The sequence below is a fragment of the Polaromonas sp. SP1 genome (assembly GCF_003711205.1).
In the GTDB taxonomy this organism is placed as follows: domain Bacteria; phylum Pseudomonadota; class Gammaproteobacteria; order Burkholderiales; family Burkholderiaceae_C; genus Polaromonas.
Genome location: NZ_CP031013.1, coordinates 3708354 through 3763706 on the forward strand (window position 1 = coordinate 3708354; position 55353 = coordinate 3763706).

Sequence of the window (55353 nt, forward strand, 5' to 3'; positions counted from 1 at the left end):
GACGTCCGCCTGGGCCAAAAAGTGGCTGACGCGTGCGGCAAGCCGGGCCCACACCGCGAAAGCCATGTCCTTGCTGTCGATCTGCGCCACCTGCTCCGTCAGCACGGGGCCGGCGCCGGCCAGGGCGGGAATGGCCGCCACCAGCTGGTCGACGCCGACCTGGGCCGCGGTATAGCCGATGTTGTCTGAAGCGCTTTCGGCCCGGCCGGCAATCGTGCCGCCAGTGCCCAGGATCACAATTTGTTGACGGTGCATAGAAAGTGAGCTTGCAATCTTTTAAAAACTGGATGAAAATACAGGTACTGGATATTAAAACAGTTACCACCCGCAACCTGACAGCCTGGGCAACCCCGCAAGCCACACATCAAAGCGCCTTCGGAACTGTTCATTCAAGGAGCAACGGTTATGAGCACACTCGACGATTTTCCGCATTTTCCCTCCGAGGGCCCCAAGCTCACCGCACGCCAGCAGCAAATCCTGGAGCTGATCCAGAGCGCTATCGCACGCACGGGTGCACCGCCTACGCGCGCTGAAATCGCCGCCGAACTGGGTTTTCGCTCCGCCAACGCCGCCGAAGAGCACCTTCAGGCACTGGCCCGTAAAGGCGTCATTGAACTTGTCAGCGGCACCTCACGCGGCATCCGCCTGCGCAGCGACACCTTGCGCACCCTGAACGAATCCAGGATCAAACAGTTTTCCCTGCCGTTGCAAAGCCTGGCCCAACTCGCCCTGCCTCTGGTGGGGCGGGTTGCTGCTGGCAGCCCGATTCTCGCGCAGGAACATATCGAGCAGACCTATTATTTTGAAAGCAGCCTGTTTCAGCGCCAGCCCGATTACCTGCTCAAGGTTCGCGGCATGAGCATGCGGGACGTCGGCATCATGGACGGCGACCTGCTGGCCGTCAAACAGGCCAAAGAAGCCAAGAACGGCCAGATTGTCGTAGCCCGGCTCGGCGACGAAGTCACCGTTAAGCGCTTTCGCCGCAACAAAAACCTGATCGAACTCCTCCCCGAAAATCCCGACTTCAAAACCATTGTGGTCGAGCCCGGCGAGCCGTTCGAGCTTGAAGGCCTGGCTGTCGGCCTCATCCGCAACACCATGTTGATGTAGCCACCAATCTGGCCACGCACCAGGTGGCGGGCGTTTGGCCAGATGGCCAACACCCTGGTGCAGTGGCCTCGCCGGCAGATCTGCCGGTCCGAAATCCTGCCTGTGTAAACCTCTCTCATACAGGAGTTCATCATGGGAATTTTCAGTTTTTCACACACATCAATGCTGTCTGTCCTGCTTGGACCCGTGCATGCTTTGGCAGCCTGGTTTGTGCCCGCACAAAACGCATCCGGCCGGTTTGCCCCGCCGGCAGGCGCCCAATGCGCTTCAGGGCAATTGGTGTTGCCCTTTGGGTCTCGCCATCCATCCGGCGCCCCTCAGCGCCACGTCAGGGGCACGGCCGTTGCACCGCATCAGTCACCAGCCACTGCGGCTGGCGCCCTCACCCGCAAAAGCAGCAAACCTCCCTTGAGTTCCCCTACGCCCAGCCGGCTCAGGGTGGTGCGGGAGTTCGATTCCAATGTCGGCCCGGCTTGCGCTGGCCGCATGGTCATCTCGGGCCGCATGGCCGATGTGTGCGCGGAGCTTGAGCGCATGGCTCAGCGCGAAGCCGCATAAACGCACAGGCGTCCGGTCAAGCAACAGCGGCCCCGAGGAAGCCGCCTTCAAGAGGCGAACGTGACGTGGAAATCCGCATGCATCCGCGGCGGGCTGCGGCTCGTTTCCTTGCGATACAAAAAGAGCCCGTTCGAGCAACCCTTGCGGCCGGGAAGAAAAATCTTGCAGGCACAATATCGGCATGAATATTGTGATCCTCGACGACTACCAGGACGCAGTGCGAAAACTGAACTGCGCTGCCAAGCTGGAGGCCTACCCCGCCAAGGTCTATACCAACACCGTCAAAGGCATCGGCCAACTCTCCGTCCGGCTCAAGGATGCAGACGTCATCGTCCTCATCCGGGAGCGAACCCAGCTCAACCGCCAGGTCATCGAAAAGCTGCCCAAGCTCAAGCTTATTGTCCAGACCGGCCGCGTCGGCAGCCACGTCGACGTCGCCGCCTGCACCGAACGCGGGATTGCGGTGGCCGAAGGCACAGGCTCCCCCACCGCGCCGGCCGAACTGGCTTGGGCGCTTGTGATGGCGGCCATGCGCCGCATCCCCCACTACGTCGCGCATTTGAAGCACGGTGCGTGGCAGCAGGCGGGGCTCAAATCGGCTTCCATGCCGCCCAATTTCGGCATCGGCTCCGTGCTCAAGGGCAAAACCCTGGGCGTATGGAGCTACGGAAAAATCGGGCAAATCGTTGCAGGCTACGGCAGGGCGTTCGGCATGCGGGTAGTTATTTGGGGCCGGGAAGCATCCCTTGAACGCGCCAAAGCGGACGGCTTCGAGATCGCAGCGAGCAAAGCTGAATTCTTCGAGCAAAGCGATGTACTGAGCCTTCACCTGCGCCTGAACGACGAAACCCGGGGCATCGTCACGCTGGAAGACCTGTCGCGCATGAAGACCACGTCACTGCTGGTCAACACCTCGCGCGCTGAGCTGATAGAGCCGGAGGCGCTGATCGCATCGCTCAATCGCGGTCGGCCCGGCCTGGCCGCAATTGATGTCTTTGAATCTGAGCCCATTTTGCAAGGCCATGCGCTGCTGCGGCTCGAAAACTGCATTTGCACGCCCCACATCGGCTACGTGGAGCAAGACAGCTACGAGCTGTACTTCGGCGCAGCGTTCGACAACGTTGTCAATTTCATCAAGGGCACGCCCACCAACATCGTGAACCCCGGCGCACTGCAGGTGCGCCGCTAAGGCGCACGAGCGTGGGAGTTGAGGGGAATAAGGGGCCGAACCGGGCTTTATTCCTTTTGCGCCAGAACAGGAAGATCCAGGTCGAACTCGATCAGGTTGTCCCCGGCGGCATTGGTCGAAGGCAAAGGCGACTCCGTCTCGAAAGCGTCCTGACTCAAATCGATATCCAGTCCCAGCCTGGATGAAACCGGTGGCCGGGTCAGGTCGGCCGTCATTTCCGTAGGAAGTGGTGGCGGCGCCGTGTTGTGAAACCGCGCGGACAAAGGCTGGATATCGGTATGGCCAAAAGTGCTGGCGCGAGGCAAGGCGCCATTCCCATCCGGTGCTGAAAGTCCCGCATGACCGCTCGGCCTGGCTCCCTCCGGCTCTTTCGGGCGGGCGATGATTTTCTTCGCGATGGAATGAAGCAGCAAAAGCTCGCGATAGGCCGCGAGGCTGAAAACCTCACCTCTCGAGTCGGGCTTGCGAAAAATAGACTCCTCAAGAACATCCAGCACTTTGGGTGTCGGCCACAGCGACTCAATGCGCGTCAGCGCCTCGACATAGAACTCCAGCCCGTGCGTGTCCATGGCGTAGTCGTCAAATGCCGGGACCTGGGCGTTGAACATCCGGTGGAACTCCTTGCGCAGCGCCTCGTAATCGTCGTGGCGCCCCAGCTTGTGATACAGGTCCAGCAAGTCCAGGTAGATCAGCGCACTCGTTTCCACGTTGTCCATCGTGTGGTGGCGCAGCACTTCCACCGCCTTGTCGGTGTGGCCCAGTGAAAGGAAGAAGTCCGCCTGCTGCTGCACGTCGAAAAGCTCTTCAGCATTCACAATCCGCGGCATTCCGCTCAAGCCGCCCAGGCTTGGCAAAAACTCCGGATAGTCCCTGGATTCACCTGGCTTCGCAGGCAAGGCAGGCTGCGCTGGAACCTTGGCTTGCGGGTTTTCAGGGCCAAGCTCATCCAGGTTGAGATCCATCCCGAACTTCGAGGGAAGGTCGATATTCGCCGGAGCGCCGCCGCCCAGTGGCTGCAAACCCGACTCCGCGCCAACCGCAAAATGACTCTTTGTGCCGGACTTGCCGCCGTCCGCAGGCTCATCGCCCCACCACGCGCGTCCGTGCAAGCCCTGCCTGTGCTGCCGGTTACGCGTCCACAGAAAGGCGCCAGCCAACAGTGCAAGCAGCAAAAACGCAGCCAGGCCGTACACCAGCCAATTGTTGTAGCGTTCACTGCGCGCCAGTGCAAGCTGGCCCTGCAGCTCCGTGACGGCGTTTTCCGTCTTGCGGCTTTGTGCCAGCATGCCGGCGACGTCGGCCTCCAGGGACTTGAGCCGCTGGCTGTCGCGCGCCATGTCCTGCGGCTGCGCGCTGAGCGCCTGCCATAAGGCCGCAGCCGCAGTCCTCTGCTGGGCATCGGTGGTCGGCACCGAAAGGAGCTCCGGCGATGACCGAAGCAAAGGATCGCGATCAATGGTCAGGTCAATCGGATCCAGTTTGAGGCGTGGGCGGGATGATCGTGCCGGCTGGGGGGCGGTTTTGCCGGCTGCACGTGCAACGGGCGCTGCCAGCAAAGGTGATGCGACGGCCGGCCGGCTTTCAGATTTTGCTGCTGGGGTTTTGCGCGGACGGGCCGGCGCCGCGGCGTCTGCTTGCCCGCTACCCGGCGCCACCGCCCTGCTCCGCGCATCGCCGCCGGCAACGGGTGACGGCTGCGCGGCCGGCACCGAGGGCATTGCCGGCACATTGGCCAATGCCGGCGGGCTTATGTTGTCGGGCAGAGCCTCTGCGAGCAGCACGTACTTGCGAGCGCTTGTCTGCAGGCAACCTTCACGCGCGTACAGCGTCACCACAGGCTCGTCGATCACGGACGTGGTGCGGATGCGAACCAGAGCTTCGCCGGCATTCGCGCCCGCGGAAGTTGCGATGCGGACCTTGCTGGAAGGCACCTGGCTGTCGCCGAAAAAGACATCTGTCCCGACGCAAACGGCAGAAAGGCCTTCCGAAGCATCCAGTTGCACGGCCAGGGTAACGTCCAGCGGACGGCCCACAACTGCGGCACCGCGCACCCTGCCCAAAGACACGGCAAAACTGTTGACAACAGTTCCCAGCAGCAATGCGCCGAGCAGGATTCGGAGAGGCTTCTCGGCAAATTTCATAAGGTTTCTAATTTTGCCAGCCGCCTCCGCGAAATACGCTCGGCCATAATTCAGGCATGAAAGTAAATTACGAGAATGTGGGAATAGTTGGCACCGGCGCCATGGGGCGCGGCATCGCGCAGATTGCCGTACAGGCCGGAAGCACGGTCAGACTGATGGATGCCCAGGCCGGCGCCGCTGAAAAAGCTCGCGAAGCCATCTGCGCGCAATGGGACAAGCTGGTTGAAAAAGGCCGCATCGAGGCTGGTGTGGCCGATGGGCACAAAAAGCGCCTGCTGCTGGCCGCCACCCTCGGCGACCTGGCAAGCTGCGACCTCATCGTCGAGGCCATCGTGGAGCGGCTGGAGGTCAAAAAGACCCTGTTCGCGGAACTCGAAGCGCTGGTGCCGGCCGCAACCGTGCTGGCCAGCAACACCTCTTCGCTGTCCGTGACGGCGATCGCCGCAGGCCTGAAACACCCCGGGCGCCTGGCAGGCTACCACTTCTTCAACCCAGTCCCCTTGATGAAAGTGGTCGAAGTGATCGCGGGCCTGAAGACCAGCCCCGCCGTGTGCGAAGGCCTGAGCCAGTACGCCCGGCAAATGGGCCACACGCCGGTGCAGGCGCAAGACACGCCTGGCTTCATCGTCAACCACGCCGGGCGGGGCTATCACACCGAGGCGCTGCGCATCGTCAGCGAAGGCATCGCCGATTTCGCCACCATAGACCGCATCCTGCGCGACCAGGCCGGCTTCAAGCTGGGCCCTTTCGAGCTGATGGACCTGACCGGGCTGGACGTCTCCCATCCCGTGATGGAAGCGATCTACCACCAGTATTACGAAGAAGCCCGCTACCGCCCCAGCGTAATCACTGCGCAGCGCCTGGCCGGCGGCGTGCTGGGCCGCAAGACAGGCGAAGGCTTTTACCGCTACCCGGATGGCGCCATACAGGTGCCGCCCGAGCCACCCGTCCCCCAGGTGGCCGAACTTCCGCCCGTATGGGTATCGCCGCGCGCTTCACGCCGCTCGGAGCTCCTCCAATTGCTCAAGAACCTGGGCGCCAGGATCGAAACCGGCGCCTCCGCCTCGCCGCAGGCCCTGATGCTGGTGGCGCCCCTGGGCTTTGACATCACCACCGTCGCCGTCGTGGAGCGCCTGGACCCGGCCCGCACCGTCGGCATCGACATGCTGATCGACGATGCGGCCACCAAGCGGCGCGTGCTGGCCACCAACCCCGCCACTCGCACCGATATGCGCGACGCCGCGCACGCCCTTTTTGCGCGCGACGGCAAAGCGGTCAGCGTGATCCGCGACAGCGGCGGTTTTGTCACCCAGCGCGTGGTTGCCAGCATCGTCAACATCGCCAGCGACATCTGCCAGCAAGGCATTTGCAGCCCGAAAGACCTGGAAACCGCGGTCACGCTGGGCCTGGGTTACCCCATGGGCCCGCTGGCCATGGGCGACCGCTATGGCCCCACCAACGTGCTGGAAGTGCTGTTCAACATGCAGACCGTATACGGCGACCAGCGCTACCGGCCTTCCCCATGGCTGCGACGCCGGGGCGCGATCGGCCTTAGCCTTATCCATCAAGAGGAATGACCCCCCCGTCCAAGCTCACTGCGTGTAGCTTGTTCCCCCTCAAGGGGGCGGCGCCTGCGGCTTGGCAAAGCCAGTTCCGCGGCGCCCCGCTGGTAGAAATCTGCGAAATTTCGGCCTTTGTGGCCTGACTGACACTTGAAGGACAGACATGGCAGGCGCACTGAAAAGTACCAGCGAGAACGGCACGCTCATCCTCACGATCAGCAATCCGGAGTTCAAGAACGCGCTCGGGCCGGATATTTACGCCGCGGGCATTGAAGCGCTAAATGCCGCCGAAAACAATCCCGACATCCGCAGCGTGGTGATCACCGGCGAGGGCCCGATGTTTTGCGCGGGCGGCAACCTGCAGCGGCTCGAGGCCAACCGGCGCCAGCCACCCGAGGTTCAGGCGCAAAGCATTGAAGGCCTGCACAACTGGATCGACTCGATCCGCACCTACCCCAAGCCGGTGATCGCCGCCGTGGAAGGCGCGGCTGCCGGCGCCGGTTTCTCCCTGGTGCTGGCCTGCGACTTCGTGGTGGCGGCGGACAACGCCGTCTTTGTGATGTCTTACAGCACGGTGGCACTGTCGCCCGACGGCGGCGGCAGCTGGGCCCTGGCGCGCGCCCTGCCGCGCGCGCTGGCCAGCGAGCTGCTGATGGCCGGCGAACGCATAGGCGCGCGCCGGCTGCATGACTTCGGCCTGGTCAACCGCGTGACGGACCCGGGCGAAGCCCTGCCCCAGGCGCTTGAGCTGGCCGCAGGCCTCAACGCGCGTGCCCCCAATGCGCTGGCCAGCATCAAGGAGCTCATCAACGACGCCGCCGGCAGCACGCTCAACGAGCAACTGGCCAGTGAGCAGGCGCACTTTGTACGCAACCTGCACGACGCCAACGCCGGCGAAGGTATAGACGCCTTCCTCACCAAGCGCTCGCCGCACTACCGCTAGCGCCGGCCCGGGCCACGCAGCCCGGGTCTCTCCCTCCACAAAACCGGCCGCCCGCGACACCCATGCGACAGCGGGGTGGCGCCGCCTGCGTCCCTCAAGCGACAATGGTCGTCTTGTTAGTCACTCAAAAGACAGACCATGGACGATCCCATTCTTACGATAGAGGAACGAGAGGCCATTAACAACGGCCGCTGGTTTTCATCCCTGTCCCCATCCCTGAGGCACGACATACTCCGATGCGCCTACGTCAAACGCTACAAAGACGGCGAACTCATCAGCGCGCGCGGCGACGTGCCGGAAGAGTGGATCTCGTGCGCGCGCGGCGCGATTCGCGTGAGCTCGACCTCGATCTCGGGCAAGCAGGTCACGCTGACGTATGTGGAGCCGGGCCTGTGGGTGGGCGATGTGGCGATCTTCGACGGCGAGCGGCGCACACACGACTCGTATGCGCATGGCGAGACCACGCTGCTGTGCGTTTCGCGCGCCGACCTGCGCAAGATTTTGAGCCAGCACGTCGAGCTCTACGAAGCCCTGCTGCGACTGCATGCACGCCGCATCCGGCAACTCTTCGGCCTGGTGGAAGACCTCAACACCCTGCCCTTGCGGGCGCGGCTGGCCAAGCAGTTGCTGCACCTGGTGCGCAGCTACGGCGTGCCCAGCCTGGCGGACGGCGGAGAGGTGCGCATCGGACTGCAGCTGGCGCAAGAGGAACTGGCCCAGCTGCTGGGCGCCTCGCGCCAGCGCGTCAACCAGGAGCTCAAATCCATGGAGCGCGAGGAAGCCATCCGCATCGAGCCGGGCGGCCTGGTGGTGCGCAACCGCGAAGCCCTGATGCGGATTTCGGAAGCCGAGATCGACAAGTAGCCATCAAAAAAACCAAACCGGGACAACACGTTCAAGCATGAGCAACTTCGACCACTTTGTCGGCACACGGGCCGTGACCGGCGCGCATGCTTTTGACATCGCCGCCCTGACGGCCTACCTGGACCAGCACCTGCCCGGCTTCAAAGGCCCGCTCACGGTCGAGCTTTTCAAGGGCGGCCAGTCCAACCCGACCTACAAGCTGATCACGCCGACGGCCTCTTATGTGATGCGCGCCAAGCCGGGGCCAGTCGCCAAGCTCCTGCCCTCGGCCCATGCGGTCGAGCGCGAGTTCAAGGTCATGCAGGGCCTGCAAGGCACCGATGTGCCGGTCCCCAAAATGTATTGCCTTTGTGAAGACGAGTCCGTGATCGGCCGCGCCTTTTACGTGATGGAGTTCGTCGAAGGCCGCGTGCTGTGGGACCAGTCCCTGCCCGGCATGAGCAACACCCAGCGCGGCGAAATCTACAACGAGATGAACCGCGTGGTCGCCGCCCTGCACAAGGTGAAGTTTGCCGAGCGCGGCCTGGCCGACTACGGCAAACCCGGCAACTACTTTGAGCGCCAGATCGGCCGCTGGAGCAAGCAGTACGCCGCCTCCATCACCCAGCCGATTGCCGAAATGGACAGCCTGATCGGGTGGCTGCCGGCCAACATCCCGGCCAGCGCGCGCGACGAAAACATGGTTTCCATCGTGCATGGCGACTTCCGGCTCGACAACCTGCTCTTTCACCCGACCGAGCCGCGCGTGCTGGCGGTGCTCGACTGGGAACTCTCCACCCTGGGCCACCCGATGGCCGACTTCAGCTACCACTGCATGGCCTGGCACATTCCGCCGGGGGCTTTTCGCGGCATCGGCGGGCTGGATGTGGTCAGCCTGGGCATTCCGACCGAATCGGACTACATACGCCTGTACTGCGAGCGCACAGGCCTGGCCACGCCCGAGGCACTCAAGGCCGACTGGAACTTCTACATGGCCTACAACCTGTTTCGTATCGCCGCCATCCTGCAGGGCATTGCCAAGCGCGTTGAGGCCGGCACGGCCTCCAGCGCCCAGGCTGTCAGCTCGGCCGCCGGCGCGCCCCTGCTGGCAAAAATGGCCTGGGGCTTTGCGCTCAAAAGCCAGGGCTGACGCCAACGGCCCTCCTCACCACAACACCGCCTCACATCCTTTTCTGGAGATTTCATGGACTTCAACTACACCCCCAAAGTACAGGAACTGCGGGCGCGCCTGCTCAAGTTCATGGACGAGCATGTCTACCCCAACGAGGCCCGCTTCTTCCGCGAAATCGCCGAGAACCGCGCCAAGGGCAATGCCTGGATCCCGACCAAACTGGTCGAAGAGCTCAAGCCCAAGGCCCGCGCCGCCGGCCTGTGGAACCTGTTTTTGCCGCACTCGCCGCGCGCCCCCGAAGGCCTGTCCAACCTCGAATACGCACCGCTGTGCGAGATCATGGGCCGCGTGCCTTTTGCGGCGGAGGTTTTCAATTGCTCGGCGCCCGACACCGGCAACATGGAAACCATTGCCCGCTACGGCTCCGAAGCCAACAAGGACCAGTGGCTGGACCCGCTGCTCAAGGGCGAGATCCGCTCCGCCTTTTTAATGACCGAGCCGGAAGTCGCCTCGTCGGACGCCACCAACATCCAGTGCCGCATCACGCGCGACGGCGACGACTACGTGCTCAACGGCCTGAAGTGGTGGTCCTCCGGCGCCGGCGACCCGCGCTGCGCCATTTACATCGTCATGGGCAAAACCAACCCCGACGCCGGCCGCCACGAGCAGCAATCCATGATCCTGGTGCCGGCCAACACGCCCGGTATCGAGGTCATCCGCCCGCTATCGGTGTTCGGCTACGACGACGCCCCGCACGGCCACATGGAAGTGCGCCTGAGCAATGTGCGCGTGCCTGCCGCCAACTTGCTGCTGGGCGAAGGCCGCGGCTTTGAAATCGCCCAGGGGCGCCTGGGCCCCGGGCGCATCCACCACTGCATGCGCAGCATCGGCATCGCCGAGCGCGCACTCGAATTGATGTGCAAGCGGCTGAACACCCGCGTCGCCTTCGGCAAGCCGATCGCCAGCCAGTCGGTCTGGCACGAACGCATCGCCGAGGCCCGCTGCATGATCGAGCAGGCCCGCCTGCTGACGCTGAAAGCCGCCTACATGATGGACACCGTGGGCAACAAGGTCGCCAAGGCCGAGATCGCGATGATCAAGGTGGTCGCTCCCAACATGGCCTGCCAGATCATCGACTGGGCCATCCAGGCGCACGGCGGCGGCGGTGTGTCGGACGACTTCCCGCTGGCCTATGCCTACGCCAGCCAGCGCACCCTGCGCCTGGCCGACGGCCCGGACGAGGTGCACCGCGCATCGCTGGCCAAGCTGGAGCTGGCCAAGCACCTGCTCATGCCGGGTGAGGTGGAAATGCCGGTGACGCGAGGCAGCTGAGGCCCGGCCTGTACTTGCTATAAAATTAATAGCTACAGGCCTATATGCATCAAGGGCTGCAGGCCTAAAAGGCTTGAAATCTTGACAACCCCGGCACAGAGCGCCGTGGCCGGGCGGACGCTCAGATCGTGATGTCGTTCGTCAGGCCCGCAATGGCCGACTCGCAGGCGCTGGTGAAGATTTGCGCCGCATGCTCCAGCGTCGGGATGTCGGCGGGGGTGTATTGCATGCGCAGGTAAGTCTTGCCGCGCAGCACCATCAAAATAAACGGCACCTGCGGATCCGGTGAAGGCTCGGGCCAGGACATCAGCAACTCGACCAGGTGCGAATCCAGCCAGGCCTGCGCATGGATGCGCTGGTCGGCCATCACCGCATAACGCTGCCAGAACGGCTTGGGCAGGCTTTCCCAGCCCACTTCGGAGTACATGGCCAGCCAGCGCATTTCTTCGGGCAGGCTGGGGTCGGCGGTGGTTTGCAGGGTGTCGGTGTAGGCCTGGTAGGCGCGCTTTTCCAGCGCTTCTTTCAAGGGCCTGTTCATGATCAGCACCGAGACGTCGTCGTTGACCTTGACCTCGCCGCGGGCCCTCAGCTCCTCGCCGCGGATGTAGTCGCGTGAGGCGCGGCCGCGCTCCATCTTCCAGGGTTTGCCGCTGATCGTGCCCTTGAGCGCAAAGCCCTTGCCGTCCATGCCGGTGTATGAAAACCCGCGCGTGCCGGCCCACTCAGACACAGGGTCTTCCGGGGCCTGCGAATCCCTGGCATCCGCCTTACCCGCAACAAAGACTTTCTTGAGCCGTTCGAACATGGTTTTGTCTTTTCTCTTAAAGTGCAGCAAACCCCGCGCAGAGGCGGCGCAAACATCATATGTTAGTCAAGGACGTACCAATGATCAATGTTTACTCATGGCCTACGCCCAACGGGCACAAGGTCCACATCATGCTGGAAGAATGCGGTTTGCGCCTGGGCCGCGACTGGCAAGCCATCCCCGTCAACATCGGCACCGGCGACCAGTTCAAGCCAGAGTTCCTCGCCATCAGCCCGAACAACAAGATCCCGGCCCTGACAGACCCGGTCGGGCCCGACGGCAAGCCGATGTCGGTGTTTGAATCCGGCGCCATCCTGCTCTACCTGGCCGCCAAAACCGGGCAATTTTTGCCAAAAAGCGACCGGCTGAAGTTTCAGGTGCTGCAATGGCTGATGTTCCAGATGGGCGGCGTCGGCCCGATGATCGGCCAGACGCACCACTTCCGCCAGTACGCACCCGAAAAGGTCGAATACGCCATCAACCGCTACACCAACGAGACCAAACGGCTTTACGGCGTGATGGACAGGCAACTGGCCGTCAGCCAATTCATCGCCTGCGACGAATACACCATCGCCGACATCGCCATCTTCCCCTGGCTGCGCAATTGGCAAAACCACGGGATAGCCTGGGCCGATTACCCGCACCTGAAGCAATGGTTCGACCTGATCAGCGAGCGCCCGGCCGTCCAGCGCGGCGTGGCGGTGATGGCCGACCTGCGCCGGCCGATCACCGACGACAAGGCGCGAGAAGTCCTCTTTGGCAAGACGCAGTACGAAAAGCGCTGAACCGGCGAGCGCCGGCCCCCCAGCCCGGCCATCGATTGAAGGTATGATTCGCGACGAGCTGGAGACGGCAGCCGCCAACGCGCGGCCTTGCCCCGGCTTTCACACACAAACTGCCCGTAGCTCAGTCGGATAGAGCATCAGCCTTCTAAGCTGAGGGTCGGGGGTTCGATCCCCTCCGGGCAGGCCACTTCACGGCGCCACACACCACCGCAGGCCTCAATACCGGCGAACTTTGCTGACAGGCGCGACTGCTGCCGGGGTATACATTGGTTTCTTCGGCCACAGCGCCACAGGTGAGGACACCCCCCAATGACCCGACCCACCATGCTGCTGGTTGAGGACAACCCCGATCACGCCGAACTCACCATGGTCACGTTGCATGAAAACGGCGCGGACCACGAAATCATCGTTGCCCGCGACGGCAGCGAGGCGCTCGACTACCTTTTCTGCGAAGGCGCCTACAGCGCGCGGCCGCACGACCAGCCACCCGAATTCGTCATGCTGGACCTGGGCCTGCCCGGCATGAGCGGGCTGGAGGTCATGCAGCGCATGCGCGGCGACCCGCGAACCTTCTTTGTCCCCGTGGTCATGCTGACCGCCTCACCGGAAAGCTCCAAGGCTGTCATGGCTCTTAAAGGCGGGCTCAACAGCTATGTACGCAAGCCGCTGCACTTTCGGGATTTTCAGGAAAAACTGGAGCAGTTGCGCGAATACTGGCGCACGTCCAATTTCGCACCGCTGGTCAACCTGGGCCCCTGAGGCAAGCTCAGCCGGCTGCGCTGGGTACAGACGTAAAAAAGCCCACTTTCGTGGGCTTTTTTGGGTTTTTATGGTCGGAGTACAAGGATTCGAACCTTGGACCCCCTGGTCCCAAACCAGGTGCGCTACCAGACTGCGCCACACTCCGACTAGTCCAATATTATAGCTCGAACCCGCGCACTTTTCAGCCCTCGGCTCACTTTCTTCAGGCCAGACGCGAAAGCCTGCCAAAATCACCCGCCAACAAAGACAAGGAGACCACCATGGCCATCAGGATCGTGAGGCTGGGAACCCCCCGAAGTGCCGATGAGGGTCTGCGCATAGGCACCGTCCGGCGCCCGCCGCGCGGTGTACCCAAAAGCGAGTTCTCCTCGGGCAACTGGTACGACGTGTGGTACCCCAACCTCGCCCCCAGCGTAGAGACCATGAAGCTCGGCCAGTCCGTCGAATCCGACAAGGACTGGGCGGCCTTCAGCAAGAAGTACCGCGCCGAGATGAACGACGCCGACGCCAGCCGCAACCTGGATTTGCTCGCGGCGCTGTCGCACCAGGCCAACTTCTCAATGGGCTGCTATTGCGAGAACGAGGCGCGTTGCCATCGTTCGCTGCTGCGGAGCTTGCTCAAAGAGCGCAGCGCAGACATAGCCTAGTTGGTACACAAAACCAAGTCTGAGCCCCGGAACCGGCTTTGCCGGGCCGTAGGGCGGGCGGCCCCCTCGGGGGGCAGGAAGCTACACGCAGTGAGCGACCGTGGGGGCTTATAACTTGACGTACTCGTACTCAAGCGGGTTCGCATTGATACCGCGGTCCGGCGGCGCAATCCACGCGGCCATCTTTCCGGGCTCGGTCACCTTGTTCATCAGGCTTTTCACAAAAGCCGTGTCGGCCGGCGTCGGCAGCCACTGGTCTTTCTTGGCTTCAAACTCCGCAGCTGTGATCGGGTTGCCCAGCGGATCGGTGAAGTTGCCTGCCCAGGCACCGACTTCGCGGCGAAAACGCGTGGACGGCAGCGTCAGTTCAAAGTCCACACCGGCGCGCTTGATGCCCATGTTCCAGCGCGTCACACCGACGTTGCAGTCTTTCACGTATTCAAGGCGCGTGATTTCATTCATGCCGTTGCGGGTCGAAATCGTCTCGTTCTTCACACCGCCCTGCCCGTTCGGCACGACGATGCTCATCTCGGTTTCCAGCTCGACGTGGTCGGCAAATTTGGCTTCGTCCGGACGGCCCTTGATGCCGTTGCTGAAGTAGTTGGCGGCGTTGGAGGACGCTTCTGAACCAAACAGGTCCAGCGACGAGGTAAACCAGAAGTTCATGAATTTCTGAACGGTGGGCAGGTCGATCACGCCGGCCTTGCGCAGCGTGGCCACGTCGTCGGTGTCCAGCTCCTTCATCACTTCCAGCGTGCGCTTGATGACGCGGCCCACGCCGGTTTCACCCACAAACATGTGGTGGGCTTCTTCCGTCAGCATGAAGCGCGTGGTGCGCGCCAGCGGGTCAAAGGCGGATTCGGCAAATGACTTGAGCTGGAACTTCCCGTCGCGGTCGGTAAAGTAGGTGAACATGAAGAAACTAAGCCAGTTGTCCATGGGCTCATTGAAGGTGCCCAGGATGCGCGGCTTGTCGGCGTCGCCGCTGTGGCGCATGAGCAGCTCTTCCGCTTCTTCACGGCCGTCGCGGCCAAAGTGCGCGTGCAGCAGATACACCATGGCCCAGAGGTGGCGGCCTTCCTCGACGTTGACCTGGAACAGGTTGCGCAGGTCATACAGCGAGGGCGCGGTGTGGCCCAGGAGGCGCTGCTGCTCAACAGACGCCGGCTCGGTGTCGCCCTGCGTCACGATGAGGCGGCGGAAGGTCGAGCGGTATTCGCCGGGCACTTCCTGCCACACGTCTTCACCCATGTGGTCGCCAAAACCGATCTTTCGGCCTTCTTCCTTGTCGGCCAGGAAGATGCCCCAGCGGTAATCCGGCATCGGCGTGTAGCCGTAGCTGGCCCAGCCCGAAGCGTCCACGCCCACGGCGGTGCGCAAATAGACTTCTTTGGCCTTGAAGTCGCTGGGGCCCATTTCGTCCCACCAGTTCAGGAAGGCCGGTTGCCAATGCTCGAGCGCGCGCTGGAGCTGGCGGTTTTCGCCGAGGTGGACGTTGTTGGGGATGAGGGCTTGCAGGTCAATAGAGCTCATGTCGTTCTTCCATCAAATAAGTTTCTAGGCGGCAGTAGCGATGTCTGTACCAGTGCCAGCGCGGAACCGGCTTTGCCGGGCCGCAGGTGGCGCCCCCTGGGGGGGAGGCGCCGCAGGCGCTTCGGGGGGTTACACCCTCTTCCAATCGAACTTGGCTTTTTTGCCCGTTCCGAAGAGCTTGAGCGCGCCGTCTTCCCCAACCGCATTCGGACGAATGAAGATCCAGTTCTGCCAGGCAGACAGGCGCCCAAAAACACGCGTCTCCATCGTCTCTTTACCGGGAAAGCGCAGCGAGGCTTCCATGCCCGTCATCGCGTCAGGCGAGAGCGACGCACGCTCTTCCAGCATGATGCGGATCTCGTCTTCCCAGTCGATGTCGTCGGGCGTCAGGGTGACCAGGCCCAGCGCCAGCGCCTGGTCGGCGCGCAGCGGGCTGTCGCCGAGTTTTTGCAGCTGCGTAATCGTGGCGGCGTCTTCGCAGAAACGCGTCTGCAGACGCGTAAGGCCATTTACCGCAGGGAACCAGCCAAAGTTGGCGGCGCTCAGTTGCAGTGCGGGTGCGCTGTCGGGGGCATCGGGCAAATCCAGCATGTAAATGCGGTCGCAGGCCAGGGCCAGCTCGTAGAAGGTGCCGGCAAAGCACGAACCCGCATCGGCCAGCGCAATCAATGAACGGCTGGTCACGTCCAGCCGGGCCAGCGTGCGGCGCAGCGCGCCCGTGGTTTCTTTCACCAGCCAGTGGTCTTTGAGATTGGCCAACACGCCGTCCATGCGGATGACCTGGCCGGCGTCGCCGGTGGTCTTGATGACCCAGGTGCCGACTTCCAGTTCATTCGTGCGCAGGTTGAGGATGGCGTCGTCGAGCTCGCGCTGCAGCTTCAGCGGGTACCAGTTGGCACCGGCAGCTTCGATGGTTTCAGGCGTGGACTCGATGGCCACGGCGGGCGCCTTGACGGTGATGGTGGCGATGCGTTTTTCGCGATCGACCTGTGCGTCGACGATGCTGTAGTGGTAACCGGTGTCGTCGATGAGCGCTCTCAGCGGCGTGAGTTCAATGCCTTTTGAGGCTGCAGCCCGCGTGGATTGTGCACGGAGTGCTTCAATTTCTGTAGCAAGCAGCTCACCGAACTGCTGCGGCTTGGCGTGCGCGTCGATCAGCTTCCAGTCCTTGGCGCGGTCGGCGCGCACGCCTTCGCTGGTGGTGCAGAAGATGTCGGCCAGGTCGCGGCGCACCTTGCGCTTGTCGGTCACGCGGGTCAGGCCGCCGGTGCCGGGCAGCACGCCGAGCAAGGGCACCTCAGGCAGGCTGACGGTGGAAGAGCGGTCGTCCACCATGATGATGCGGTCGCAGGCCAGGGCCAGCTCGTAGCCGCCGCCGGCGCAGGCGCCCGTCACGGAAGCGATGGCCTTGAGGCCGTCATGGCGCGAAGAGTCTTCCAGGCCGTTGCGGGTTTCGTTGGTGAATTTGCAGAAGTTGACCTTCCAGCCGTGGGTCGACAGGCCCAGCATGTAGATGTTGGCCCCCGAGCACCAGATCTTTTCCTTGCCCGATTCAAACACCACCACCTTGACGGCGGGGTGCTCAAAGCGGATGCGGTTGATGGCGTCGTGCAGCTCGATGTCGACGCCCAGGTCGTAGCTGTTGAGCTTGAGCTTGTAGCCGGGCTTGATGCCGCCGTCTTCGTTGATGTCGAGCTTCAGGCGCGCAACATCGCCCTCCACGCTCAGCGTCCAGTGCTGGTACTTGGCGGGGTGGGTGGAAAAGCTCACGAGCTCGCGCTCCTGGCCTTCGATGACCTGCTTGAACAAAAGGGGTTCTGTCATGGCGTTCATGGGGGGGCTCCAGTTAGTCCCGTTCGGCGTTGTCGCGAACGGATGTTTTGGGAACGGCGCGTTCCAGGTCTTTCAGGCTTTGCTTCAGTGTGCGCGCTGCCGTGTCGACCACGGCGTCGGCGCGGGCATACAGCGCCTCGCGGCTTGAGAGGATGCGGCGCAGGTCTTCCATCGCTTCGCTGGTGGCGCCGCGTGTGGTGTCGAAAGGCCGCATGTCGCCCTGGGCGACCACGCGGGCCATGTGCTCTTCAGGGCTGGCCTTGAGCCACACGCAGTAAAAACGGCTTTGCAGCAGGTCAAAGGTTTCGCGCTCGCTGACGATGCTTCCGCCGGTGGTCATCACCACGCCGCCGGGGTGGTCCTCGGCGATGCGGAAGAGCGCGCGGCGCTCATAGCGGCGGTAGCCGGCCTGCCCGTGCAGCAGCAAAATTTCATTCATGCTGGTGCCGGCTTCGCGCTCGATCTCGCGGTCCAGCTCGATAAAAGGCACGCCGCGCTCGGCCGCCAGCTGGCTGCCCAGCGTGGACTTGCCGGCGCCACGCAGGCCGATCAAGGCAATGCGCTGCTCGCGCCCCTGCGAGTCACTCAGGCCGAAGGTGCTGCCGAGCATGCCGTAGGCCTGGTCGAGTTGGGTATCGTCCAGCCGGGTCAGCAGGCCTTGCACGCGTGCCAGCGCCGGGCGCGGGGCGTCCTGCAGCAGTTCAAGAATGGAAATGTTCAGTGCGCGGGCGGCGGCCTCGAGCGAATTGATGGAGACATTGCCCTTGCCCGTCTCCACGTCAGCCAGAAAGCGTTCGCTCAGGCCGGAGTCGGAAGCCAGCTGCTTGCGCGTCATGCCGCGGCGGGCACGCCAGGCGCGTACGCGGGCGCCCAGTTCGCTGAGCGTGGCTTTCGATTCCTGGTCAGACATGGTTTCCAAACGGCACCTGTGGAGAAAAGTCGTGGAAAGTCGCAAAAAATCGGTTTTTGGGGTTTCTGGGCTTGCGCCCTCGATGAATTGCAGTATACTTCAGGTTAAATCGATGTCAAGCAGTTTATTGCATCTTTTATCCGTCCTTCGCTAACCTCAGGATGATCGGACCCGATATGAAACTCAAAATCCTCGTAGGCACCATGACCAGCACCGCCGACTATGTGGCGCAGGCAATCCAGATGGATTGCGCCGACCTGGTGAGTGAGATTGAAGTGCAGCTGATGGACAACCTGGACATCAGCGTGTTTGACGCCGCGAACGCGGAAGATGCACTTTATCTCATCTGCACGTCCACTTACGGCTCCGGCGATGTGCCCGACAACGCCCGCGCGCTGTACGAATCGCTGGGCGCCAACCCGCAGTTCCTGGGCCATGTGCGCTACGGCGTCATTGCGCTGGGCGACCGTACTTATATGCAGACCTTCTGCTTTGGCGGCAAAAAATTCGACGAGCGCCTGACGGACCTGGGCGCGCAGCGCATCGGCGACGTCTGGCTGCACGACGCCAGCAGCGGCACCATGCCCGAAACCGAAGGCACTGAGTGGTGCCGCACCTGGCTGGCCGGCGCGCTGCAGACGCTGGGGGCCAGCCCGGCCACCGCCTGAGATTTATTGGTCAAAAGGGCTCTAGCCCAATCCCTGCCTTGGCAGGAAGCTATAAAAATAATAGCAAACAAGAACAAGAGCAATCTGGAGACAAGCATGCAAACAAGCAGCGCTGACCACTCGGCCAGCCCGCCCCTGGTGACGATCCCGCGCGACTACAACGCCGCGCACGACCTGCTGGCACGCAACGCCTCGCGCACCGGCAAGGTGGCGTTTATGGATGCGCTGACGGGCGAGCAGCTGACCTACGGCGAGCTCACCGACCAATCGCACCGCTTTGCCAACGCCCTGCGCGCCAAGGGCTTCACGCCTGAAAGCCGCGTGCTGCTGGCGATGCTGGACACGCCGCAATGGCCCGTCGTTTTTCTGGGCTGCATCCTGGCCGGCGTGGTGCCGGTGGCGGCCAATACGCTGCTGACGACGCAGGACTTCGACTTCATGCTGCGCGACTCGCGCGCCCAGGGCCTTGTCGTTTCGAAGGCGCTGCTGCCCTCGTTTGAGCCGCTGATCGGCAAGATAGACACGCTCAAGACCGTGATCCTCGCCGGCACCGACGATTCATCGCCTTATCCGGCCCTGGCCAGCATGCTGGCTGGACATCCCGCTACCAAAACCATAGCAAACACCTGCGCCGACGACGCCTGCTTCTGGCTGTATTCGAGCGGCTCCACCGGCACGCCCAAGGGCACGGTGCACCTGCACAGCCACCTGGTCCAGACGGCCGAGCTGTATGGCCGCGGCGTGCTGGGCATCCGTGAATCCGACGTGGTGTATTCGGCCGCCAAGCTGTTCTTTGCCTACGGCCTGGGCAATGCGCTTACCTTTCCGATGAGCGTAGGCGCCACCACCGTGCTGCTGCCGGCGCGCCCTGCCCCGGCCGACGTGTTTGCGCTGCTCAAAAAATACCAGCCCACGATCTTTTACGGCGTACCCACGCTGTACGCCGCCCTGCTGGCCGACCCGGCCAAACCGGCGAAATCAGAACTGCGCCTGCGCGTGTGCACCAGCGCCGGTGAGGCGCTGCCCGCAGAGATCGGCAAGAAATGGACAGCCCACTACGGCTGCGAAATCCTCGACGGCATCGGCTCGACCGAAATGCTGCACATCTTCTTGAGCAACCGGCCCGGCCAGGTGCGCTACGGCACCACCGGCCAGGCGGTGCCCGGCTATGCGCTGCGCATCATCGGCGACGACGGGCGCGAATGCGGGGACGGCGAGATCGGCGAGCTGCAGATCAGCGGACCGAGCGCGGCCATCATGTACTGGAACAACCGCGCCAAGACCAAGGCCACCTTTGCCGGCGAATGGACCAAAAGCGGCGACAAGTACACACGTGACGCCGACGGCTACTACACCTACGGCGGGCGCAGCGACGACATGCTGAAGGTCGGCGGCATTTACGTCTCGCCGTTTGAAGTAGAGGCCAGCCTGATGACACACGCCGCCGTGCTGGAAGTGGCCGTGATCGGCGTGGCCGACGACGACCAGCTCATCAAGCCCAAGGCTTATGTGGTGCTCAAGCCCGGCCAGGCCGCCACCATGGACGAACTCAAGGCCCATGTGAAGCAGCAACTGGCGCCTTACAAATACCCGCGCTGGATCGAGTTCGTCGGTGAGCTGCCGAAAACCGCCACCGGCAAGATCCAGCGCTTCAAGCTGCGCCAGGGCACGGCGTAAAAATGCCCGCTACCCCAGGCAAAGCGGGCACGGGTATTGCTTTAAGCGTAAACAATTTAATCCTCAATCTCGGGTTTTACACTAGGGCCGCTCGGGTAACGCACGCTTACTATTCGTCTAACCGTTTTCAGTCTCAACCAGGAGCTATTCCATGACTTCACGCCGACTTGTACTGACCCGTAGCGCTGCCGTGATCGGCGCCGCCTCCACCGGCCTTTTGCTGCCCGAGATCGTGCGTGCGCAATCCGCCAAGGTTCGCGTGGGTTTCATGCTGCCCTACACCGGCACCTTCGCCCAGCTCGGCGTGGCGATTGAAAACGGCTTTCGCATGGCCATCAACGAACAAGGCGGCAAGCTCGGCGGCCGCGAGATCGAATACTTCAAGGTGGACGACGAGTCCGAACCTTCCAAGGGCATTGAAAACGCCAACAAGCTGGTGCAGCGCGACAAGGTCGACGTGCTGGTCGGCACCGTGCACTCCGGCGTGCAGATGGGCATCCAGAAAGTCGCGCGCGACACCGGCGTGCTGAGCCTGATCCCCAACGCCGGCGTGCATGCCGCCACCCGCAGCCTGTGCGCGCCCAATGTGTTCCGCACGTCGTTCAGCAATTCACAGCCCACGCGCGCCCTGGGCAAAGCCATGGTCGACCGCGGCCACAAAAAGGCCGTCTGGATCACCTGGAAGTACGCCGCCGGCGACGAGGCGTTTGAGGGCTTCAAGGAAAGCTACACCGCTGCGGGCGGCACCATCGTCAAGGAACTGGGCCTGCCTTTCCCGCAGGTCGAGTTCCAGGCACTGCTGACCGAAATCGCCGCACTCAAGCCTGACGCAGTCGCCTGCTTCTTCGCCGGCGGCGGCGCCGCCAAGTTCATCCGCGACTACGCTGCCTCGGGCCTGAAGGACAAGATTCCCCTCTACGGCTCCGGCTTCCTGACCGAAGGCGTGCTGGACGCCGCAGGCCCCGCCGCCAACGGCATCATCACCACCATGCATTACAGCGACTCGCTGCCCACACAACGCAACGGCCAGTTCCGCCTGAACTACGCCAAGACCTTCAGGTTGCAGCCCGACGTGTACGCCGTGCAGGGCTACGACACCGGCCTGCTGCTGATCCAGGGCGCCAACGCCGTCAAGGGCGACCTGAGCAGCAAACCGGCGCTCTACAAGGCCATGGAAGGCGCCGTCATTGACAGCCCGCGCGGCAAATGGACCATGAGCGCGTCGCACAACCCGGTGCAGGACATGTACCTGCGCGTGGTCGAGAACAAGGAAAACAAGGTGATCGGCGTGGCCGCGAAAGCCCTCGCCGACTCCGGCGCCGGCTGCAAGATGGCCTGATCGCTTCTGTTCCAGCGAAATGGGAGGTCTTCTGGCCTCCCATTTTTTTGAATGAAAGCCGGCACAAGTCATCCTGACGGGTCTTTACCAGTGCTATCTTCACCCCATGACGCTCACCACCTACCTCCTTTACGTCGCAGCAGTGGCCCTGCTGATCCTCACACCCGGCCCGACCATGCTGATGTGCATGACGAATGCGCTCAACCATGGCCCGCGCAAGGCGATGACGTCAGTCGCCGGCAGCGTGAGCGCGGTGCTGTGCGTGATGCTGCTGTCGGCCATGGGCCTGGGTGCGCTGCTGGCGGCGTCTGAGACCGCGTTCACGGTGGCCAAGGTGATGGGTGCGGCGTATTTGATCTGGCTGGGCATCAAGACCTTTCGCAGCGAAGCCGCTGTGTTTGACCCGGCCGCCGGTGAAGCGCCGGCGCAGCGCCGTTCGTTTTTCCTGCGCGGTTTCCTGGTCGGCGCCAGCAACCCCAAGGCCGTGCTGTTCTTTGCTGCCTTCTTCCCGCAGTTCCTGAATCCGGCTGCGCCCTTTGTGCCGCAGTTCGCCATCCTCGCCCTCACCTTTATGGCGTTTGAGTTCACGGTGCTGAGCGGCTGCGCGCTGGGCGTGGCACGCATCGCGCCATTGCTGCGGTCCAGCCGTGCCGTGCGCTGGTTCAACCGCGTCTCGGGCGGGCTCTTCACCCTCATGGGCAGTCTCTTGCTCTTCACCCGCCGCCACACCTAATCGGATTTATGGATTTAGCCAACTTCCTCATCCAGCTACTCAACAGCGTCCAGTACGGCCTGTTGCTGTTCATGCTGGCCGCCGGCCTGACGCTGATCTTCGGCATCATGGGCGTGGTCAACCTGGCCCATGGCAGCTTTTACATGCTGGGCGCCTACCTCGCCTGGTCGCTCAGCACGCTGACGGGCAGTCTCACGATGGCGATCATCGGCGGCGCGGTGCTGTCGGTCATCTTCGGCCTGGCGCTCGAGTGGCTGCTGTTTCGCCATTTCTACAAACGCGATCATCTGGACCAGGTGCTGCTGACCTTCGGCCTGATCTACATCTTTGAAGAAGTGCGCTCCATCCTCTGGGGCGACGATGTGCACGGTGTGACGATTCCCGATCTGCTGAGCGCCTCGGTTCCGCTGACCGAGAACCTTTCTTATCCGGTCTACCGCCTCTTCATGTCGGGCGTGTGCATCGCGCTCGCGCTCGGCCTGTACTGGATGATCTCGCGCACACGCCTGGGCATGAAGATTCGCGCCGGTGCCTTTAACCGCGACATGGCCGAGTCGCTGGGCATCAACATCAAGCTGATCCATGCCGTGGTGTTTGCGCTGGGCGTGGGCCTGGCGGCGGTGGCGGGCATGATCGCCGCGCCGGTCGCCAGCGTCTACCCCAACATGGGCTCGCAGGTGCTCATCATGTGTTTTGTGGTGGTGGTGATTGGCGGCATCGGCTCGGTGCGCGGTGCGTTGATTTCCGCGCTGCTGGTTGGCCTGGTCGATACCTTTGGCAAGGTGCTGCTGCCCTCGATGGCCGGCATGCTGGTGTATATGTTGATGGCGGCTGTATTGCTGTGGAAACCTGAAGGTCTGTTCAAGCAATGACTTCCTGGCCCCCACGCTCGTCACTTCGTGTACTTCGCTGCCCCCCGAGGGGGCTAATTTTCCTTGGGGCGGCCCGGCGGAAAATTGTTTCTTCTCTCTCAATGTCTGCTTCATGAGTTCAGCAAAAGCAAATCTCGAAATCCTGCCGCGCGGCGTGCAGGTAGCGTTGGCGCTGGGCCTGATCGCACTGGTCGCCTTCCCTTTCGTCGGCACCGACTTCTACACCCAGATGGTCACGCGCATGATGATCATGGCCATCTTCGCCATGAGCCTGGACTTGCTGCAGGGCGTGACCGGCCTGGTGTCGCTCGGCCATGCAGCCTACTTTGGGCTGGCGGGTTATGCGCTGGCCTTTTTGACGCCGGCCGGTGAGCCGGTGAGCCTGTGGTGGACGCTGCCGGTGGCGGTGCTGGCCTCGGGCCTGGCTGCGCTCATCATCGGCTTCTTCGTGGTGCGCACGCATGGCATCTACTTCATCATGGTCACCATGGCGTTTGCGCAGATGGTGTTCTATCTCTTCTTCGACAACAAGGCGCTGGGCGGCTCTGACGGCCTGTACGTTAACTTCAAGCCCAGCGCAGCCATCTTCGGCTGGGTGCCGTTTGACCTGGACAGCAAGGTCACGCTCTACTACTTCACGCTGGGCGCGCTGCTGCTGGTCTATGCCTTTTTGCGCCGCCTGCTCTGGAGCCCGTTCGGCCGCACGCTGGCCGGCATCCGCGTGAACGAGCACCGCATGCGCGCCATGGGCTTTGGCACCTTCGGCTACAAGCTCTCGGCCTTCACGCTGGCCGGCGCGCTGGCGGGCCTGGCCGGCTACCTGTGGGGCACGCAGACGGGCTACATCAACCCGGAGTTGATGGGCTTTCACATGAGCGCGCACGCGATCATGATGGTGATCCTGGGCGGCATGGGCAACTTTGCCGGCGCCATCGTCGGTGCGTTTGCGTTTGAATATTTGCTGCATGTCTTCAAGGACTTGCCGCAGGTGGGCAGCGTCAACCTCGGCAAGCACTGGCAGCTGTGGATGGGGCTTTTTATCGTGCTGCTGGTGGTTTTCGCGCCGCGCGGCATCCTGGGCCTGGTGGAGAAATTCACCCAGCGCAAAGAAAAGACGGAGGCCGGCCATGAGTGAAGTCCTCCTCAGTGCTAAAAATCTCACCAAGCGTTTTGGTGGCCTTGCTGCGGTCAACGATGTGTCGGTCGACCTCTGGCGCAACCACATCCACGCCGTCATCGGCCCCAACGGCGCCGGCAAATCCACGCTGACCAACCTGCTCTCGGGCGACTTGCCGCCCAGTTCGGGCACCGTCACGCTGGGCGGGCATGACGTCACCGGCTGGACACCCGAGAAAATCTCGGGCAAGGGCCTGGGCCGCAGCTACCAGAAGACCAATATCTTCTTGCCCTTCAGCGTGTGGGAGAACGTGCGGCTGGCCTCGCAGTCGCGCGAACCCCATGCCGCGCACTGGCTCAAACGCGCCACCAACTTTGCCGCCGTCAACGCCCGCGCCGAAGAAGCGCTGGAGCTGGCCGGCCTGCAAAGCCGCAAGCACGCCGTTGCCGGGACCATCAGCCACGGCGAGCAGCGCCAGCTCGAGATCGCCATGACGCTGGCCACCGAGCCGCAGGTGCTGCTGCTGGACGAACCGCTGGCCGGCATGGGCGTGGCCGAAGCCGAGCGCATGGTGGCCCTGCTGCTGGCCATCAAGAAAAACCACGGCATCCTGCTGGTCGAGCACGACATGGACGCCGTCTTCACGCTGGCCGACAAGCTCACCGTGATGGTGAACGGCCAGGTGATTGCCAGCGGCACGCCCGCGCAGATCCGCGCCGACGCCGGCGTGCAAGCAGCGTATCTAGGCGAGGAGCACTGAGAATATGGCCCCCACGCTTTTCACTTCGAGCCTGCGGCGCGCTGCCCCTTTCACTTCACCAGGGGCTGGCCTTGCTTGGGGCGGCCCGGCGCTGCGGCCTCGCCTGGAGAATTTATGAGCATGGTTGAAAAACAGATCGACATCCTGATCGCCGCCCAGGACATCAACACCTATTACGGTGCCAGCCATGTGCTGCGCGGCATTGACTTTCATGTCGCGCGCGGTGAGACGATCGGCCTCATGGGCCGCAACGGCATGGGCAAAAGCACGCTGCTCAAAAGCATCATGGGCCTGGTCAAGCCGCGCTCAGGCTCGGTCGCAATCAACGGCCGGCCCATGACAGGCGCCCCACCCTACGAAATCGCCCGCCTGGGCATCGCCTATGTGCCTGAAGGCCGCGGTATCTTCGGCAACCTCAGCGTGGTTGAAAACCTCAAGATGGCGGCGCGCCCCGGCACAAAAGGCCAGCGCGACTGGACGTATGACCGCGTGCTCGACACCTTCCCGCGCCTGAAAGAGCGCCTGGGCCACGGCGGCCAGCAACTCAGCGGTGGCGAGCAGCAGATGTTGACCATCGGCCGCGCGCTGATGACCAACCCGGACGTGCTGATCCTGGACGAAGCCACCGAAGGCCTGGCGCCGCTGATTGCCAAAGACATCTGGCGCATCTGCGGCCTGATCCGCGAAACCGGCATCAGCAGCGTGATCGTCGACAAGAACTGGAAACACGTCACGCAGATCACCGACCGCAATGTGATCCTGGTCAAGGGCCAGGTGGTGTTTGAAGGCAGCTCGGCCGAGCTGCATGCCAAGCCCGAGTTGCTGGCGCAATACCTGGGCGTCTAGCGTTTAGCGTCTGGCGTCTAGCCGCGGGGCTTCATGCTCTGATTTTGATAGCAGCTTGCCAAGGCAGCGACTGGGCTACAGCCACTTTTTCTTTAAATTTCCAAAGAAACTGCGGGTGCGCTACAGCAAAGAGCGCAGTTCCCTCGCCGCATCCAGCAGCAAAGGCAGCAGCTCACGCTGCATGGCCTCAGGCCGCAGCCGCTGCGGCGACGACACCACATTGAGCGAAGCCACCGTGTGGCCCTGCATGTCGCGCAGCGGTACGGCCAGCGCGTGCACACCCAGCTCATGCTCTTCGCTGGCCAGGCAGTAGTCGTCGATGCGTACCTGGTCCACCAGCGTCCTGAGCCTGCGCGGATCGGTCGTGGTGTGCAGCGTCAGCCGTGCCAGGTTGCCGGTTTCTGTTTTGGTTTTCAGCCAGGCGCTGAAGTCGCTCTTGGGTTTGGCGGCCAGCAGGATGCGGCCGGTGGACGTGGCATGTGCGGGCAAGCGCGCGCCCAGGTGCAGGCCATAAGCCAGCACGCGCGCCGGCGCCGTCTTGCCGTCGGCCGGCGACTTCCACTCAAATCCGCTGCGGCCGATGATGACGATCTCGTCGCCATCCAGCACCGCCACCGAAAATGATTCCTGGGTCTGCGCGGCCAGCCGGTTCAGCGCGGGCTGGATGGCGCGCGGCAAACGTGCAGTCGCCAGGTAACTGCCTGAAAAGCGCAGGACCTTGGGCGCCAGCCAGAAATAGCTGCCGTCGGTTTCCAGGTAGCCTAGGTGGGTCAGCGTCAGCAAATGCCGCCGCGCGGCCGCCCGCGTGATGCCGGCGCGCTCGGCCGCCAGCGTGGCATTCAGGCGCTGGCGCTGGGTGTCAAAGCTCTCCAGCACGGCCATGCCCTTGGCCATGCCTTCGATCATGTCGGCCTTGGCGATGGGAAAGGCGCCGGGCCTGATAGCGGTTTTAGGAGTGACCATTGCGCGATCATCGCACAACCACGCCAAACATCGTGCAAAGGCGCGCGCCGCCCCTAGGCGCACTACGCATCGCCGCCTACCCTCAAGGCCAGTGAAACAAGGCTCAATGCGTTGATGGAGACAAGCATGCGTGTACAGGTAGCGATCGTGGGAGGCGGCCCGGCCGGGCATTTGCTCGGCCAGTTGCTCTATAAGGCCGGGATCGACGCCATCGTGATCGAGCAGCGCAGCCAGGCTTACGTGCTGGGCCGCATACGCGCGGGCGTGCTCGAGCAAGGCACGACCGACCTGCTCGACGAAGCCGGCGTGGGCGCGCGCATGCACAGGGAAGGCCTGGTGCACGGCGGCTTTGCGCTCGGCTTTGGCGGCGCACACCACCGCATCGACCTGAACAAGCTCACCGGCGGCAAGAAAGTCATGGTCTACGGCCAGACGGAAGTCACGCACGACCTGATGGACGCACGCGCCGCCGCCGGCCTGGCCACCGCCTATGAAGCCGAGAACGTGAGCCTGCATGACTTTGACGGCCCCAACCCCAAGGTGCGTTATGTGCAGCACGGCGTGGCCCATGAAGTCGAATGCGACTTCATCGCCGGCTGCGACGGATTTCACGGCGTAAGCCGGGCCAGCGTGCCCGCCGCAGCGCTGACAACCTATGAACGCATTTACCCCTTTGGCTGGCTGGGCGTGCTGTCAGACACACCGCCGGTGTCTGAAGAACTGGTCTATGCCAACCACGCACGCGGCTTTGCACTGTGCAGCATGCGCAGCCACACGCGCAGCCGTTACTACGTGCAGTGTTCGCTCGACGACAAGGTCGAAAACTGGAGCGACGACGCCTTCTGGGACGAACTGCGCCGCCGCCTGGCGCCCGAGCTGGCCGAAAGCCTGGTCACCGGGCCGTCAATCGAAAAAAGCATCGCCCCGCTGCGCAGCTTTGTCGCCGAGCCCATGCGCTTTGGCCGCCTCTTCCTGGCCGGCGACGCGGCCCACATCGTGCCGCCCACAGGCGCCAAAGGCCTGAACCTGGCCGCCAGCGATGTGCGCTACCTGGCCCGCGCGCTGGCAGAGTTTTACGCCGGCAGCGAAGCCGGCATCAACAATTATTCAGACACCTGCCTGCGCCGCGTCTGGAAGGCCGTGCGCTTTTCATGGTGGTTCACCTCGCTCATGCACAAGTTCCCGGACGCGGGCGGCTTCGGGCAGAAGATCCAGGAGGCCGAACTCGACTACCTGATCAACTCGCAGGCGGCTTCGACGTCGCTGGCGGAGAACTATGTCGGTTTGCCGCTCTGAGGTTTGAGCGTTGAGCCGGGCACGTCCGGCCGGGACACCAGCAGGTCGCCCGGCTGGCAATCAAGAAACTCGCAAATCCGCATCAGCGTGTCAAAGCGCACGCCCTTGACCTTGCCCTGCTTGAGCAAGGACAGGTTGGCTTCGGTAATGCCGACGTACGCGGCCAGGTCCTTGGACCTGGCTTTGCGTTCTGACAGCATCACATCGAGTTTGACGACGATGGGCATGCGGAAAAAGGAAAGAGAGAAGCGTCAGACGAACTGCGCGTTTTCTTCCGCCAGCGCCACGGCCCTGGCCATCACGGCGGCGATCTGCCACACCATGCCGGCAAACAAGAGTGTCAGCAGCTCGTTGCTGCCAAAGCCCAGCGCCAGCGCGCGCTGGCCTGCCGGTGCGCCAGCCGTCAACACCACAGTGATCAAGGTCGACGAGACCACGCCCATCACCACCGAGGCAAAAATGCCCGCGGCAAAACCGCGCAGGTATTTGACCGTTCGCAAGCTGAAATATTCGGCCTGTGAAAAGCCCGAGAAGCAGCGCATGGCACACACCAGGCCGTAAGACGCGCAGCACACCGGCAAAACGCCGAGCAACACCGCCAGGCATTTTTGCCCCAGCGTGATGTCCAGCGCCGCGGCCTGTGAGACCGACATCGTCACGCCCGCTCGCAGCAAGAGGCTTTCAACCGGCGTGCTGAGCAGGTGATAAGCCACCGCCAGCGGCAGCGCCACTGCCAGCAACGCGCAGGCCCAGGCCAGCACGCTGCTGATGCCCTGCACATCAGGGCCGGACTTGACCGTCGAGATGGTGTGTTTCAAGGGAGCACCTCTTGCCTTGTTAAGAGGGTTTCAGTGTGACAGATAAATTACTGCAAAACAATAATTAATATCTATAAAACAGAAATTATTTTGACCAATTTGGGGCTTTCAGCGACAACCCCAAACCCCGCCGGGCCGGGGTTTAGGGTAAATTGGCCTCACAGCACCGGGCCGCCGCAGCAGGCGGCCTTCCATAAAGAGACATCCTTCACCCCATCCCTCCACCATGCTCACACCCGCTGCCGCACGCAAATCACCTTCTATCCACCCGCTCAAAGGCGTACGCGTGTTGAGCCTGGCGCTTAACCTTCCCGGCCCGGCGGCGCTGATGCGATGCCGGCAGATGGGGGCCAGCTGCGCGAAGCTGGAGCCGCCGGCGCCTGCGGGCGCACCGGCCGGCGCATCGGGCGACCCGATGAAGCTCTACAACCCCACGGCCTATGCCGCGCTGCATGACGGCGTGCGCACCGCCCTCGCCGACCTCAAGACCGAAGCCGGCCAGAAAAAGCTGCACAGCGAACTCGCCAAAACCGATGTGCTGATCACGTCGTTCCGGCCCTCCGCACTCGTCAAGCTGGGGCTGACATGGAAGGCCTTGCACAAGCAGCACCCCCACCTCAGCCAGGTCGCCATCGTCGGCAGCCTGGGCGAGCGCGCCGAGGACCCCGGCCACGACCTGACTTACCTCGCGGAGAACGACCTCATCACCGGCCTCAATCTGCCCGCCACGCTGTACGCCGACATGGGCGGTTCGCTGATGGCCAGCGAAGCCGTGCTGCAGGCCGTGATGCACCAGCGCAGCAAAGGCAAGGGTGTGTACCTGGAGGTCGCGCTCTCTGGCGCGGCAGCCTATATGGCCCTGCCGCGCGCCTGGGGCCTGACGCAGCCCGGTTCAGCCGTCGGCGGCGGCCATGCCGGCTACCGGGTCTACGCCTGCAAAGACGGCCGCGTCGCGGTAGCCGCGCTGGAGCCGCACTTTGCGGCCAGCCTGTGCGCGGCCGCGGGCGTGCAGGCCGCCGGCATGAAGGCCATGTTTGCGCCTTCCACGCATGAAGCGATTGAGGCCTGGCTCAAAACCCGCACGCGCAAAGAGCTGGACAAGCTCGCAGTGCAGCAGGACATTCCGCTGTACACGCTGGCAGAGTAGCGTTCACGCGCCGGTCCATGCATTCATGAGGAAACAAGGAACAATCATCCGTTGGGAGGCGGCACGCGGATTTGGATTCGTCCGCAGTCCGGCCGCGAGCGCCGACGTCTTTTTCCATCTGCGGGATCTACGCGGCGGTATGCAACCGCGTGAAGGGATGGAGGTCAGCTTTGAAGAAATTCAGGTTGGTGGCAAAGGGCCGCGTGCGATGGCGGTCGAAGCGATCAGCGTAACGCCGGGGCGGGCCTCCAGCTCCGCGCAGCCGCAAAGCCGTGCTCGCTCACGCGCTGAGGACAGCCCCCCCACGGAGGCCTCGTTCACAAAGGCAAACCACCACATCAACGGGCGGCCGGGGTTTCGGGGCCATGCTGTTCGTCATGGCGGCCTACGGCGGGTTGCTGCTCTGGGCTGTCTGGGCTTCGCTCTTGCCCTGGTGGATAGTTCCTGCATCGTTCGTGCTCAATTTGTTGACCTTTTGGATGTACTGGGTTGACAAACATGCCGCGCAGACCAGCCAGTGGCGGACACCGGAAAACACCTTGCAATTTCTGGCACTGGCAGGCGGCTGGCCGGGTGCGTGGCTAGCGCAGCAGGTCTTGCGACACAAGTCGAGCAAACAGTCTTTTCGGGACGACTACTGGCTGATGGTGATATCGCACGCCGTACTGGTGGGGGCGTGGCTGTTTTGGCCGCCCCTGAGAGAATCACTGACCGCCTGGCTGTAGTTCCACCAGGCGATCAGCTTGCACACTTGCCGGCTCAGAGCTAACTAGGCACGCCGCGCCAGCACCACCATCGCCGCCCCCAGCAGCAAGGCGCCCACACCCTGCTGCGCCGTCAGCGGCTCGGCAAACAGCCACGCGGCCGCCACGGCAGCCACCAGCGCTTCAATCAGCGTGCCCACCACCGTGGCGGTGGGCGACAGCCGCCGCGCACCCCAGGCAAACGCCAGGTAGGCAATCGAGGTAGTGACGACACCGGTATAGCCCACCTGCAACCAGGCGGTGGCGTGCTGCGGCCAGGTGATGCCTTGCGCGAGCGCAATGCCCAGCATCAGCAAAGCGGCGGCGCTCATGCTCCAGGCCGAGGCGGTCACAGCGGGAACCTGCGACGGCATGCGCGCATTGCCCAGCACCACCAGCGCATAGAGGCCTGCCGACGCCAGCGACCACGCCAGGCCAGCCGCATAGTGAACAGGCAGGCTCAGCGCTTCACCGGGCCAGGCAATCAGGCCCACACCGATCAGCGCGAGGCTGAGCGCCAGCAGCAGCCGGCCGCTGGCGCGCTCATAACCGCGCAGCACCGACAGCAATGCCACGATCACCGGCGCACAGCAGATCGAGATCACGGTGGGCAATGCGGCGCCGATATGGCTGACGCCGACAAACCAGCTGGTGACATTCATCGCCATGGCCAGCCCTGTGCCGACGACAAGCGCCCTGCCCCGCCACGGCAAATGCCGCCACTGGGCGGCCTCAAGTGCAGCGGCCCTCTGCCGCCAATGCCACCACCACAAGAGCGGCAAGCCCAGCGCAAAACGCGCCAAGGAAAGGCTGTAAGGGCTCATGCCCCCGGCCATCACAGACTGGGCAACCAAAGCGCCCACACCCCACAAAACGCCCGCAAGCAGGACGCCACCCCAGGCCAGGGCGGCCGATGTTTGGGTTTTCATGAAAGAAGTTCTCCATCCGTGCGCCTGCTGCAAACGGGATCACCGCATGAAAAAAGCAGGCAGGCGCGTCAACGCAAGGCCGCGCGCGGTTCAAAACAGAACGGCACGGCCAGTGGGCGCATTCCGGCATCAAGCCGGATGCATCACAGCGTGACGGAGGGGGGAGAAAGCTGGAGTTGCATGGATCGCATGATAACGAAGACCGCCGGATCAAGCAGGCGCGGTGACACGCCTTTGCCAGGGCCGCTCAAACACCTGCCTGACAAAGGCATACAGGGCCCATAGCAGCAGCAAGGGGATCACCAGCGTCTGCAGCACAAAAATCACGATGAGCCGGATGATGTGTTCGGTGGCCTGCTCGGCTGCGCGCTTGAGGGTCTCCACGTGTTTCGTCACGTCGCCGTTTTTGGCCAGCCAGTCTTTCAGCGTCTCGACCATGCCGCGGTTGTCGGGCGCCGCGGCGACGGCCGGGTTGAGCTTGTCGGTCTGGCCTGCGGTGCGGTCGATGAGCTGCTGGCTGGAGACGTAATCAGCCGCCAGGAATTTTTGCCACAGCAAGTCGCTGCCCAGGGTGACCACGGGAATCGCAAAACGCAGCATCAGCAATATCACCAGCAGGCGCGACAGCCATGCAGGCACCTGCGGCTGGCGCATGTAGCACCACCACCAGCCCAATGCGGCAGCGCTCAGCGCCAGTGACACGGGCCAGTAGCTGCCGATGCTGATCAGCGCTTTCTGGATGCCGAAGGCCACGCTGGCGGCCAGCATCAGATGCGAAAACTGCTCGACCAGGTCGTTGACGGGATCGAGGATCTGCCCCGGCGCGAAGGTCACGCCCACGCCGAAAGGCTGCACCGACGCCTCGGTGCCCTGCGCGACGGAGATCACGGCATTGAGCAGCCGCGCGGTCGCAAAGCTCACCAGTGCCCGCTTGAGGCCCGCATCGACCTGCTGCATGGCCGGTGCGTCCAGCGGCGCCAGCCAGGCGCAGGCTGTGAATGCCGCCATGGTGAACGCCACGAGGGCTCTTCGTACAAGCGGCATGGCAACAGGCAAAGCGATGGACATGGATCTCCCGCAAATATGAATAAGAGACTTGCTGCCGCGGTGCAGTAAGCGCCGCGGGTGAGGAGCATCTTGCCAGAAAGGCATGCCGCCGCCGGCTTGGGCTGTTTTAAGCATGTGATGGATGCGGGCCAGCCGGACGTGCCATTGGCCCTGAACGCTGTTTGCTATCAATTCAGGAGCTACCAGCCCATGTATTTATTGGGCTAAAGGCCAATTTGACTCATAAAAAAAAGGACCTCAACGAGGTCCTTTTATCAGTGATGTCGCCAGCGTCTTAGCGGCCCTTGCGGCCGCCGGGCTTGCCGCCTGCGCCCTGCGCCAGCGGCGGCAGGCCGGTGTGGCGGGTCAGCAAGCGGCCCTTGACCACCGGCGAGGCTTTCACTGTGGTGGCCGTGCCGGTCGAGTTCTTGCGCCGCGCGCTGGTGTAGCTGCCGTCGGTCACTGGCTGGAAGGTCGGGATCAAATGGTGTTTGCCGTTGCCGATCAGGTCGGCGCGGCCCATGGCTTTGAGGGCCTCGCGCAGCACCGGCCAGTTATTGGGGTCGTGGTAGCGCAGGAAGGCCTTGTGCAGGCGGCGGCGGCGCTCGCCGCGCACGATGTCCACCGTCTCGCTGTCGCGCGTGATCTTGCGCAGCGGGTTCTTGTTGGTGTGGTACATCGTCGTGGCCGTGGCCATCGGGCTGGGGTAAAACGTTTGCACCTGGTCGGCGCGGAAGCCGTTTTTCTTGAGCCAGATGGCCAGGTTCATCATGTCTTCGTCGCTGGTGCCGGGGTGGGCGGCGATGAAGTACGGAATCAAAAACTGCTTCTTGCCGGCTTCAAGCGAGTACTTGTCGAACATCTGCTTGAACTTGTCATAGCTGCCGATGCCGGGCTTCATCATCTTGGTGAGCGGGCCCTGCTCGGTGTGCTCGGGCGCGATCTTGAGGTAGCCGCCGACGTGGTGCGAGACGAGCTCTTTCACGTACTCGGGGCTCTGCACGGCCAGGTCGTAACGCAGGCCGGAGCTGATGAGGATCTTCTTCACGCCCTTCAACGCCCGCGCGCGGCGGTACATCTTGATGAGCGGGTTGTGGTCGGTGTTGAGGTTGGAGCAGATGCCCGGGTACACGCAGCTCGGCTTGCGGCAGGCGGCCTCGATCTCGGGCGACTTGCAGCCGATGCGGTACATGTTGGCGGTGGGGCCGCCCAAGTCCGAAATCGCGCCGGTAAAACCCTTGACGGTGTCGCGGATCGCCTCGATCTCGCGGATCACTGAGTCCTCGGAGCGGCTCTGGATGATGCGGCCTTCATGCTCGGTGATGGAGCAGAAGGTGCAGCCGCCGAAGCAGCCGCGCATGATGTTGACGCTGAAGCGGATCATCTCCCACGCCGGGATTTTGGTGGCGCCGTCATGGCTGCCGTTTTCGTCGGCGTAGCGCGGATGTGGGGAGCGTGCGTAAGGCAGGTCGAACACGTAGTCCATCTCGGCCGTGGTCAGCGGGATGGGCGGCGGCGTGATCCACACGTCGCGCGCCGTGGCGCCTTCGCCGTGGGCCTGCACCAGGGCACGGGCGTTGCCGGGGTTGGTCTCAAGATGCAGCACGCGATTGGCGTGGGCGTAGAGCACGGCGTCGCTCTTGACCTGCTCGTAAGACGGCAGGCGGATGACGGAGCGGTCGCGCGGCGGGACTTTGATCTTGCCCTGCGCGGTGTGCACGGTGGACGGCAGGTTGGGGTTGGCGACAAACGTCAGCGGCTTGATGGCCGGGTTGGCCGCGGCAGGCCTGACTGCCTTGGCGACTACCGGCGAGCCTTTCGCTTCAGCCTCAACAGCCACTTCAGCGGCTTCGTCTTCGCGCGCGCAGGTTGCGCCCTGCTCGCGCGCCTGGTCAGAAATCATCAAATACGGATTGACGTGCGCCTCAACCCGGCCCGGTGTGTCGACGCTGGTGGAGTCGATCTCGAACCAGCCCTTGGCGGTTTCGTCGCCGGTGCGGCGGATAAAGGCGGTGCCGCGCACGTCGGTGATGTTGGCCACGGGCTCTTTAGCCGCCAGGCGGTGGGCGATTTCGACAATCGCGCGCTCGGCATTGCCATACAGCAGCAGGTCACATTTCGAATCGACCACCACGCTGCGGCGCACTTTGTCGGACCAGTAGTCGTAATGCGCGATGCGGCGCAGCGAGCCTTCAATGCCGCCCAGGATGATGGGCACGTCTTTGTAGGCCTCGCGGCAGCGCTGTGAATACACCAGCGCCGCACGGTCGGGGCGTTTGCCGCCGACGTCGCCGGGGGTGTAGGCATCGTCGCTGCGGATTTTGTGGTCAGCCGTGTAGCGGTTGATCATCGAGTCCATGTTGCCGGCGGTGACGCCGAAGAACAGGTTGGGCTTGCCCAGCACGCGGAAGGGGTCGGCGCTTTGCCAGTCAGGCTGCGCGATGATGCCGACGCGAAAGCCCTGGGCCTCCAGCATGCGGCCGATGACGGCCATGCCGAAACTCGGGTGGTCGACATAGGCGTCGCCGGTGACGACGATGATGTCGCAGCTGTCCCAGCCGAGCGCATCCATTTCGGCCCGGCTGGTGGGCAAAAATTTGGCCGTACCGAAGCGGGCCGCCCAGTACTTGCGGTAACTGGTGAGCGGCTTGGCGGCGCGCGTAAAAAAGGAGACGTCGACGGGGGCGTTCATAGGTGTGCGGGTAACACTCGATTGTAAGGTTTACCCTGAGTTTTGCCTCTTTATTCGGCATTTAAGCCCTACAAACCCCTCTCAATGCACGATTGGGGTGTTTAAAGTGGCCTCATGACCACGAATGGCCCCGAATTGACCTGCCCCTTCCCTCCAATATCCCCATGACGCCTTTCACCGCCGCCCTGCTCGCCGACGCGATCCTGGTGCTGCATGTCGCCATCGTCGCCTTTGCCGTGCTCGGCCAATTGCTGTTTATGGCCGGTGGTTGGCGCGGCTGGGCCTGGGTGCGGATGGCGTGGGTCAGGCTCGCGCACCTGGCGCTGATCGGCTTTGTAGTCGCGCAAAGCTGGCTGGGCGAAATTTGCCCCCTCACGATTTGGGAGCAGGCCCTGCGGTTGCGGGCTGGGCAAACCAGTTATGGCGGCTCGTTCATCGAGCACTGGCTGTCTCGGCTGATTTTCTTCAACGCGCCGGCCTGGGTGTTTATCGTGGCCTACACCGCGTTCGGTGTGCTGGTGCTGCTGAGCTGGTGGTGGTGGCCGCCGCACTGCAAGCGCACCCGAACCCGCTGAACTCAGCCGTGCAGTTCGCGGCTGTCCGGGGGCGCCTCGTCGCGCTCGTTCAGGCCGTAGTCGCGCAGCACATGGGCCACGCGCAGGCGGTAATCCTCAAACACACCGCCGCGGCCGCGGCTTTGCGCCTTGCGGTGGGATTCGAGCCGGCGCCATTCGAGCACGGCAGCCTCGTCCCTGAAGAAGGACAGCGAGAGCAGTTTGGCCGGATTGCTCAGGCTTTGAAACCGCTCGATGGAGATAAAGCCGTCGATCTTTTCCAGTTGGGGCTTGAGCGCCGCGGCGATGTCAAGGTAGGTTTGTTTGTGGCCTTCGGCAGGCTGCACTTCAAAAATGATGGCGATCATGGCAGGCTCTTCTTTTCGTGATGATGGCGGTACTTGGGATGGTGGCATCAATCCACAAACACCGGAATCCGGGCATTCATGGAGGGCCGGTACTGCCAGCTGAAGGATGAAGCGGCCTGCAGGCGACCAGACACCAGCAAGGTCTTGACCGCCGCCGCAGCAATTTGGCAAGCCAGCGCCTGACCCGGGCACTGGTGCGCACCGCGGCCAAAGCCGGGCACGTCCCGGTCCGGGCGGTCCAGCAGGAATTCGTCCGGCCTGGCATTGCACAACGGGTCGCGCCCTGCCGCGGCGAGCACCAGCAACACCACATCGCCCGGCTGCAGCGAAACACCCGCCACCTGCGTGGCCTCGGCCACAAAGCGGCGCGTGTTGTGGATGGACGGGTCGAAGCGGCTGACTTCATTGACCATCTGGAGCAGCTTGCCGGGCTCGCGGCGCATCGCGTCCAGCAAGGCCGGTTGCGTTGCCAGGGCCACGATGCTGTTGCCGATCAAGCCCGCGGTCGCTTCGTACGTCTGCGACAGCAAGCCGACTGCATTGGCCAACAAGGCGCGTGCGTCGCGCCAACCCACTTGCGACGCTTCATACTGCAACCGTGCCAGCGCGCTGCCGGGATGAGCGTTGGCATCCCGCACCAGCTCGGCAAACCTCGCCAGCAAGGCCGAAGCCGCATCGGCAGACGCCGCCAGTTGCGCCGCTGTGCTGACGGGCGACAGGCAGGCCACAAAGTCACCCATCCAGCGCGCGACCTGGGGCAGCTCATCTTCGGCAAAACCCAGCATGTCGGCCACGGCCATTACGGGCACTTCAAATGCCCAGCGCGAAAGCGCGGACCCGTGCAGCGGACCCTGCCCCGCCTGTGTTGCGGCCAAAACTTCAGTGCGGGCTTTAACGCGGCCCAGATCCACACCGGCCAGAAAGCGCTGCAAGGCCAGCTTGGGCGCATCGTGCCGCAGGCCCTCGTTCATGCGCACCAGGTGGCCAAACACCTCACCGGCGGCCGAACCCACGATGGCAGCAGGCACCGGCTCGGCGGCAGGGCGCACATGGCAGGCCGGGTTGCCGAGCACCGCTTTCACACTGGCAGCGCTGCCGGCGATCCACAGCTTGCGCGGCGCGTCAAACACCAGCGCAGGGCCTGCGACCAGCGATGCGTAATACGGGTAGGGATTGCGGTGGGCGGATGCCGCAAGAATGTGTTCGGGGGCCGTTTCAGGTTTTGCGTGAGGCGTCATGAATGCCATTTTTGCGGAAACAGCGCGCTGGATGCTTCGCTCCCGGCCGAAGTGTGCGGGCCTGGCCCGGAGCATCATTCACAATGAAATAGGCTTCCAGCCCAATCACCACCTCGGCTAACAGCTATCAAATCAATAGCAGATCAATAGCAGATCAATAGCAAATCCATTTTCAACTCGTAGCCGCCCGTTCGCGCGCCGCCAGCACCTGGCCCCGGCAATCACCAAACCCGATGCGCCGAAAGCCGCTGCGCTCGCACGAGGCGCGCAGGATGACCGCGTCGCCGTCTTCCAGGAATGTGCGCGTTTCGCCGTTGGCCAGCGTCAGCGTGTGCTTGCCGCCCAGGCTCAGCTCCAGCAACGAGCCGGCCTGCTCCGGCTTGGGGCCTGACAGGGTGCCCGTGCCCAGCAAATCGCCGGGCTGCAGGTTGCAGCCGTTGACGGTGTGGTGCGTGAGCATTTGCGCGACGGTCCAGTAGGCGTCCAGAAAATTCGATTGCGACAGGCGCTCGGGGCCCTGGCCTGCATCACGCATGGCCTGCGTTTCCAGCCAGACTTCCAGCGCCACGCCGATACAGCCCTGCCGGCGGTTGGCCGGCGAATCAAGATACGGCAAAGGCTGCGGGTCGCTTTCAGGGTGGGCAAACGGCGCACGAAACGGCGCCAAAGCCTCCATGGTCACGATCCACGGCGAGATGGTGCTGGCGAAGTTCTTGGCGAGGAAGGGGCCCAGCGGCTGGTATTCCCAGGCCTGCACATCGCGCGCCGACCAGTCGTTGAGCAGCACCATGCCAAAAGCGTGCGCTTCGGCCTCGTCCATGGAGATCGGCTCGCCCAATGCATTGCCCTGCCCCACCAACACGCCCAACTCCAGCTCGTAGTCCAGCCGGTGGCTGGGCCGCAAGAGCGGGATCTCTTCGTTCGGACCCTTGGTCTGGCCCAGCGGGCGGTGAAAGGCCTGGCCGCTCACGCCGATCGACGAGGCCCGGCCGTGGTAACCGATGGGCACCCACTTGTAGTTGGGCAGCAGCGGCGCGTCGGGGCGAAACAGCTTGCCGACGGTGGTGGCATGGTGGATGCCGGTGTAGAAGTCGGTGTAGTCGCCGATGCGGCACGGCAGGTGCAGGGTGACCGCATCCTGCGGCGCCAAGAAGCCTGACCACTCAGCCTGCTTTGCGCTGCCTTCAGCCAGTCCCTGAGAGATGGCGGCCCGCAGCGCGCTGAGCGCCGCCGGGCTTTGCCCCATCAACGCGTTCATGTCGCCGGTATCGATCAGCCCTGCCGCGCGCAAATCCAGCACCTGGTCGCCAATCGCCACACCGATCTTGCGCGCGCCTTGCGGCCCGTCGCTGTAGGTGCCAAACGGCAGGTTTTGAATGGGAAAGTCGGTGCCGGCCTCATTGGCCGAAGCGACCCAGCTGCGCAGTTGCGGGTCGTGGGTGGCGTTGAGTAATTCGTTCATGCGCATCAGCCTTTGAATTGGTCTTTGAGCCCGGCCCAGCAGTTGCTGTAGCCGGCGTCCAGCGCCCCGCCCTCCAGCGCATAGGCCGTCGGGATAAAGCGGTAACGGCTTTCAAACATGAAGGCCAGCGTGTTGTCCAGCTTGTGCGGCGCCAGCGGGGCTGTACTGGCTTTCTCGAAGGCCTCGGTGTCGGGGCCGTGCGGCACCATGCAGTTGTGCAGCGATGCGCCGCCGGGCTTGAAGCCCTCGGGCTTGGCGTCGTACTGGCCGTAGACCAGGCCCATGAATTCGCTCATGAGGTTGCGGTGGTACCAAGGCGGGCGAAAGGTGTTCTCGGCCACCAGCCAGCGCGGCGGGAAGATCACAAAATCGCAGTTGGCCGTGCCCGGCGTATCCGACGGCGAGGTCAGCACGGTAAAGATCGACGGGTCCGGATGGTCGTAGCTGATGGAGCCTATCGTCATGAAGTTGGCGGTGTCGTATTTGTAGGGCACCAGGTTGCCGTGCCAGGCGACCACGTTAAAGGGGCTGGCCGGTTGCACGGCAGACCACAGGCGGCCGCCGAATTTCTTGATGATTTCAAAACCGCCTTCGGGCGCCGGCGTGGTGTCGAACGCTGCCGTGGGCGCGAGGAAGTCGCGGGCATTGGCCAGGCCGTTGGAGCCGATGGGGCCGAGCTCCGGCAGGCGAAAGTGCGCACCGTAGTTTTCGCAGAGGTAGCCGCGCGACGCACCGTCCGGCAAGGCCACGCTGAAAGCCATGCCGCGCGGCACCACGGCCACTTCACCAGGCTTCACATCCAGGATGCCCAGCTCGGTCGTCAGCACGACACAGCCCTGCTGCGGCACCAGCAGCATCTCGCCGTCGGCATTGACCAACGCACGCCGCTGCATCGAACGGTTGGCGACATACATGTGCGCGGCCATGCCGGTTTGCGCCTCGGCGTCGCCATTGGCCGCCACCGTGCGGATGCCGTCCACAAAATCCAGCGGCTCTGCGGGGATGGAGAACGGGTTCCAGCGCAGCGGGTCAGGCGGCGTGAGGCTGCCGCCTGCCGCGCCCGTCGTCCACTGCGGCTGTGCGTACAGCGTGTAGCCGCCCGTCACCACAGAGGGCTGGCGGCGGTACATCCAGGTTCGGCGGTTCTCGGCGCGCGGCGCGGTAAAGGCGGTGCCCGAGATCAGTTCGGTGTACAGGTCATGCGGCGCGCGCTGCGGGCTGTTGCGGCCTTCGGGCAAGGCGCCGGGGACGGCTTCGCTGGCAAATTCATTGCCGAAGCCGGACTGGTAGCGCAGGGTGTTGGTGGAGGTGTTGGTGGTCATGGAGTTTCTCCCGGGTCTCAAATGTGCGGTTCGGTTCAATCGGTTTCAGTCAGAGGCGCAATGTCTTCGCTGTCACCACTGCCATTACTGTCATTACTCGCCGGCCTCGCCGGCTTCCTCGCCAGGCTCGATGCCACCGGCCCTGGCTTGCTCGATCAGGCGGTCAAAAAAATCGCTGAGCTGTGTGCGCTCGGCCGCGCTCAGCACGCCAAAAATATCCTGGTTGCGCTGGCCCACCACCTCCATGGTGCGCTGCCACGCCTTCTTGCCCTTGGGGGTGAGCGTCAGCACCACGCCGCGCCCGTCCGTCTTGCTGGCGGCCTTGACCACCAGGCCCTGGTCGACCAGCGACTGCGCGGCGCGGCTGGCCTGGCCTTTGTTGAGGTTGGCTTTTTGCGCCAGGTCGTTCACCGACAGCGGCGCGAAGGTGCCCACCGCCGTGAGGCAACGGCCGTCGCTCATCGACATCCCCGCCCCGGACACATAAGCGCGCTGGCTTTCGATGTCGGTCAGCTTGTGCAGCAGGTGCAGCCGGTAGGTCAGGGTTCTGTCGAGCTTGATCATGTCGGTCTTGCCTTCATCCGGTCCGTGGACCGGCTTGTTGTTCAGTCGGTGGCCGGCGCGTCAATCCAGCTTGATGCCGCTGTCCTTGATCACCTGCGCCCATTTTTCGCGTTCAGCCTTGGCGTAGCTGGCCATCTGGGCCGGCGTGCTGGGCGTGGGCTCCAGGCCCAGCACCTGAAAGCGCGCCTTCACCGGCGTGGAATTGAGCGCCTCCACCAGCGATTTGTTCAGTTTAGCGACCACGTCGGCGGGCGTTCCGGCGGGCGCGGCAAGGCCTTGCCAGGCATAGGCCTCAAAACCCTTGAGTCCCTGCTCGTCCAGCGTCGGGATGGTCTCGAAATTTTTCACACGCTGCGGGCTGGCGATGCCGATGGCGCGCAGGCGGCCGGCATTGATAAAGGCCATGCCGCTGGCGGTGTCGACAAACATGAAGGGCAACTGGCCGCCGGCCACGTCCTGCACCGCGGGCGCTGCGCCGCGGTAAGGCACGTGCACCAGGGGCAGGCCCGTCTTGCCGCGAAACAGCTCGGTCGCCAGGTGGTGCGGGCTGCCGGCGCCGGGCGTGGCGTAGCTGACGCCGGCCTTCTGCGTTTTGGCCCAGGCCATGAACTCGGCCAGGTTCTTCGCAGGCACGGCCGGGTGAACCACCAGGATCATCGGAAAGCGCGCCAGCAGGCCGATGGGGGCCAGGTCTTTTTCAGCGCTGTAGCCCAGCTTGCTGTACAGCGCCGGGTTGGCGGCCAGCGTGGCGGTGTCGCCGGTCAGCAAGGTGTAGCCGTCGGCTTTGGCACGGGCCACGTACTCGGCGCCGATGTTGGTGGCGGCGCCCGGCTTGTTGTTGATGACGAGGGGCTGGCCCAGGGCCTTGCCCATGGTTTCGGTCAACGCACGGGCCACCACGTCGGAGCCGCCGCCTGCCGGATAAGGCACGACCCATTCAATCGGCCTGGCGGGGTAGGTTTGGGCCGAGGCAGTGGCTGCTGCAAAAGCCAGCAGGCCCAGAGTGCGGCGCAGGAAAACGGGAAGGCGTTGCATGGTGTCTCCGGAATGTTGTGAAAGGAACATAAAAAATCAGGTGTTCGCCAGGCGCTCGGCCTGTGCGATCAGCGCCAGTGCCTGGCTGCCATCGGCCTGTTTGCTCAGCAGCGCGAGCGCCAGCGTGGCCAGGAACAAAGGCGCTTTGGCCTCGCCGACGCGGGCCGTCGCCTCGGCCAGCGCGGTGTAGGTCTGGTCCAGGTGGCTTGCGGGCGCGGCCGTTGTGGGTGTGGTCATGGGTTTCTCCTGAACATCAAGATGGGCGGGCCGGGCTGGCGGCAAGCGCCTGGCGATAGGGCTTGAGGGCCGCAGCAATGTCTGCGGCCGCGGCGTTCGTCCAGCGGCCCAGCAGGTAACCGTCAGGCCTGACCAGAAAGGCCGAACCGTCGACGGCGCCGTAACGCGCACGGGCCTGGCCCAGCGCATCGACCCACGCGTTGGCAGCCGGTTCGCCTTCGCCGCAAACGCAGATCACCTTGACTGCCGCCGGGCGCTGCCCGCCCGTCGTTGCCAGTGCCGCAATGTCTTGCGGCAAGCCGGCCTGCCCTGCAAAGTACAGCACCACAAAACCTTCACCAAAGCAGGCAGTGAGATGCACATCGCCCTGCGTGGTGCGCAGCAAGGCCTCGGGCGCCGGCATGCCGGCGCGTGCACCGCCTTCAAAAACACTTTCGTGCGCTGCCAGGTTGAGCGGCGAGCCCGCATAGTCGACAGGCGTGGACTGGCGCGGGTTGAGCAGCGAATTGACGGCGGCATCTTCGGTCGCCAGGCGCAGCGCGGCCTCTCGCAGCAGCTTGAAGCCGTAATTGGGCGGCGCCATGAACTCCGTGCTCTTGGCGCCGTAAACGATGTTTTCGCGCGTGGCCTGTACGCGCTCGATGGAGTAGCTGTCGAGCAAGCCATCGCGTGCCCGCCCCTGCTGCACCAGCGCCAGCTTCCAGGCCAGGTTGCCGGCGTCGTCCAGGCCCGAATTAAGCCCGCGCACGCCAAAAATCGGCACGAGGTGGGCGGCATCGCCGGCGAACAGCACGCGCCCGTGGCGGTAGCTGGGCAAGGTGAGGCACTTGGCGTTGTAGATCGAGATCCACAGCGGCTCCCAGGGCTCGTTCTCGCCGATCATCGACAGGTGGCTTTGCACACGCGGCAGCACGTTTTCGGGCTTGACGGCCTCCACCGGGTCCTCGTCGTCGCGGATCTGGTAGTCGATGCGCCAGACATCATCAGGCTGGCGGTGCATCAGGATGGTGGAGCCGGGATTGGACGGCGGATCGAACCAGGCCAGGCGCTCTACCGCACGGCGGGTTTTCTGCGCCACGTCAACAATCACATAACGGCCTTCGTATTGCGTGCCTTCGAGTTGCAGGCCCAGTTGCTCCCGCACGGTGCTGCGGCCGCCGTCGCAAGCCACCACCCAGTCGGCCTGCACCGTGTGTGTACGGCCTTGCGCTTCGATGTGCACCTCTGCGCCATCAGCGGCCGGCCGCACCGCCGTGACCTTGCTGGACCAGCGCACATCCACCAGGCCGCCCTGGGCCAGCGCCGCCTTGTGCGCAAATTCCTCGGCATAAAACTGCTGGATGTTGACCATGGGCGCAAAGCGCTGCGTCGGCTCGCTGGGCATCTGGAAGTGCAGCACTTCGCGGTCGCGAAAGTAGCTGCGCCCGCCCACCCACGAGAGGCCTTTGTCGACCAGCGGCTTGTCGGCGCCCACCCAGCTGAAGATCTCCTGCGAGCGGCGCGACATGCAGATCGCCCGGCTGCCGGCGCAATAACCGCCGTCGGCCTCCACCACCAGGCTGGCGATGCCGTGGCGCGCCAGCAGCGCCGCCAGCGTCATGCCGACCGGGCCGCCGCCGGCAATCAGTACCGGCACCCGGCGGGGCCAGCCTGCGGAATCAGGGGAATGGGGTTGGGTCACGATGCGCTGGTCCCGGTTGATTGATGGTTGCGCTCGCAACTATAAATCAATCAGGTTGCGCCCGCAACCATTTACGGGACGGCCTCCGGGACCCGGATATCCCGGGGGGCTCAGCCGCCTAGTTGCGCACCACCGTCATCTGGCCGCGCACCTCACCGGCCGGGTAGGCCGCGGTGTGGATGTTGGCGTACCAGCGGCCGGCCATCAAATCAGCGGCCTGCGCGGGCGTGAGCGTGGCGCTGCCGTCCATGGGGCTGCGAATCGGGCTGGCCCACCCCAGCGCCACACCGGCATTGGCGCCAATGGCCGCCGGGCCGTGAAAGTGGCCTGCCGTCGCAGGGCCGCTCAGGCGGGTGTAGTTGACCTTCCAGCGAAGCAGGTTGGTACTGGTATCAAACACTGCATCGACCGAGCCGCTGCCCGGGCTGGCGTTGGCCGGCACCTCGTTGGCGCCGCGCAGCTGCGTGGTCAATGCCACCAGGGTGGACTGCTTGTTCATCACACCGCAGCCGGTGACGGCGGCAGCGGCCACAACCATGGCGGCAAGGGAGATGCGGGTGGCGATGCGGCGTGACAGCATGGAGGGTCTCCTTGAAAAGTTGCAGCCGATTGTGCGTGGCCCGCCCCAGCGAGGCCCGTAGGACAAACCCCATGCGAACAGTCGGTTCCGGACGACGCCCCCCGCCCACCGCATGCCGACACCCCCTCATGCGCACGAGCCCGAAACTGCGGTGATAACCACCCTCGCAAGAAAGACACACCATGGCATCCCGCGTTTTATGGAAAGGCGCCATCAGCTTCGGCCTGGTGCACATCCCGGTGGCGCTGCATTCGGCCACGTCTGAAAGCGGCATCGACTTCGACTGGCTGGACAAGCGCAGCATGGACCCGGTGGGCTACAAGCGCATCAACAAACGCACCGGCAAAGAGATCACCAAGGAAAACATCGTCAAGGGCGTCGAGTACGAAGACGGCCAGTACGTGGTGTTGTCGGAAGAAGAGATCAAGTCGGCCTACCCCAAGACCACGCAGACCATCGAGATCGAAAGTTTTGTGCCCAACAGCGAGATCCCTTTTGTCTACCTGGAGCGCCCCTACTACATCGCGCCCATCAACAAGGGCCAGAAGGTGTACGCCCTGCTGCGCGACACCCTGCTGAAAACCCAGCGCGTCGGCATCGCCCGGGTGATCATCCAGACCAAGCAGCACCTGGCCGTGCTGGTGCCTTCGGGGCCCGCGCTGATATTGAACCTGCTGCGCTGGGGCGCCGACATCCGTTCGCTGGAAGAGTTGAACCTGCCGCCGGTGGGCGCCAAGGCCGCCGGCCTGACCGATAAGGAGCTCGCCATGGCCAAACAGCTGGTCGACGACATGACCGGCAAGTGGAAGCCCGATGATTTCACCGACTCGTTCAAGGACGACATCATGGCGCTGGTCAAGCGCAAGGCCAAGGAAGGCAAGCTGGAAAGCGTGGTACAGCCGGAGGAAGAAGAGACCGAGGGCCGCTCCAGCGCCAAGATCATCGACCTGACCGAATTGCTGCAGCGCAGCCTGCGCAAAGGCGGCGGCGATGCGCCCAAAGCCAAGCCGGCCGCCAAGACCAAGGCCTCGGCCAAAACGCCCGCACGCAAAAAGACCGCCGCGAAATCGGCCGCGCACGCGCCTGCCAAACGGCGCGCGGCCTGATCCCCGGCCACAGCCGCCGACGACATGGCCGCCCGCGACCTGCTGAAAGACTACCGGGCCAAGCGCGACTTCAAGCGCACACCCGAACCTGCGCACGGCGGCGCGCGCGCGGACAAGGCCCTCACCTTTGTCATCCAGAAGCACGACGCGCGCAACCTGCACTACGACTTCCGCCTCGAGCTGCAAGGCACGCTTAAAAGCTGGGCCGTTCCCAAGGGGCCCAGCCTGGACCCCAGCGTCAAACGCATGGGTGTGCACGTGGAAGACCACCCGCTTTCTTACGCCGCCTTTGAAGGCAGCATCCCGGCCAAACAGTACGGCGCGGGTGATGTGATCGTCTGGGACCGCGGATTGTGGACACCGCTGGGCGACCCGGTGAAAGGCCTCAAAAGCGGCAAGCTCAAGTTTGAGCTGCATGGCGAAAAGCTCAAAGGCGGCTGGACGCTGGTGCGCATGCACGGCCGCGGCGGCGACAGGCAGGAGCCCTGGCTGCTGATCAAGGAGCATGACGAACATGCGCGCAGCGAAAAAGAGTTTGATGTGCTCAAGGCGCTGCCCGACAGCGTGCTATCGGGCAATCCTCTACCTGGCAAAACCGGAAAAACCGGCAAGACACCGGCTAAAAAGACACAGAGCAAAGAGTCACGGGTCAAGGCGCCTGCCAAAAAAGCCGCCGATGACATTCCGGAAGGCGCCACCAAAGCCAAACTGCCCGAAACGCTGGCGCCGCAACTGGCCACACTGGTCACCCGCCCGCCCGCCGACCCCGAAGGCTGGGTCTATGAAATCAAGTACGACGGTTACCGGATGCTGGCGCGCATTGAAGGCCGCTCGGTGAAGCTCTTTACCCGCAACGGCAATGACTGGACGACGAAGCTGCCGAAACTGGCCAAGGCGGTGGCCGCGCTGGACTTGCCTTCCGGCTGGATAGACGGCGAGATTGTGGTGATGAACGAGCAGGGTGTCCCGGACTTCGGTGCGCTGCAAAACGCCTTTGACCGCGCCAGCACCGCCAACATTCTTTACTACGTGTTCGACCTGCCCTTCTTTGACGGCCTGGACCTGCGCGAGCTGCCGCTCACCCAGCGGCGCGAAGTGCTGTGCACGCTGGTCACCCGCCATCCGCAGGGCAGCATCCGCTTCAGCGACGCGTTTGACCAGGCGCCGCAAGACCTGCTCGACTCCGCCCGCCGCGTCGGGCTGGAGGGCGTGATCGGCAAGCGCGCCGACTCTGCCTACGTATCGCGCCGCTCACCCAACTGGATCAAGCTCAAGACGCAGCTGCGCCAGGAATTTGTGATTGGCGGCTACACGGCGCCCAAGGGCTCACGCACCGGCCTGGGCGCGCTGATGCTGGGCGTGCACGACGAGCACGGCAAGCTGCAGTACGCCGGCAATGTCGGCACCGGCTTTAACGACAAGACGCTGGACAGCCTGACGGCCCGGCTGCAAAAGCTTCATGCCGATCGCAGCCCGTTTGCAAAGCTGCCCGCCGGCGTCAAAGGCCAATGGGTCAAGCCGCGTTTGCTCGCCGAGGTGGCCTTCGGGGAATGGACCCACGGCGGGCTGATCCGCCACTCCGTGTTCCAGGGCTTGCGCACCGACAAACCCGCCACACACATCATTCGGGAGAAACCCGCCGCGCTTGCCGCCGGGAAAGGAGCCGCCATGCCTCTCGCCAAAAAGACCCCTGCCGCCAAACCGGCCGCAAAGACGGCCGCCAAACCCGTTCCTGCGGCGCTGAAATCCTTGCGCGTGACACACGCCGACCGCGTGATCGATGCCAGCACCGGCCTGACCAAACAGGACGTGGTCGAGCACTATGCCGGCGTTGCGGCGCTCATGCTGCCGCACCTCAAGGCCAGGCCGACCTCGCTGGTGCGCGCGCCGTCGGGCATCGCGGGCGAGTTGTTCTTCCAGAAGCATGCCGAGGCCACCTCCATCCCGGGCATCAAGCTGCTGGACCCGAAACTCGACCCGGGCCATGCACCGCTGCTGGAGATTCCCTCCGTCACCGCCCTGCTCTCGGCCACCCAGGTCAATGTGATCGAGTTCCACACCTGGAACGCCACCACCCGTTCCATCGACAAGCCCGACCGCATGACCTTTGACCTGGACCCGGGCGAAGGCGTGGGCTGGCCGCAGGTGCAGGAGGCCGCGCAGCTGGTGCGCGCCTTCCTGGACGAGCTGGGGCTGGCCAGCTTCCTGAAGACCAGCGGCGGCAAGGGCCTGCATGTGGTGGTGCCGCTCAAGCGCCAGTACGACTTCGACACGGTGAAGGACTTTTCGCATGCGGTGGTGATGCACCTGGCGGCGGTGATTCCCCAGCGCTTTGTGGCCAAAAGCGGCCCCAAAAACCGCGTGGGCAAAATTTTTGCGGACTACCTGCGCAACGGCTTCGGCGCCACCACGGTGGCGGCCTGGTCGCTGCGGGCCCGGCCCGGCATGGGTGTGTCGGTGCCGGTGGCCTGGGATGAGCTGCCTTCGCTCACCGGCGGCGCGCACTGGACGGCGCAGACACTCGGAGCGCGCCTGGCCGTCGGCAACCAGCCGTGGGACGCCTACGAAGCGTCCCGCAACAGCCTGGGCAGCGCGATGAAGCGCCTGGGCTTCAAGCCGCCGCGCGCGGGCACCACACGCAAGGCGTGAGGCCCGGGGCTACGGCCGCCGTCATCCCGCTCCTACAAAAGCAGTGCCCGCACCCCGACAGGCGGTTTGCGCGGGCGTGGCTACATTGAAGCTGCACTGCGGAACTCCAGGCTTCAGTTTCGCTTTCGCCAACGCGCTTCAGGAGAAGCCCTTCAGGAGAACCATATGGCTTCCAGCCAGAAAAATCCGCAGAAGAAAAACCCGTCCCACAACCCTGAGACCCACCCCGAGTCGCAAGGTAAACAGCAGGCGCCAAAGCAGGCCCAGCCCAGGCAACCCGGCCAGCAGGACGCGCAGAACGCCAACCAGGCCAGTGATGCACAGCTGAACCAGGGCGGCACCGGCCAGGGACGGACCACACCATGAACACGAACAAGCTGCCCGATGCCATGGACATCACGCAGTACCTTCAAACCGAAGGACGCCGGATTGCCGCGGAACTCAGTCGCCGGCGCCCGCTGGACTACACACCCGCTGCACCGCAACAGCAGCAACAAGGCGCCGTGCCCGGCGCCCACAACCCGCCGCGCAGCCTCAGCGAAACGCTGCAGCGCATGGGCATTGCACCCGCGCCTACGCACCGCGTGTAGGCCGCTGCCGCGACTTCGGTTCAAGGCCTCTGCGGCACTGGTTTTGCCGCGGCTTGCGTCCTATCATTCAGGCAGCGTAACAACCCATACTTGCTGCATGCCATGCGCCTGGAGACATCATGAAAACGCTTCTACGGCTTTTACCTCTCTCATCGGCCGCCCTGGTGGCCGTATTCCTCCTGGGCGGATGCACCGACCCCAAAGCGCCCAAGGCGCCACCCAAAGTGCCTGAGCCCAAAGCTTCGATGACTGCCGCGCCGGCCGCGCAGCACGCGCTGCTGCGCCTTGACACCCTGGCGGCATGACACGTATTTCACGGGCCGAACAAGCCGCACAAGCCGGGCTGGCCATGCTGGCAAGCGCCGGTCTGGCTGCCTGCGCCCTTACCGCAGGTGACCCGCCATCCCACCCCGTCAGCGTGGAAGGCCGTACCTACCTGATCAGCCAGCTGACCGCCGGCACCTGGACGGCGACGGCCCCGGGCACGGCCCATGTGGCCAGCTCATCATCCGGGCGCGCCGCGCTGCTCCAGGCCATCGAGCAGCGCTCGGGCTGCAAAGTCACCGACTCGGACTACTCCCGCAACGGGATGCAGCTGGATGCGCAGGTCGATTGCGACAGCCGCCTGAAGAATTAGCGGCAAAAAAAAGGGGCGGCTGATGCCGCCCCCTGGTTTGCCGAACCTCGAGTGCCGGCAACAAACTTAAATCCTCAAAATCCTCAAGTCAGAAAGGTCCAGGTATCAATCGGATGCCTTCAATGCATCGCGCAGGGCTTTGACCTGGTCGTGGTTGCGTTGCGCACCTTGCGCCTGGCGTTCCACCACGCTCCTGATGGCGGAAGGCAAATTGCCTTTGAGGGCCTTGCGATAACGCGCCAGCGCAGCGTCTTCACCGCGCTCGCATTCATCCAGCATGGCCTGGTCGCTGTAGCCGCTGAGCGTTCCGCGCACAGATACCCATCCGCGATGCAAGGCGCCGCTGACGGAGCCGCCGTCGTCAGGTGTTCCGCCCAGCTGGCGGATCAGGGTCTGCAGCTCAAGGCCCGCACTGCGGCATTCATCGGCATGGCGGCCCATCAGGGTCTTGATATCGGCAGCCTTGGTGTGCTCGGCGCATTCACGGAAGCCGTACTCGCCGTCACGGCAGGATTCAAGCAGCTCGTTCAGGGTTTCGATCACGTCTTCATCGTCGGCGACAGCATTGCCGCCGGAAACCTCACGAAGAGACCGGTCAGCGCGCTCCCACGCAGCGCGGGTGGCGTGTTTGGCTTGTGGCCAGCTCAGCGTCGAGCTTTCCCTGCGGGTATCCCAATGCGTTGCCAGCAGGTCGTCGCTTTCTTCAAACGAGCCCGGAAACTGCTGGCGCGCCGTCACGCCCAGGCGGTAGGCCGGGCCGTAATCGTCATAGCTGCGGCCGGCTTCGTAGTAATGCTCGTTGGCGTAGTTGTCGCGCCAGTAGGCTTCTTCGGCCGTGGGGTCCAGCGCCTCGGCGGCTTCCTTGCCACCCAGGCCGCCGGCAATGGCGCCGGCAACACCGCCAATGACGACGCCGACCGGGCCGGCCACGGTGCCTGCGGCCGCACCGGCGGCGATGCCACCCATGGCAGCGCCGATACCGGTGCCTACAGGGTGGGCGCCCGGCTCTTTGCTGATGGGGTCGAGATTGAAGTCATGTTCTTTGGCTGCCATGGTTTGCTCCTTGGGTAAATGTGAATCTGCCAGTGCCCGATTGCCGGACACCTGGATTCATCGTCTCGCGGGAGCAAATTCCCCATGGTCAGGCAAGCACAGCCAACTTTGTAGGAGAGCGCCGCGCCGGTATCCGGCGCCGCTGCCAATCCAAAGTTATGGGTCAAATGTGCCTCAAGCCCTTTACACACCTTGGCAGGCAGCTATCAAATCAATAGCACGCGGATGCGCACACCCCCGCAGCTTTGAGATGCCGCGCGCCAGGAGGGGCCGAAGAAGCGGCGGCGATTAACCGGCTGCGGCGATCTGCCGCAGCGCCTGCTCAAACACTTCGGCAGGTTGCCCGCCGGAGATTAAATGGCGGTCATTGATGATGACGGCCGGCACCGAATGGATGCCCTGCGTCAGGTAGAACTGTTCGCGCTCGCGCACGTCGTCGGCGTATTCGTCCGAGGCCAGCACCTCGCGTGCACGGGCTTCGTCAAGGCCCGCGCTGACGGCGGCCTTTACCAGCACATCGTGCGAGGCCGGGCTCTGGCCGTCGGTGAAGTAGGCCTTGAACAGGGTTTCCTTCAACACCTTTTGTTTGGCCGGGCTTTCCAGCTCGGCCCAGTGCAGCAGGCGGTGCGCATCAAAGGTGTTGTAGATGCGGCTGCGCCCGCCGCCGGGTTCGTCGGCCATGCTGAACTTGAAGCCGACCTGCGCGCCGCGCGCGCGGATGTTCTCGCGGTTGGCCTGCGCCTGCGCGGCTGTGATGCCGTATTTCTGCGTGATGTGCTCGGTGATTTCCTGGCCCTCGGGCGCCATCTGGGGGTTGAGCTCAAAGGGCTGGAAATGCAGTTCGGCGCTGATGTCGCCGCGCACGCGCTCCAGCGCCTGGTCGAGCGACTTCAGGCCAATGACGCACCACGGGCAGGAAACGTCGGACACGAAATCGATTTTGAGCTTGGTGGTCATGGTCGGTACCTTGGGATTTTTGCGTAGGCCGATTTTGGCCCGTGGAGGTACAGCTTGCGGCGCGCCGCGGCATATTCAAGTACCCCCGGCGGGGTTATCAGCGGCCGCCCGCCATTCAGCAGGCCTGTTTGTGGCAGCCAGGCCGCCCGTGGCAGCTGGGTGTTTCAAGAAACTGTCACACAAGCTTCCTAAGATTCCGGCAGCGCAGCCTGGCCACGCTCCTTGCCGGAATCCACGGGCTGCCTCTTCGCGACTCCTCCCCACCTGACAACCTGGAAAACAGAACAATGTCCGACCTGGCCCACCCCGCAAACCCCTCCCGCCGCACCGCCCTGAAGTTCCTGGCGACCGCGCCCATGCTGCCGCTGGGCGCATTGGCTTCCAGCACGCTGCTTGCGGGCTGCGCCACCGGCAGCGGCCCGGCTGCAGCGGGCAATTACCTGTCGTCCAGCTTCTCGTCGATGGCCGCGCCGACGCTTGCCAATGCAGCCGCCATGGCCACCACCACCGTGGGTTCCAGCCTTCAGGTCCAGCTCAGGGACAACAGCACGCAAAGCTACAAGCTGGCCTACCAGCCCTTCTTTGTCACCGGCGACATGGTGCCGGACGGCAAGGGCGGCACCATCCTGGCCGGCGGTTATGTGGACATCAACAACCAGCCCATCATCGACCGTTCGGTGCCAGGCAAAGAACGCCAGATCTTCTCGGACGGCCCCGACGGCACCTCGCTGCTGGGCCTGTCCAACGCCAACGTGCCCGGCGTCAAGGGCAAGGCGGTGTTTGCCGTGGTGCAGTTTGAGTACACCACGCGCGACCAGGCCGGCGCCGACGCTTACGGCAACCTGCCCTCGCCCATCGCCGTGCTGACGCTGGACCAGGACCAGGCTACCGGCAAGCTGAGCCTGGTGAAGTACCACAACGTGGACATGTCCAAAGCCCACGGCCTGTGGATCACCTGCGGCGCCAGCCTCTCGCCCTGGAACACCCACCTCTCCAGCGAAGAGTACGAGCCCGACGCGCCGTTTGCCGCCGAGAGCGCGCAGTTCAAGAAGTTCAGCAAGAACGTCTACGGCGACGAGAGCAAGGCCAACCCCTACCACTACGGCCACCTGCCGGAAGTCACCGTGCACCCCGACGGCACCGGCAGCGTGAAGAAGCACTACAACATGGGCCGCATCTCGCACGAACTGGTGCAGGTGATGCCCGACAACCGCACCGTGCTGATGGGCGACGACGCCACCAACAGCGGCCTCTTTGTCTTTGTGGCCGACCGCGAAAAAGACCTCTCGTCGGGCACGCTCTACGTCGGCAAGCTGGGTAGTGGCTTCTCGATCGACCCGGCCGCGGAAGGCGCGAAGATTTCCTGGATCAAACTGGGCCACGCCACCAGCGCCGAAATCGAAAAGATGGCAGACACCCTCAAGCCCGCCGACATCATGACGGTGCTCAAGGCCGACCCATCGGACGCCAGCTTCACCAAGGTGTTCTACAACGGCAACCCGAACTGGATCAAGGTCAAGCCGGGCATGGAAAAGGCCGCCGCCTTCCTCGAGACACACCGCTACGCCTACCTGATGGGCGGCAGCATGGGTTTTTCCAAAATGGAAGGCACCACCGTCAACATCAAGGACAAGGTCGCCTACTCTGCGCTGCAAAACATCGTGGACTCCATGGTCAAGACCGGCAAGGGCTGGAACGCGGCCAGCGGCATTGCCCTGGACAAAGCCCTGGTTGCCGGCGGCGTGATGGCGCACAAACTCGACGGCGGCCAGAAAGACCTGGGCGGCAACGCCATCAACAGCGAATGGATGCCGGTGCACACCAAGGCGCTGATCATCGGTGAAGACATCGCCGCCGATGCGCTGGGCAACAAGGCCCACCCCGACAAGATCGCCAACCCGGACAACCTGAAGTTCTCGGAAAAAATGCGCACCCTCTTCATCGGCGAAGACAGCGGCTCGCACGTCAACAACTTCATCTGGGCCTACAACGTCGACACGAAACAGCTGTCGCGCCTGATGTCCATGCCCGCAGGTGCCGAAGCCACCGGCCTGCACGTGGTGGATGACCTCAACGGCTGGACCTACATCATGAGCAACTTCCAGCATCCCGGTGACTGGAACTCGCTGCACGGCAAGGTGCAGGCCGTGCTGGACCCGCTGGTGCGTGCGAACTACAAGGACCGCTTCGGCGCGGCTGTGGGTTACCTCACCGCCGATCCGAGCAGCATCAAGCTCGGCTGATTCAAAAAATTGGCAATTAGCAACTAGCCACCGGCCACCGGCACAAGGCCGGTGTTCAAGCGGAAAGCGGGCTCAAGGCCTGTTTTCCGCTTTTTTCATGGCGGCGCCCCTGCCGGCCGGCAATGCCTTGGCGCCGCTGCAGCCCAGGCGCACGGTCTCTAGAATGAGGAGCACCCCGCATGCCCAAGCGCCCGCATTGAGGACAAAATCGACCTCAAGCCCAATCAGCGCCTGGACATTGTGCCATTAAAAACAGAGCAACCGAGAGACAACACCATGCAATACCGCTACCAGGACCTTGTCACCTTTGCCGAAAACCTGCTGACGGCCTCAGGGCTTGAGCCCGCCAAAGCTGCCGCGGTGGCAAGCATCCTGGTCGAAGGCGACCTGATGGGCCACAACACCCACGGCCTGGCCCTGCTGCCCGGCTACCTGGGCGAGCTGGAGTCCGGCGCCATGGAAAAGCTGGGCGCGCCCACCGTGCTGGCGGACCACCCCGCCGCCGTCACCTGGGACGGGCGCCGCCTGCCCGGGCCCTGGCTGGTGCTGCAAGCCATGGCGCTGGCCACCGAACGCGCGGCCATCCAGGGCACCTGCACCGTGGTGATCCGCCGCAGCCACCACATCGCCTGCCTGGCGGCCTACCTCCAGCGCGCCACCGACCAGGGCCTGGTCATGCTGCTCACCTGCTCAGACCCGAACACCGCCAGCGTGGCGCCTTTCGGCGGGCTGGACGCCGTGTTCACGCCCAACCCGATCTCGGCCGGCATTCCCACCGGCGGCGTGCCGGTTTTGATGGATGTTTCCACCTCGGCGACCACCAACGGCCTGACCAACCGCCTGCACAAGGAAGGCAAACGCCTGCCCGCCGCCTGGGTGATGGACGGCCACGGCACGGCCAGCGACAACCCCGCGGTGTTGTTTGACGAACCCAAGGGCACCATCCTGCCGTTGGGCGGCATGGATTCAGGGCACAAGGGTTACGGGCTGACGCTGCTGGTGGAAGCGCTCACCGGCGGCCTGGCAGGCCACGGGCGCGCAGACGCGAAGGAAGGCTGGGGCGCCACCGTGTTCCTGCAAATCATCGACCCGCGCGCGTTTGCGGGGCTGGACGCCTTCACGCGGCAAACCGGGCACGTGACCGATGCCTGCCGCGCCTCGCGCCCGGCGCACGAAGGCCAGGCGGTGCGCACGCCCGGCGAAAAAGGCGTCGCGCTGGCAGCCGAACAGAAGAAGGCCGGTGTCGCGCTCTACCCGTCCATCCTGCCGGCGCTTTCCAGCTGGGCGATCAAGCTGGGCGTGACGGAGCCGGCCGCCACGACCTGACGCGGAGCTTGCCGGCCCG

54 protein-coding genes, 2 tRNA genes and 1 pseudogene (1 of these 57 cut by a window edge) are annotated in these 55353 nt (G+C 63.9%); 33 read left to right on the forward strand and 24 right to left on the reverse strand.

Going from position 1 to position 55353, the window contains the following annotated elements:
- Positions 1–255, reverse strand: partial view of an asparaginase gene (locus tag DT070_RS17600; RefSeq protein ID WP_122956567.1) — the 5' portion only. The gene continues 702 nt to the left of window position 1, outside the view; the window shows 255 of its 957 coding nt (coding positions 1–255); the start codon lies at positions 253–255; the stop codon falls past the left edge of the window.
- Between the two features lie 150 nt (positions 256–405).
- Between DT070_RS17600 and lexA the strand changes: the two genes are divergently transcribed.
- From lexA to DT070_RS17615, 3 genes are all read left to right on the forward strand, one after another.
- Positions 406–1110, forward strand: coding sequence for a transcriptional repressor LexA (gene lexA, locus DT070_RS17605; RefSeq protein WP_122956568.1), 705 nt, complete (start codon positions 406–408; stop codon positions 1108–1110).
- A gap of 408 nt (positions 1111–1518) precedes the next feature.
- Complete coding sequence (locus tag DT070_RS21640) at positions 1519–1668, forward strand: hypothetical protein (RefSeq protein WP_228778455.1); 150 nt, start codon at positions 1519–1521, stop codon at positions 1666–1668.
- Positions 1669–1849: 181 nt separating this feature from the next.
- Positions 1850–2857 carry a D-2-hydroxyacid dehydrogenase family protein gene (locus tag DT070_RS17615; RefSeq protein WP_122956570.1) on the forward strand — a complete coding sequence of 336 codons (1008 nt, stop codon included), beginning with the start codon at positions 1850–1852 and terminating at the stop codon, positions 2855–2857.
- Between the two features lie 47 nt (positions 2858–2904).
- Here DT070_RS17615 and DT070_RS17620 read toward each other — a convergent pair whose 3' ends face one another.
- Positions 2905–4998, reverse strand: a complete 2094-nt coding sequence (locus DT070_RS17620; protein WP_122956571.1) for a hypothetical protein — start codon at positions 4996–4998, stop codon at positions 2905–2907.
- Between the two features lie 56 nt (positions 4999–5054).
- On the opposite strand from DT070_RS17620, the gene DT070_RS17625 reads away from it, so the two are divergent.
- The 5 genes from DT070_RS17625 to DT070_RS17645 all read left to right on the forward strand — a co-directional run bounded on the left by DT070_RS17625 (position 5055) and on the right by DT070_RS17645 (position 10810).
- Entirely contained in the window at positions 5055–6575 is a 1521-nt protein-coding gene (locus tag DT070_RS17625; protein WP_122956572.1) for a 3-hydroxyacyl-CoA dehydrogenase, read from the forward strand.
- 148 nt (positions 6576–6723) lie between these two features.
- Entirely contained in the window at positions 6724–7503 is a 780-nt protein-coding gene (locus DT070_RS17630) for an oxepin-CoA hydrolase, alternative type (RefSeq protein ID WP_122956573.1), read from the forward strand.
- A 138-nt stretch (positions 7504–7641) separates the two neighbouring features.
- Complete coding sequence (locus DT070_RS17635) at positions 7642–8367, forward strand: Crp/Fnr family transcriptional regulator (protein WP_092127829.1); 726 nt, start codon at positions 7642–7644, stop codon at positions 8365–8367.
- A 37-nt stretch (positions 8368–8404) separates the two neighbouring features.
- Positions 8405–9496 (forward strand): phosphotransferase, encoded by a 1092-nt coding sequence (locus DT070_RS17640; protein WP_122956574.1) that lies wholly within the window; start codon positions 8405–8407, stop codon positions 9494–9496.
- 54 nt (positions 9497–9550) lie between these two features.
- On the forward strand, positions 9551–10810 hold the full coding sequence (locus DT070_RS17645) for an acyl-CoA dehydrogenase family protein (protein ID WP_122956575.1): 1260 nt from the start codon (positions 9551–9553) through the stop codon (positions 10808–10810).
- A gap of 121 nt (positions 10811–10931) precedes the next feature.
- On the opposite strand, the gene DT070_RS17650 is transcribed toward DT070_RS17645, so the two are convergent.
- Positions 10932–11615, reverse strand: a complete 684-nt coding sequence (locus tag DT070_RS17650) for a hypothetical protein (protein ID WP_122956576.1) — start codon at positions 11613–11615, stop codon at positions 10932–10934.
- A gap of 80 nt (positions 11616–11695) precedes the next feature.
- Between DT070_RS17650 and DT070_RS17655 the strand changes: the two genes are divergently transcribed.
- From DT070_RS17655 to DT070_RS17665, 3 genes are all read left to right on the forward strand, one after another.
- Positions 11696–12400: a glutathione binding-like protein gene (locus tag DT070_RS17655; RefSeq protein WP_122956577.1), complete on the forward strand. Its 705-nt coding sequence runs from the start codon at positions 11696–11698 to the stop codon at positions 12398–12400.
- Between the two features lie 110 nt (positions 12401–12510).
- Positions 12511–12587 (forward strand) — tRNA-Arg (locus DT070_RS17660).
- Positions 12588–12709: 122 nt separating this feature from the next.
- A complete protein-coding gene (locus DT070_RS17665; RefSeq protein WP_122956578.1) occupies positions 12710–13159 on the forward strand; it encodes a response regulator in 450 nt (149 codons plus the stop codon).
- 71 nt (positions 13160–13230) lie between these two features.
- On the opposite strand, the gene DT070_RS17670 is transcribed toward DT070_RS17665, so the two are convergent.
- Positions 13231–13307: transfer RNA gene (locus DT070_RS17670), tRNA-Pro, on the reverse strand.
- Between the two features lie 115 nt (positions 13308–13422).
- Between DT070_RS17670 and DT070_RS17675 the strand changes: the two genes are divergently transcribed.
- Entirely contained in the window at positions 13423–13809 is a 387-nt protein-coding gene (locus DT070_RS17675) for a DUF488 domain-containing protein (protein ID WP_122956579.1), read from the forward strand.
- 108 nt (positions 13810–13917) lie between these two features.
- On the opposite strand, the gene boxB is transcribed toward DT070_RS17675, so the two are convergent.
- From boxB to DT070_RS17690, 3 genes are all read right to left on the reverse strand, one after another.
- The gene (gene boxB, locus DT070_RS17680) at positions 13918–15342 is read right to left on the reverse strand and encodes a benzoyl-CoA 2,3-epoxidase subunit BoxB (protein WP_122956580.1); all 1425 of its coding nucleotides are present in this window, start codon (positions 15340–15342) and stop codon (positions 13918–13920) included.
- A gap of 129 nt (positions 15343–15471) precedes the next feature.
- Positions 15472–17166, reverse strand: coding sequence for a 2,3-epoxybenzoyl-CoA dihydrolase (gene boxC, locus DT070_RS17685; RefSeq protein WP_369973956.1), 1695 nt, complete (start codon positions 17164–17166; stop codon positions 15472–15474).
- A gap of 22 nt (positions 17167–17188) precedes the next feature.
- The gene (locus tag DT070_RS17690; protein WP_122957474.1) at positions 17189–18085 is read right to left on the reverse strand and encodes a helix-turn-helix transcriptional regulator; all 897 of its coding nucleotides are present in this window, start codon (positions 18083–18085) and stop codon (positions 17189–17191) included.
- Positions 18086–18261: 176 nt separating this feature from the next.
- Between DT070_RS17690 and DT070_RS17695 the strand changes: the two genes are divergently transcribed.
- The 8 genes from DT070_RS17695 to DT070_RS17735 all read left to right on the forward strand — a co-directional run bounded on the left by DT070_RS17695 (position 18262) and on the right by DT070_RS17735 (position 26097).
- Positions 18262–18753 carry a flavodoxin domain-containing protein gene (locus DT070_RS17695; RefSeq protein ID WP_122956582.1) on the forward strand — a complete coding sequence of 164 codons (492 nt, stop codon included), beginning with the start codon at positions 18262–18264 and terminating at the stop codon, positions 18751–18753.
- A 96-nt stretch (positions 18754–18849) separates the two neighbouring features.
- A complete protein-coding gene (locus tag DT070_RS17700; RefSeq protein WP_122956583.1) occupies positions 18850–20430 on the forward strand; it encodes a benzoate-CoA ligase family protein in 1581 nt (526 codons plus the stop codon).
- A gap of 151 nt (positions 20431–20581) precedes the next feature.
- Positions 20582–21769: an ABC transporter substrate-binding protein gene (locus DT070_RS17705; protein ID WP_122956584.1), complete on the forward strand. Its 1188-nt coding sequence runs from the start codon at positions 20582–20584 to the stop codon at positions 21767–21769.
- A gap of 106 nt (positions 21770–21875) precedes the next feature.
- A complete protein-coding gene (locus DT070_RS17710; RefSeq protein WP_122956585.1) occupies positions 21876–22502 on the forward strand; it encodes a LysE family translocator in 627 nt (208 codons plus the stop codon).
- A gap of 8 nt (positions 22503–22510) precedes the next feature.
- The gene (locus tag DT070_RS17715) at positions 22511–23374 is read left to right on the forward strand and encodes a branched-chain amino acid ABC transporter permease (RefSeq protein WP_122956586.1); all 864 of its coding nucleotides are present in this window, start codon (positions 22511–22513) and stop codon (positions 23372–23374) included.
- 112 nt (positions 23375–23486) lie between these two features.
- Complete coding sequence (locus DT070_RS17725; RefSeq protein WP_122956587.1) at positions 23487–24509, forward strand: branched-chain amino acid ABC transporter permease; 1023 nt, start codon at positions 23487–23489, stop codon at positions 24507–24509.
- Positions 24502–25251 carry an ABC transporter ATP-binding protein gene (locus DT070_RS17730; protein ID WP_122956588.1) on the forward strand — a complete coding sequence of 250 codons (750 nt, stop codon included), beginning with the start codon at positions 24502–24504 and terminating at the stop codon, positions 25249–25251. The genes DT070_RS17725 and DT070_RS17730 overlap by 8 nt, the downstream gene beginning before the upstream one ends.
- Before the next feature lie 114 nt (positions 25252–25365).
- Positions 25366–26097 carry an ABC transporter ATP-binding protein gene (locus tag DT070_RS17735; protein ID WP_122956589.1) on the forward strand — a complete coding sequence of 244 codons (732 nt, stop codon included), beginning with the start codon at positions 25366–25368 and terminating at the stop codon, positions 26095–26097.
- Positions 26098–26217: 120 nt separating this feature from the next.
- On the opposite strand, the gene DT070_RS17740 is transcribed toward DT070_RS17735, so the two are convergent.
- On the reverse strand, positions 26218–27060 hold the full coding sequence (locus DT070_RS17740; protein ID WP_122956590.1) for an IclR family transcriptional regulator C-terminal domain-containing protein: 843 nt from the start codon (positions 27058–27060) through the stop codon (positions 26218–26220).
- Between the two features lie 126 nt (positions 27061–27186).
- On the opposite strand from DT070_RS17740, the gene pobA reads away from it, so the two are divergent.
- Complete coding sequence (gene pobA, locus DT070_RS17745; protein WP_122956591.1) at positions 27187–28356, forward strand: 4-hydroxybenzoate 3-monooxygenase; 1170 nt, start codon at positions 27187–27189, stop codon at positions 28354–28356.
- On the opposite strand, the gene DT070_RS17750 is transcribed toward pobA, so the two are convergent.
- The gene (locus DT070_RS17750) at positions 28335–28583 is read right to left on the reverse strand and encodes a helix-turn-helix transcriptional regulator (RefSeq protein ID WP_122956592.1); all 249 of its coding nucleotides are present in this window, start codon (positions 28581–28583) and stop codon (positions 28335–28337) included. The two genes, pobA and DT070_RS17750, sit on opposite strands and share 22 nt — an antisense overlap.
- A gap of 24 nt (positions 28584–28607) precedes the next feature.
- Positions 28608–29174, reverse strand: coding sequence for a DUF2975 domain-containing protein (locus DT070_RS17755; RefSeq protein WP_122956593.1), 567 nt, complete (start codon positions 29172–29174; stop codon positions 28608–28610).
- Between the two features lie 226 nt (positions 29175–29400).
- Here DT070_RS17755 and DT070_RS17760 point away from each other — a divergent pair, with 226 nt between their 5' ends.
- From DT070_RS17760 to DT070_RS21650, 3 genes and pseudogenes are all read left to right on the forward strand, one after another.
- Positions 29401–30321, forward strand: coding sequence for a CoA transferase (locus DT070_RS17760; protein ID WP_122956594.1), 921 nt, complete (start codon positions 29401–29403; stop codon positions 30319–30321).
- Between the two features lie 25 nt (positions 30322–30346).
- Positions 30347–30481: pseudogene (locus DT070_RS21645) on the forward strand (DUF1294 domain-containing protein); the annotation flags it as partial.
- A 205-nt stretch (positions 30482–30686) separates the two neighbouring features.
- The gene (locus DT070_RS21650; protein WP_228778454.1) at positions 30687–31046 is read left to right on the forward strand and encodes a DUF1294 domain-containing protein; all 360 of its coding nucleotides are present in this window, start codon (positions 30687–30689) and stop codon (positions 31044–31046) included.
- A gap of 44 nt (positions 31047–31090) precedes the next feature.
- Here DT070_RS21650 and DT070_RS17770 read toward each other — a convergent pair whose 3' ends face one another.
- The 3 genes from DT070_RS17770 to DT070_RS17780 all read right to left on the reverse strand — a co-directional run bounded on the left by DT070_RS17770 (position 31091) and on the right by DT070_RS17780 (position 35732).
- Entirely contained in the window at positions 31091–31993 is a 903-nt protein-coding gene (locus tag DT070_RS17770; protein ID WP_122956595.1) for a DMT family transporter, read from the reverse strand.
- A 210-nt stretch (positions 31994–32203) separates the two neighbouring features.
- Positions 32204–33001 carry a hypothetical protein gene (locus DT070_RS17775; protein WP_228778453.1) on the reverse strand — a complete coding sequence of 266 codons (798 nt, stop codon included), beginning with the start codon at positions 32999–33001 and terminating at the stop codon, positions 32204–32206.
- A 334-nt stretch (positions 33002–33335) separates the two neighbouring features.
- Positions 33336–35732 (reverse strand): YgiQ family radical SAM protein, encoded by a 2397-nt coding sequence (locus DT070_RS17780; RefSeq protein ID WP_122956596.1) that lies wholly within the window; start codon positions 35730–35732, stop codon positions 33336–33338.
- A 164-nt stretch (positions 35733–35896) separates the two neighbouring features.
- On the opposite strand from DT070_RS17780, the gene DT070_RS17785 reads away from it, so the two are divergent.
- Positions 35897–36307: a DUF2784 domain-containing protein gene (locus tag DT070_RS17785; protein ID WP_122956597.1), complete on the forward strand. Its 411-nt coding sequence runs from the start codon at positions 35897–35899 to the stop codon at positions 36305–36307.
- Positions 36308–36309: 2 nt separating this feature from the next.
- On the opposite strand, the gene DT070_RS17790 is transcribed toward DT070_RS17785, so the two are convergent.
- The 9 genes from DT070_RS17790 to DT070_RS17830 all read right to left on the reverse strand — a co-directional run bounded on the left by DT070_RS17790 (position 36310) and on the right by DT070_RS17830 (position 44773).
- Positions 36310–36654: an antibiotic biosynthesis monooxygenase gene (locus DT070_RS17790; RefSeq protein ID WP_122956598.1), complete on the reverse strand. Its 345-nt coding sequence runs from the start codon at positions 36652–36654 to the stop codon at positions 36310–36312.
- Positions 36655–36701: 47 nt separating this feature from the next.
- On the reverse strand, positions 36702–37892 hold the full coding sequence (locus tag DT070_RS17795) for a cytochrome P450 (protein WP_164483777.1): 1191 nt from the start codon (positions 37890–37892) through the stop codon (positions 36702–36704).
- A 172-nt stretch (positions 37893–38064) separates the two neighbouring features.
- Complete coding sequence (gene fahA, locus DT070_RS17800; RefSeq protein WP_122957476.1) at positions 38065–39354, reverse strand: fumarylacetoacetase; 1290 nt, start codon at positions 39352–39354, stop codon at positions 38065–38067.
- Between the two features lie 5 nt (positions 39355–39359).
- Entirely contained in the window at positions 39360–40676 is a 1317-nt protein-coding gene (gene hmgA / locus DT070_RS17805) for a homogentisate 1,2-dioxygenase (RefSeq protein WP_122956600.1), read from the reverse strand.
- A 93-nt stretch (positions 40677–40769) separates the two neighbouring features.
- Complete coding sequence (locus tag DT070_RS17810) at positions 40770–41240, reverse strand: MarR family winged helix-turn-helix transcriptional regulator (protein ID WP_122956601.1); 471 nt, start codon at positions 41238–41240, stop codon at positions 40770–40772.
- Between the two features lie 60 nt (positions 41241–41300).
- On the reverse strand, positions 41301–42275 hold the full coding sequence (locus DT070_RS17815) for a tripartite tricarboxylate transporter substrate binding protein (RefSeq protein ID WP_122956602.1): 975 nt from the start codon (positions 42273–42275) through the stop codon (positions 41301–41303).
- Positions 42276–42311: 36 nt separating this feature from the next.
- Positions 42312–42512: a hypothetical protein gene (locus tag DT070_RS17820; protein ID WP_122956603.1), complete on the reverse strand. Its 201-nt coding sequence runs from the start codon at positions 42510–42512 to the stop codon at positions 42312–42314.
- 16 nt (positions 42513–42528) lie between these two features.
- Positions 42529–44193 (reverse strand): FAD-dependent oxidoreductase, encoded by a 1665-nt coding sequence (locus DT070_RS17825; protein ID WP_194965902.1) that lies wholly within the window; start codon positions 44191–44193, stop codon positions 42529–42531.
- A 118-nt stretch (positions 44194–44311) separates the two neighbouring features.
- The gene (locus tag DT070_RS17830; protein WP_122956604.1) at positions 44312–44773 is read right to left on the reverse strand and encodes a CHRD domain-containing protein; all 462 of its coding nucleotides are present in this window, start codon (positions 44771–44773) and stop codon (positions 44312–44314) included.
- Between the two features lie 182 nt (positions 44774–44955).
- Between DT070_RS17830 and DT070_RS17835 the strand changes: the two genes are divergently transcribed.
- The 6 genes from DT070_RS17835 to DT070_RS17860 all read left to right on the forward strand — a co-directional run bounded on the left by DT070_RS17835 (position 44956) and on the right by DT070_RS17860 (position 49755).
- On the forward strand, positions 44956–45879 hold the full coding sequence (locus DT070_RS17835) for a Ku protein (RefSeq protein ID WP_122956605.1): 924 nt from the start codon (positions 44956–44958) through the stop codon (positions 45877–45879).
- A 24-nt stretch (positions 45880–45903) separates the two neighbouring features.
- Entirely contained in the window at positions 45904–48528 is a 2625-nt protein-coding gene (gene ligD, locus DT070_RS17840) for a DNA ligase D (RefSeq protein WP_122956606.1), read from the forward strand.
- A gap of 165 nt (positions 48529–48693) precedes the next feature.
- Complete coding sequence (locus tag DT070_RS17845; protein ID WP_122956607.1) at positions 48694–48894, forward strand: hypothetical protein; 201 nt, start codon at positions 48694–48696, stop codon at positions 48892–48894.
- Positions 48891–49118, forward strand: coding sequence for a hypothetical protein (locus DT070_RS17850; protein ID WP_122956608.1), 228 nt, complete (start codon positions 48891–48893; stop codon positions 49116–49118). The genes DT070_RS17845 and DT070_RS17850 overlap by 4 nt, the downstream gene beginning before the upstream one ends.
- A 119-nt stretch (positions 49119–49237) precedes the next feature.
- Positions 49238–49423, forward strand: coding sequence for a hypothetical protein (locus DT070_RS17855; protein ID WP_122956609.1), 186 nt, complete (start codon positions 49238–49240; stop codon positions 49421–49423).
- Positions 49420–49755: a hypothetical protein gene (locus DT070_RS17860; RefSeq protein WP_122956610.1), complete on the forward strand. Its 336-nt coding sequence runs from the start codon at positions 49420–49422 to the stop codon at positions 49753–49755. Before DT070_RS17855 ends, DT070_RS17860 begins: the two co-directional genes overlap by 4 nt.
- Positions 49756–49860: 105 nt before the next feature.
- On the opposite strand, the gene DT070_RS17865 is transcribed toward DT070_RS17860, so the two are convergent.
- Both DT070_RS17865 and DT070_RS17870 read right to left on the reverse strand, forming a co-directional pair.
- On the reverse strand, positions 49861–50808 hold the full coding sequence (locus DT070_RS17865; RefSeq protein WP_122956611.1) for a PA2169 family four-helix-bundle protein: 948 nt from the start codon (positions 50806–50808) through the stop codon (positions 49861–49863).
- Positions 50809–51096: 288 nt separating this feature from the next.
- Positions 51097–51765 carry a DsbA family oxidoreductase gene (locus tag DT070_RS17870; RefSeq protein WP_122956612.1) on the reverse strand — a complete coding sequence of 223 codons (669 nt, stop codon included), beginning with the start codon at positions 51763–51765 and terminating at the stop codon, positions 51097–51099.
- 287 nt (positions 51766–52052) lie between these two features.
- On the opposite strand from DT070_RS17870, the gene DT070_RS17875 reads away from it, so the two are divergent.
- On the forward strand, positions 52053–54008 hold the full coding sequence (locus DT070_RS17875; RefSeq protein WP_122956613.1) for a PhoX family phosphatase: 1956 nt from the start codon (positions 52053–52055) through the stop codon (positions 54006–54008).
- Between the two features lie 276 nt (positions 54009–54284).
- A complete protein-coding gene (locus DT070_RS17880; protein ID WP_122956614.1) occupies positions 54285–55334 on the forward strand; it encodes an Ldh family oxidoreductase in 1050 nt (349 codons plus the stop codon).
- The last annotated feature ends 19 nt before the right edge of the window (positions 55335–55353 follow it).

Bases quoted from the DNA above. Each gene is read 5' to 3' on its own strand.
- lexA (WP_122956568.1), top strand. From the start codon at position 406: ATGAGCACACTCGACGATTTTCCGCATTTTCCCTCCGAGGGCCCCAAG.
- DT070_RS17615 (WP_122956570.1), top strand. From the start codon at position 1,850: ATGAATATTGTGATCCTCGACGACTACCAGGACGCAGTGCGAAAACTG.
- DT070_RS17620 (WP_122956571.1), bottom strand. From the start codon at position 4,998: ATGAAATTTGCCGAGAAGCCTCTCCGAATCCTGCTCGGCGCATTGCTG.
- DT070_RS17625 (WP_122956572.1), top strand. From the start codon at position 5,055: ATGAAAGTAAATTACGAGAATGTGGGAATAGTTGGCACCGGCGCCATG.
- DT070_RS17630 (WP_122956573.1), top strand. From the start codon at position 6,724: ATGGCAGGCGCACTGAAAAGTACCAGCGAGAACGGCACGCTCATCCTC.
- DT070_RS17635 (WP_092127829.1), top strand. From the start codon at position 7,642: ATGGACGATCCCATTCTTACGATAGAGGAACGAGAGGCCATTAACAAC.
- DT070_RS17640 (WP_122956574.1), top strand. From the start codon at position 8,405: ATGAGCAACTTCGACCACTTTGTCGGCACACGGGCCGTGACCGGCGCG.
- DT070_RS17645 (WP_122956575.1), top strand. From the start codon at position 9,551: ATGGACTTCAACTACACCCCCAAAGTACAGGAACTGCGGGCGCGCCTG.
- DT070_RS17650 (WP_122956576.1), bottom strand. From the start codon at position 11,615: ATGTTCGAACGGCTCAAGAAAGTCTTTGTTGCGGGTAAGGCGGATGCC.
- DT070_RS17655 (WP_122956577.1), top strand. From the start codon at position 11,696: ATGATCAATGTTTACTCATGGCCTACGCCCAACGGGCACAAGGTCCAC.
- DT070_RS17665 (WP_122956578.1), top strand. From the start codon at position 12,710: ATGACCCGACCCACCATGCTGCTGGTTGAGGACAACCCCGATCACGCC.
- DT070_RS17675 (WP_122956579.1), top strand. From the start codon at position 13,423: ATGGCCATCAGGATCGTGAGGCTGGGAACCCCCCGAAGTGCCGATGAG.
- boxB (WP_122956580.1), bottom strand. From the start codon at position 15,342: ATGAGCTCTATTGACCTGCAAGCCCTCATCCCCAACAACGTCCACCTC.
- boxC (WP_369973956.1), bottom strand. From the start codon at position 17,166: ATGACAGAACCCCTTTTGTTCAAGCAGGTCATCGAAGGCCAGGAGCGC.
- DT070_RS17690 (WP_122957474.1), bottom strand. From the start codon at position 18,085: ATGTCTGACCAGGAATCGAAAGCCACGCTCAGCGAACTGGGCGCCCGC.
- DT070_RS17695 (WP_122956582.1), top strand. From the start codon at position 18,262: ATGAAACTCAAAATCCTCGTAGGCACCATGACCAGCACCGCCGACTAT.
- DT070_RS17700 (WP_122956583.1), top strand. From the start codon at position 18,850: ATGCAAACAAGCAGCGCTGACCACTCGGCCAGCCCGCCCCTGGTGACG.
- DT070_RS17705 (WP_122956584.1), top strand. From the start codon at position 20,582: ATGACTTCACGCCGACTTGTACTGACCCGTAGCGCTGCCGTGATCGGC.
- DT070_RS17710 (WP_122956585.1), top strand. From the start codon at position 21,876: ATGACGCTCACCACCTACCTCCTTTACGTCGCAGCAGTGGCCCTGCTG.
- DT070_RS17715 (WP_122956586.1), top strand. From the start codon at position 22,511: ATGGATTTAGCCAACTTCCTCATCCAGCTACTCAACAGCGTCCAGTAC.
- DT070_RS17725 (WP_122956587.1), top strand. From the start codon at position 23,487: ATGAGTTCAGCAAAAGCAAATCTCGAAATCCTGCCGCGCGGCGTGCAG.
- DT070_RS17730 (WP_122956588.1), top strand. From the start codon at position 24,502: ATGAGTGAAGTCCTCCTCAGTGCTAAAAATCTCACCAAGCGTTTTGGT.
- DT070_RS17735 (WP_122956589.1), top strand. From the start codon at position 25,366: ATGAGCATGGTTGAAAAACAGATCGACATCCTGATCGCCGCCCAGGAC.
- DT070_RS17740 (WP_122956590.1), bottom strand. From the start codon at position 27,060: ATGGTCACTCCTAAAACCGCTATCAGGCCCGGCGCCTTTCCCATCGCC.
- pobA (WP_122956591.1), top strand. From the start codon at position 27,187: ATGCGTGTACAGGTAGCGATCGTGGGAGGCGGCCCGGCCGGGCATTTG.
- DT070_RS17750 (WP_122956592.1), bottom strand. From the start codon at position 28,583: ATGCCCATCGTCGTCAAACTCGATGTGATGCTGTCAGAACGCAAAGCC.
- DT070_RS17760 (WP_122956594.1), top strand. From the start codon at position 29,401: ATGCTCACACCCGCTGCCGCACGCAAATCACCTTCTATCCACCCGCTC.
- DT070_RS21650 (WP_228778454.1), top strand. From the start codon at position 30,687: ATGCTGTTCGTCATGGCGGCCTACGGCGGGTTGCTGCTCTGGGCTGTC.
- DT070_RS17770 (WP_122956595.1), bottom strand. From the start codon at position 31,993: ATGAAAACCCAAACATCGGCCGCCCTGGCCTGGGGTGGCGTCCTGCTT.
- DT070_RS17775 (WP_228778453.1), bottom strand. From the start codon at position 33,001: ATGGCGGCATTCACAGCCTGCGCCTGGCTGGCGCCGCTGGACGCACCG.
- DT070_RS17780 (WP_122956596.1), bottom strand. From the start codon at position 35,732: ATGAACGCCCCCGTCGACGTCTCCTTTTTTACGCGCGCCGCCAAGCCG.
- DT070_RS17785 (WP_122956597.1), top strand. From the start codon at position 35,897: ATGACGCCTTTCACCGCCGCCCTGCTCGCCGACGCGATCCTGGTGCTG.
- DT070_RS17790 (WP_122956598.1), bottom strand. From the start codon at position 36,654: ATGATCGCCATCATTTTTGAAGTGCAGCCTGCCGAAGGCCACAAACAA.
- DT070_RS17795 (WP_164483777.1), bottom strand. From the start codon at position 37,892: ATGACGCCTCACGCAAAACCTGAAACGGCCCCCGAACACATTCTTGCG.
- fahA (WP_122957476.1), bottom strand. From the start codon at position 39,354: ATGAACGAATTACTCAACGCCACCCACGACCCGCAACTGCGCAGCTGG.
- hmgA (WP_122956600.1), bottom strand. From the start codon at position 40,676: ATGACCACCAACACCTCCACCAACACCCTGCGCTACCAGTCCGGCTTC.
- DT070_RS17810 (WP_122956601.1), bottom strand. From the start codon at position 41,240: ATGATCAAGCTCGACAGAACCCTGACCTACCGGCTGCACCTGCTGCAC.
- DT070_RS17815 (WP_122956602.1), bottom strand. From the start codon at position 42,275: ATGCAACGCCTTCCCGTTTTCCTGCGCCGCACTCTGGGCCTGCTGGCT.
- DT070_RS17820 (WP_122956603.1), bottom strand. From the start codon at position 42,512: ATGACCACACCCACAACGGCCGCGCCCGCAAGCCACCTGGACCAGACC.
- DT070_RS17830 (WP_122956604.1), bottom strand. From the start codon at position 44,773: ATGCTGTCACGCCGCATCGCCACCCGCATCTCCCTTGCCGCCATGGTT.
- DT070_RS17835 (WP_122956605.1), top strand. From the start codon at position 44,956: ATGGCATCCCGCGTTTTATGGAAAGGCGCCATCAGCTTCGGCCTGGTG.
- ligD (WP_122956606.1), top strand. From the start codon at position 45,904: ATGGCCGCCCGCGACCTGCTGAAAGACTACCGGGCCAAGCGCGACTTC.
- DT070_RS17845 (WP_122956607.1), top strand. From the start codon at position 48,694: ATGGCTTCCAGCCAGAAAAATCCGCAGAAGAAAAACCCGTCCCACAAC.
- DT070_RS17850 (WP_122956608.1), top strand. From the start codon at position 48,891: ATGAACACGAACAAGCTGCCCGATGCCATGGACATCACGCAGTACCTT.
- DT070_RS17855 (WP_122956609.1), top strand. From the start codon at position 49,238: ATGAAAACGCTTCTACGGCTTTTACCTCTCTCATCGGCCGCCCTGGTG.
- DT070_RS17860 (WP_122956610.1), top strand. From the start codon at position 49,420: ATGACACGTATTTCACGGGCCGAACAAGCCGCACAAGCCGGGCTGGCC.
- DT070_RS17865 (WP_122956611.1), bottom strand. From the start codon at position 50,808: ATGGCAGCCAAAGAACATGACTTCAATCTCGACCCCATCAGCAAAGAG.
- DT070_RS17870 (WP_122956612.1), bottom strand. From the start codon at position 51,765: ATGACCACCAAGCTCAAAATCGATTTCGTGTCCGACGTTTCCTGCCCG.
- DT070_RS17875 (WP_122956613.1), top strand. From the start codon at position 52,053: ATGTCCGACCTGGCCCACCCCGCAAACCCCTCCCGCCGCACCGCCCTG.
- DT070_RS17880 (WP_122956614.1), top strand. From the start codon at position 54,285: ATGCAATACCGCTACCAGGACCTTGTCACCTTTGCCGAAAACCTGCTG.